This window comes from Halomonas sp. (genome assembly GCF_052095695.1).
Lineage (GTDB): Bacteria > Pseudomonadota > Gammaproteobacteria > Pseudomonadales > Halomonadaceae > Vreelandella.
Window position 1 is genome coordinate 1 of sequence record NZ_JBQDLQ010000018.1, and the last position, 49,563, is coordinate 49,563.

Annotated in this window: 43 protein-coding genes and 1 CRISPR repeat array; of the genes, 18 read left to right on the forward strand and 25 right to left on the reverse strand. The window is 54.3% G+C overall.

What is annotated here, in order from left to right; genetic code table 11:
• Positions 1-241 precede the first annotated feature (241 nt).
• Positions 242-1,429, forward strand: coding sequence for an MFS transporter (locus ACTH5D_RS05470; protein WP_441669209.1), 1,188 nt, complete (start codon positions 242-244; stop codon positions 1,427-1,429).
• 23 nt (positions 1,430-1,452) lie between these two features.
• Here the strand turns inward: ACTH5D_RS05470 and ACTH5D_RS05475 are convergent, their stop codons facing one another.
• The gene (locus tag ACTH5D_RS05475) at positions 1,453-2,235 is read right to left on the reverse strand and encodes a TSUP family transporter (RefSeq protein WP_441669135.1); all 783 of its coding nucleotides are present in this window, start codon (positions 2,233-2,235) and stop codon (positions 1,453-1,455) included.
• Between the two features lie 388 nt (positions 2,236-2,623).
• Here ACTH5D_RS05475 and ACTH5D_RS05480 point away from each other — a divergent pair, with 388 nt between their 5' ends.
• Positions 2,624-3,595, forward strand: a complete 972-nt coding sequence (locus ACTH5D_RS05480; protein WP_441669137.1) for a hypothetical protein — start codon at positions 2,624-2,626, stop codon at positions 3,593-3,595.
• Positions 3,596-3,672: 77 nt separating this feature from the next.
• Here the strand turns inward: ACTH5D_RS05480 and ACTH5D_RS05485 are convergent, their stop codons facing one another.
• The 9 genes from ACTH5D_RS05485 to ACTH5D_RS05525 form a co-directional block, all read right to left on the reverse strand.
• Entirely contained in the window at positions 3,673-5,436 is a 1,764-nt protein-coding gene (locus tag ACTH5D_RS05485; RefSeq protein ID WP_441669139.1) for a peptidase M14, read from the reverse strand.
• Positions 5,433-6,287, reverse strand: coding sequence for an ABC transporter permease (locus ACTH5D_RS05490; protein WP_441669141.1), 855 nt, complete (start codon positions 6,285-6,287; stop codon positions 5,433-5,435). Before ACTH5D_RS05490 ends, ACTH5D_RS05485 begins: the two co-directional genes overlap by 4 nt.
• A gap of 2 nt (positions 6,288-6,289) precedes the next feature.
• Entirely contained in the window at positions 6,290-7,213 is a 924-nt protein-coding gene (locus ACTH5D_RS05495) for an ABC transporter permease (protein ID WP_441669143.1), read from the reverse strand.
• A 97-nt stretch (positions 7,214-7,310) separates the two neighbouring features.
• Entirely contained in the window at positions 7,311-8,840 is a 1,530-nt protein-coding gene (locus ACTH5D_RS05500) for an ABC transporter substrate-binding protein (RefSeq protein WP_441669211.1), read from the reverse strand.
• 114 nt (positions 8,841-8,954) lie between these two features.
• A complete protein-coding gene (locus ACTH5D_RS05505) occupies positions 8,955-10,811 on the reverse strand; it encodes an ABC transporter ATP-binding protein (protein WP_441669145.1) in 1,857 nt (618 codons plus the stop codon).
• A 263-nt stretch (positions 10,812-11,074) separates the two neighbouring features.
• Positions 11,075-11,410: a hypothetical protein gene (locus ACTH5D_RS05510; RefSeq protein WP_441669147.1), complete on the reverse strand. Its 336-nt coding sequence runs from the start codon at positions 11,408-11,410 to the stop codon at positions 11,075-11,077.
• Between the two features lie 91 nt (positions 11,411-11,501).
• Positions 11,502-12,548: a histone deacetylase family protein gene (locus tag ACTH5D_RS05515; RefSeq protein ID WP_441669149.1), complete on the reverse strand. Its 1,047-nt coding sequence runs from the start codon at positions 12,546-12,548 to the stop codon at positions 11,502-11,504.
• A 9-nt stretch (positions 12,549-12,557) separates the two neighbouring features.
• Complete coding sequence (locus tag ACTH5D_RS05520) at positions 12,558-12,857, reverse strand: GIY-YIG nuclease family protein (protein WP_441669151.1); 300 nt, start codon at positions 12,855-12,857, stop codon at positions 12,558-12,560.
• Entirely contained in the window at positions 12,850-13,323 is a 474-nt protein-coding gene (locus ACTH5D_RS05525) for a YchJ family protein (RefSeq protein WP_441669153.1), read from the reverse strand. The genes ACTH5D_RS05520 and ACTH5D_RS05525 overlap by 8 nt, the downstream gene beginning before the upstream one ends.
• A gap of 186 nt (positions 13,324-13,509) precedes the next feature.
• Here ACTH5D_RS05525 and ACTH5D_RS05530 point away from each other — a divergent pair, with 186 nt between their 5' ends.
• On the forward strand, positions 13,510-13,821 hold the full coding sequence (locus ACTH5D_RS05530) for a hypothetical protein (RefSeq protein ID WP_441669155.1): 312 nt from the start codon (positions 13,510-13,512) through the stop codon (positions 13,819-13,821).
• Between the two features lie 89 nt (positions 13,822-13,910).
• Here the strand turns inward: ACTH5D_RS05530 and argE are convergent, their stop codons facing one another.
• A complete protein-coding gene (argE, locus tag ACTH5D_RS05535; RefSeq protein ID WP_441669157.1) occupies positions 13,911-15,074 on the reverse strand; it encodes an acetylornithine deacetylase in 1,164 nt (387 codons plus the stop codon).
• A 206-nt stretch (positions 15,075-15,280) separates the two neighbouring features.
• Here argE and ugpB point away from each other — a divergent pair, with 206 nt between their 5' ends.
• From ugpB to ACTH5D_RS05555, 4 genes are all read left to right on the forward strand, one after another.
• Positions 15,281-16,609 carry a sn-glycerol-3-phosphate ABC transporter substrate-binding protein UgpB gene (ugpB, locus tag ACTH5D_RS05540; protein WP_441669159.1) on the forward strand — a complete coding sequence of 443 codons (1,329 nt, stop codon included), beginning with the start codon at positions 15,281-15,283 and terminating at the stop codon, positions 16,607-16,609.
• Positions 16,610-16,768: 159 nt separating this feature from the next.
• The gene (gene ugpA / locus ACTH5D_RS05545) at positions 16,769-17,653 is read left to right on the forward strand and encodes a sn-glycerol-3-phosphate ABC transporter permease UgpA (RefSeq protein ID WP_441669161.1); all 885 of its coding nucleotides are present in this window, start codon (positions 16,769-16,771) and stop codon (positions 17,651-17,653) included.
• Positions 17,654-17,702: 49 nt separating this feature from the next.
• Positions 17,703-18,551, forward strand: a complete 849-nt coding sequence (gene ugpE / locus ACTH5D_RS05550; protein ID WP_441669163.1) for a sn-glycerol-3-phosphate ABC transporter permease UgpE — start codon at positions 17,703-17,705, stop codon at positions 18,549-18,551.
• A 1-nt stretch (position 18,552) separates the two neighbouring features.
• Positions 18,553-19,605, forward strand: a complete 1,053-nt coding sequence (locus tag ACTH5D_RS05555; protein ID WP_441669165.1) for a sn-glycerol-3-phosphate import ATP-binding protein UgpC — start codon at positions 18,553-18,555, stop codon at positions 19,603-19,605.
• Positions 19,606-19,618: 13 nt separating this feature from the next.
• Here the strand turns inward: ACTH5D_RS05555 and ACTH5D_RS05560 are convergent, their stop codons facing one another.
• Entirely contained in the window at positions 19,619-21,262 is a 1,644-nt protein-coding gene (locus tag ACTH5D_RS05560; RefSeq protein WP_441669167.1) for a bifunctional metallophosphatase/5'-nucleotidase, read from the reverse strand.
• Between the two features lie 182 nt (positions 21,263-21,444).
• Positions 21,445-22,446, reverse strand: a complete 1,002-nt coding sequence (locus ACTH5D_RS05565; RefSeq protein WP_441669169.1) for a porin — start codon at positions 22,444-22,446, stop codon at positions 21,445-21,447.
• Positions 22,447-22,811: 365 nt separating this feature from the next.
• On the opposite strand from ACTH5D_RS05565, the gene ACTH5D_RS05570 reads away from it, so the two are divergent.
• From ACTH5D_RS05570 to ACTH5D_RS05585, 4 genes are all read left to right on the forward strand, one after another.
• Positions 22,812-23,975, forward strand: a complete 1,164-nt coding sequence (locus ACTH5D_RS05570; RefSeq protein ID WP_441669171.1) for a glycosyltransferase family 4 protein — start codon at positions 22,812-22,814, stop codon at positions 23,973-23,975.
• Positions 23,938-24,477: a phosphatase PAP2 family protein gene (locus ACTH5D_RS05575; RefSeq protein WP_441669173.1), complete on the forward strand. Its 540-nt coding sequence runs from the start codon at positions 23,938-23,940 to the stop codon at positions 24,475-24,477. Before ACTH5D_RS05570 ends, ACTH5D_RS05575 begins: the two co-directional genes overlap by 38 nt.
• A gap of 1,020 nt (positions 24,478-25,497) precedes the next feature.
• Positions 25,498-25,626: an entericidin A/B family lipoprotein gene (locus ACTH5D_RS05580; RefSeq protein WP_441669175.1), complete on the forward strand. Its 129-nt coding sequence runs from the start codon at positions 25,498-25,500 to the stop codon at positions 25,624-25,626.
• A gap of 5 nt (positions 25,627-25,631) precedes the next feature.
• Entirely contained in the window at positions 25,632-26,168 is a 537-nt protein-coding gene (locus ACTH5D_RS05585) for a YqiA/YcfP family alpha/beta fold hydrolase (RefSeq protein WP_441669213.1), read from the forward strand.
• A gap of 61 nt (positions 26,169-26,229) precedes the next feature.
• On the opposite strand, the gene ntrC is transcribed toward ACTH5D_RS05585, so the two are convergent.
• The 3 genes from ntrC to glnA all read right to left on the reverse strand — a co-directional run bounded on the left by ntrC (position 26,230) and on the right by glnA (position 30,416).
• Entirely contained in the window at positions 26,230-27,663 is a 1,434-nt protein-coding gene (gene ntrC / locus ACTH5D_RS05590) for a nitrogen regulation protein NR(I) (RefSeq protein WP_441669177.1), read from the reverse strand.
• On the reverse strand, positions 27,656-28,717 hold the full coding sequence (gene glnL, locus ACTH5D_RS05595) for a nitrogen regulation protein NR(II) (protein WP_441669215.1): 1,062 nt from the start codon (positions 28,715-28,717) through the stop codon (positions 27,656-27,658). Before glnL ends, ntrC begins: the two co-directional genes overlap by 8 nt.
• A 292-nt stretch (positions 28,718-29,009) precedes the next feature.
• Positions 29,010-30,416 carry a glutamate--ammonia ligase gene (gene glnA / locus ACTH5D_RS05600; protein ID WP_441669179.1) on the reverse strand — a complete coding sequence of 469 codons (1,407 nt, stop codon included), beginning with the start codon at positions 30,414-30,416 and terminating at the stop codon, positions 29,010-29,012.
• A gap of 328 nt (positions 30,417-30,744) precedes the next feature.
• Between glnA and ACTH5D_RS05605 the strand changes: the two genes are divergently transcribed.
• Positions 30,745-30,981 (forward strand): hypothetical protein, encoded by a 237-nt coding sequence (locus ACTH5D_RS05605; protein ID WP_441669181.1) that lies wholly within the window; start codon positions 30,745-30,747, stop codon positions 30,979-30,981.
• A gap of 229 nt (positions 30,982-31,210) precedes the next feature.
• On the opposite strand, the gene ACTH5D_RS05610 is transcribed toward ACTH5D_RS05605, so the two are convergent.
• Complete coding sequence (locus ACTH5D_RS05610) at positions 31,211-32,239, reverse strand: acyltransferase family protein (RefSeq protein ID WP_441669183.1); 1,029 nt, start codon at positions 32,237-32,239, stop codon at positions 31,211-31,213.
• A gap of 101 nt (positions 32,240-32,340) precedes the next feature.
• Between ACTH5D_RS05610 and ACTH5D_RS05615 the strand changes: the two genes are divergently transcribed.
• Complete coding sequence (locus ACTH5D_RS05615) at positions 32,341-33,321, forward strand: alpha/beta hydrolase (protein ID WP_441669185.1); 981 nt, start codon at positions 32,341-32,343, stop codon at positions 33,319-33,321.
• A 45-nt stretch (positions 33,322-33,366) separates the two neighbouring features.
• On the forward strand, positions 33,367-33,669 hold the full coding sequence (locus ACTH5D_RS05620) for a hypothetical protein (RefSeq protein WP_441669187.1): 303 nt from the start codon (positions 33,367-33,369) through the stop codon (positions 33,667-33,669).
• A gap of 161 nt (positions 33,670-33,830) precedes the next feature.
• Positions 33,831-36,728: a CRISPR direct-repeat array (repeat unit 29 nt; unit sequence CGGTTCAGCCCCGCTCGTGCGGGGATCGG).
• A 110-nt stretch (positions 36,729-36,838) separates the two neighbouring features.
• On the opposite strand, the gene cas2e is transcribed toward ACTH5D_RS05620, so the two are convergent.
• The 8 genes from cas2e to cas3 all read right to left on the reverse strand — a co-directional run bounded on the left by cas2e (position 36,839) and on the right by cas3 (position 46,252).
• Entirely contained in the window at positions 36,839-37,132 is a 294-nt protein-coding gene (gene cas2e, locus ACTH5D_RS05625) for a type I-E CRISPR-associated endoribonuclease Cas2e (RefSeq protein WP_441669189.1), read from the reverse strand.
• Positions 37,133-38,053 carry a type I-E CRISPR-associated endonuclease Cas1e gene (cas1e, locus tag ACTH5D_RS05630; RefSeq protein ID WP_035564115.1) on the reverse strand — a complete coding sequence of 307 codons (921 nt, stop codon included), beginning with the start codon at positions 38,051-38,053 and terminating at the stop codon, positions 37,133-37,135. It lies immediately after the preceding gene.
• A gap of 9 nt (positions 38,054-38,062) precedes the next feature.
• Positions 38,063-38,752, reverse strand: a complete 690-nt coding sequence (gene cas6e, locus ACTH5D_RS05635; RefSeq protein WP_441669191.1) for a type I-E CRISPR-associated protein Cas6/Cse3/CasE — start codon at positions 38,750-38,752, stop codon at positions 38,063-38,065.
• Positions 38,752-39,504, reverse strand: a complete 753-nt coding sequence (gene cas5e, locus ACTH5D_RS05640) for a type I-E CRISPR-associated protein Cas5/CasD (RefSeq protein WP_441669193.1) — start codon at positions 39,502-39,504, stop codon at positions 38,752-38,754. The genes cas6e and cas5e overlap by 1 nt, the downstream gene beginning before the upstream one ends.
• Positions 39,505-39,513: 9 nt before the next feature.
• Positions 39,514-40,605: a type I-E CRISPR-associated protein Cas7/Cse4/CasC gene (gene cas7e / locus ACTH5D_RS05645; RefSeq protein WP_441669195.1), complete on the reverse strand. Its 1,092-nt coding sequence runs from the start codon at positions 40,603-40,605 to the stop codon at positions 39,514-39,516.
• Between the two features lie 60 nt (positions 40,606-40,665).
• A complete protein-coding gene (gene casB / locus ACTH5D_RS05650; RefSeq protein ID WP_441669197.1) occupies positions 40,666-41,331 on the reverse strand; it encodes a type I-E CRISPR-associated protein Cse2/CasB in 666 nt (221 codons plus the stop codon).
• A complete protein-coding gene (gene casA, locus ACTH5D_RS05655; RefSeq protein WP_441669199.1) occupies positions 41,331-43,031 on the reverse strand; it encodes a type I-E CRISPR-associated protein Cse1/CasA in 1,701 nt (566 codons plus the stop codon). Before casA ends, casB begins: the two co-directional genes overlap by 1 nt.
• Positions 43,032-43,576: 545 nt before the next feature.
• Positions 43,577-46,252 carry a CRISPR-associated helicase Cas3' gene (cas3, locus tag ACTH5D_RS05660; RefSeq protein WP_441669201.1) on the reverse strand — a complete coding sequence of 892 codons (2,676 nt, stop codon included), beginning with the start codon at positions 46,250-46,252 and terminating at the stop codon, positions 43,577-43,579.
• Between the two features lie 488 nt (positions 46,253-46,740).
• Between cas3 and ACTH5D_RS05665 the strand changes: the two genes are divergently transcribed.
• The 4 genes from ACTH5D_RS05665 to ACTH5D_RS05680 all read left to right on the forward strand — a co-directional run.
• Positions 46,741-46,890: a hypothetical protein gene (locus tag ACTH5D_RS05665; RefSeq protein ID WP_441669203.1), complete on the forward strand. Its 150-nt coding sequence runs from the start codon at positions 46,741-46,743 to the stop codon at positions 46,888-46,890.
• The gene (locus ACTH5D_RS05670) at positions 46,887-47,612 is read left to right on the forward strand and encodes a metal ABC transporter ATP-binding protein (RefSeq protein WP_441669205.1); all 726 of its coding nucleotides are present in this window, start codon (positions 46,887-46,889) and stop codon (positions 47,610-47,612) included. The genes ACTH5D_RS05665 and ACTH5D_RS05670 overlap by 4 nt, the downstream gene beginning before the upstream one ends.
• Complete coding sequence (locus ACTH5D_RS05675; protein WP_096276464.1) at positions 47,605-48,495, forward strand: metal ABC transporter permease; 891 nt, start codon at positions 47,605-47,607, stop codon at positions 48,493-48,495. The genes ACTH5D_RS05670 and ACTH5D_RS05675 overlap by 8 nt, the downstream gene beginning before the upstream one ends.
• A 35-nt stretch (positions 48,496-48,530) precedes the next feature.
• On the forward strand, positions 48,531-49,563 hold a 1,033-nt coding region (locus ACTH5D_RS05680), incomplete at its 3' end, for a metal ABC transporter solute-binding protein, Zn/Mn family (RefSeq protein WP_441669207.1).

Below are 49,563 nucleotides of genomic sequence, written 5' to 3' on the forward strand. Positions count from 1 at the left end.
GCGCTGCCTTCGGGAGGCAGAGGTCGTAGGTTCGAATCCTGCTATTCCGACCAAAGAATTCAGTAAAAACGGCCACTTAGCTAACACAGCAATTGGCCGTTTTTTGTTGGATAATCATTGAGCCTTCAGCCATGACGGCTAGCCTTTACACCTTGATGCCGGGTTCACCCCAGGCGATAACTAGCCTGCTAATAAACATGCTAAGATCAGCGCTTCGCTTTAAACGCTCTTCCCTCTCTTGATGTGGAAAAAGACTATTAGCTCCTTAACGCATATTAAAGCCGTGCTGCTGTTTGCCAGCACCATGACGGTGATGTCGGGCGCAATCATTGCACCAGCACTACCGGGAATCAGCCGTCATTTTCCTGACCAGCCTCAGGTGTTGATCCAGCTAATTCTGACTATTCCAGCGCTGATGATTACGCTGTTTAGCCCGCTCATGGGCTATCTTGCCGATCGGTTTGGGCGCAAGAAACTGCTGCTGATGATGCTGTTTATCTATGGTTTTGCAGGGGTTGCGGGCTTTTTTATCGATCGCGTAGATTTACTCTTAAGTTCACGGGCCTTAATGGGCATAGCGGTAGCAGGCATTCTCAGTATCAGCACCACCCTGGTGGGCGATTATTTTGATGGCCACGAGCGCGTGCGCTTTCTGGGGCTGCAGAGTAGCTGCATGGCGCTGGGCGGGGTAGTTTTCATTAATCTGGGTGGAATACTTTCCGATTGGAGCTGGCGCGGGCCGTTTCTACTTTATCTAACCGGGGTTCTGCTGCTGCCATACGCATTGGCGGTTCTACAGGAGCCCAAAAATGCGGGCATCACCCGCAGTGGTATAAGCGATGCGCCTGTCACCGTGGACTATTGGCGTACTGGGCTGGCTTATTTTATCGCCATGATAAGTATGATGATGTTTTACATGTTTCCCGCCCAGTTGCCCTTTTTGCTTTCTCAGTCAGGCGAAACCAGCGGTTTACTAATTGGTATTGCGCTTTCCACGGCCGCTCTTACGGCCAGTATCGTTGCCTTTGGCTATGGTTACTACAAGCCCTTCTTATCGGTCATGACGATTTATATCTTAGGCTTCTTGCTGGCAGCCGCCGGATTTTTGGTGGTGGGATTAACCACAAGCTATGCCCTGGCGATCGTCGGTGCGGCTATTTCCGGCCTGGGGCTGGGCGCTTTTATGCCCAATACCACCACCTGGCTAATGCGCATTACGCCTCAGCGGGTGCGCGGCCGAGTGTTTGGCGGCTTTACCTCGACCTTCTTTTTCGGACAGTTTGTGTCGCCGGTCGTGGTCGCCCTCGCGTTGATTTGGCTCGATTCCTTGCGCAATGTTTACACCGCCATGGCGGTACTTTGCTGCCTGTTCGCAGTCGCCCTGCTGATACTCAGCAACACCTATTTACGCGCCGACAGCCAGCTTTAGGCAGCGGCGCTTAAAGGCCTAGGCTACGCTGGCGGATGTACCAGCCCCACCACGCTAACCAGCAGTAATACCCCACCCAGAATGCGAAAGAACAGGCCCGTATCCGCTTTAAGCATATAGCGATGGGCCTTCTCGCCCAGAAGATGGCCAAGAAAAGCGCAGGGCAGCAGCCACAGCTGATGGATTAGCTGAAGGTCTACGCCTGCAATCAGGAACGAGACCATCTTGATGACTACCAGGATAAACCACAGCACAAACATGGTATCCCGTAGCTGCTCTTTGGCCACATGAGTGGCAAACACCGCCACAATCAGCGGTGCACCAATCAACGAGGTGCCGCTAACGTACCCGCCGAGCGCCAGCAGTACGTAATCAACGTATTTATTTTTGCTTTTGAACGGTTTGTTTAGCAAATAGCCAATGGCATAGATAATCACAATGCCGAAAATAATACTGGTCATCACCTTAGCGGGTAGCGTCAGCAGCCCTATCACGCCAATGAGTTTAGGGATGATCATGATTTTCAAGGCTTTGAAAAGATAGCCCCAGTCAATATTGCTTTCTGCGCTTGAGGCCCCCAGCCCTTCTTTTTGCAGTTGGCGATGCCCGTTCCACGCAATCCAGCTGGAAAAAATCATCAGATGAATAGCGATAATCGGCAGAAAGACGAGCGGCTCGTTCACCACTAATAGCAGAAAGGGCAGCGCCAGCACCGCGCCGCCAAAGCCTAGGCTGGTTCTCACAAAACCGCTCCAGGCGAAAACCAACCCGATAAGAAAATACTGGTACCAGAATAAATCGGTCATTGGCTCGCTTACTGGTCTTTATAAGTGAAAGTAATTGCTCAACGCACACGCTTTTCAGTGTTGCCTTAGTAGGGCCTTTCCTGAGGAGTCTCAGGCCATAAAGCAGCCCAATCCTCAGCCCTTTAAAGATTAAAGAAAACAAAACAAAAATAACAACTCTTATCGTCACATCCTTTGCTATCTTGAAAATGTATGAGGGCGTCAATAGGATCAACCACGAATACGGCTTATTTCAACGGAAGACGAGTCGCCGCCCACAAGCGCCGACTTACTGAAGGGCACCTTAGTAAGTGCTCGATAAAAGGAGTAGACCATGTCAGAAACCACTATTGGATCGTTTCGCGAGTCAATCGACCGCGTGTCATAGGGAAGCGTCATTGCTGGTGTGGTGACCGTCCTTGCCCTTTCTGCTCTGCTATCACTCCTTGGGACGGCGATCGGTTCTAGCGTGATTGACCCGATGTCCGACAACCCCTTTGATGGGCTGGGTACTGCCTTTGGCATCTCTTCTGCCGCTTTCTTGATCGCAAGCTTTGCCGCAGGTGGTTTTGTGGCTGGCCGCTTGGCCAATAGTAACGGTTTCATACACGGATTTTTGAGCTGGGCAACCGCAACCATTCTGTCTTTTGCGCTGATAGGCTTCGCTGCTGGTCAAGTAGCATCGAGTGGCGCTAGCGCTATTGGCTCGATTTTATCAGGTGCCGGTCAGGTAACGAGGAGCGTTGCGCAAGGCATCGGCAGTGCAACATCGTCACTTGGCGCACAGTTGAGCGAGAATTTCGACTTCGATCCAGGCACTGACTCACCGCTGGATGACCAGAACATTCGTAATCAGGTTAACCAGATACTGCGCGACACCGGCGCTGAGTCACTGCAGCCAGAGCACCTACGTAACCAAGCTCAAGATGCCGTCGGCGATATTCAAACAGCCGTTAGGAGCCTTGCCAATAACCCTATGGAGTACGAAGCCATTCTCAATGAGCTGCTTGAAAAACAGCGCACTCGGCTTGAAAACATCCAGCAGGACGTAGACCGCGATGCACTGGTCAATGCCTTAACAAACAATACGGATATGACCCAGCCCGAAGCTGAAAACTTCGTTGATGAGTCCATGGCGCGCCTTGATTCAGGTATTAATGAGCTTGAGCGTCAAATCGACCGCTTAGAATCCCGCATTCAGCAGGCTCAAGAAGAACTTGCCCAGGCAGAGCAATCGCTGCGTGAAACCGCCGAGAACGCCACCGAGAGCATCCGCAACTCGGCTCTGATGATCTTCATTGCCATGGTTATCGCGGCACTGATCAGCAGCGCTGCCGGTTTTGCGGGTAGCAAAACGCAAACTAAACGCCGCATCGCTTAAGCTAAGCAAAACGCCCGGCGATTGGGGTTAGTGCCAATCGCCGGGCGCTTCAATGTCATCCCGCCTTCTGCTAGTGCTTAGTCGTTCAATGCGAGTGCCTGGAAGGCCTTATAGGCCGCCACAACCGTTGCCATTTGGGCGGTATGCGCTTGCACAAACGCATCGCCGGTTACGGTCTCGTCAGGATATTCGGTAATCAGCATTAATGGTGTTAACTGATCAGCATCTTCCGACATGAGATAAGGAAAGCCATTCAGCACCGGAAACGTGAGCGCGCCCGCATGGGTTTCAAACAGCGCGATTTGCGTGGCATTAAGCTCGACAAGCCCCGGCACTTGCGCAAGCGCCTGAGTAACGGCTTCGACTAATTGCATCGCTGCCATTTCCCACCCTGGCTGGTGGCGAAGAATCAAAAAGAATCCCTTAGGAATCGTCCACATTTCAAAGCCACGGGGCACGTAGCCCGTTAATGGTCGCGTCCATTCATGAGCAGGATAGCCATGCAGATTAACATGCAGCCCGGCACTGCTGGCCGCAAAAGCCTGTTCGCGAATGGCATGTTCGAAAGGCTGGCCTAGCGGCTGACTCTGCAGATCATTACCGAAAGCGGTATAGCGCGCGGCATGATGCATATGACGCGGCTGCGTAGCGATGAGTCGATTCTGTAGAGCGTAGCCGTCGGGATTCTCTAAAGGAGAAATAACAAAGTGTGCCTGCGGTTGCGCGCCAAGCTGCTCAGCCGCACGCAATGCCCCGACAACACCCGATGTTTCGTTGGCGTGCTGCCCAGCACTGATCATCACAGCACGGTCGCTGCCGACGACATAGCGCGCTTCTACCGCTCTGCCCGCACGAGTACTTGCATACAGCGCTTGGCCGCTCAGCGCAGCCAATGTCTGCTTGACCTGCTCAGTGCTAATAGCCTGCGAAGCCGTATCTAGCGCCACGGCAGCACGTGGCGATGGCGATGAGTCCAAGGGCCGTAAGCTCACTCGCAAGTAGGCAGTTTCACCTTGGGTCGACACTTCCGGCACAATCTGGCCCGGTTGAATCGAACGATCTCCCAATGCTAAGCCCGCTTGACGCTGAAAATACTCCAAAGTAGAAAAATACAGCTCTTCGTGGAGCGCTTCGCTGAGGCTAATATGCTCATCGTCCCACGCCAAGCGGCGGTCGCTGCTGGGTAAATGCACCGTGAAATTGAGCTCTTCGAAGTACGGCGATGCGCTCTGCCACCGCGCTGACGCTAGCGTCGACATCGCCGCCAGATAGAGCGCTTCGTAATCTGTCTCAATCACCGATTCGCTCATTTCGCCCTGAGGCGAGGTTAGCCGCAGCCAACCGCAGGGTGAATACTGGTCCTCGCCAACATGATCTTGATGATATCGGTTGGGCGCGGCAACATGATACGTTTCCTGATTACCTGAGCTGCGTTCCACCTTAACGCTGTAGTGGGCCGCCGGTGTCTCAACGCCCTCCCAGCGTAACGTAACGTCTTGTGGAAGCAGTGCGGCAAGCGGATAAGCTTCTAGCAGAAACCGACGCGGCAAGTGCTCCAACACCGGATACTCAATCACCAGTGACGTCAGTGACACCCAGCTAAGCTCTTCCAAAAAGAAATGCGCTAGCGGCTTGTAGGCACTGCGTAGACAAGCGCTGACCCCGGCCGCTTTGAAAGCAGCCTGTGTACGTTGGCGCTCGGCTTCATCATCAAACACCCAGGCCTCTAGGCGATATCCTTGATAGGCTGGCGTGGCGTATGTTTCCAGCAAGGTACGCGTGGTGCGTGGAAAAGAGCGCTCAAGTAGCGTCGTTACCTGGGTGCTATTGGTCTTATTCATAAAGAGGTGCGTCCGGTGGGATCAAGCGCATCGCGCAGCCAGTCGCCGAGCAAGTTAAGCCCTAGCACGGTTAACAAAATCGCTAGGCCAGGAAACACGCTAACCCACCACGCCGTTTGCAGATAAGTCCGCCCTTCCGCCAACATGCCGCCCCAGCTAGGAATGACGGGGTCTACGCCTAGTCCTAAAAAGGTCAGGCTGCTTTCCAACAAAATGTTATTCGCCACGTTGAGGGTCATCAGCACGATGACGGGGCCAATCAAATTGGGCAGCAAATGTTGGAAGAGAATGCGGATATCTTTTACCCCGATCGCTTTGGCCGCCAGGATAAACTCGCGATCTCGTAGCGAAAGTACCGACCCCCGAACTAGACGCGCGTACTGCACCCACTGGGAAATAATCAGCAAGATGATCATGTTGGCCAGGCCACCACCAATCACCGCAATAAAGGTAATCGCCAATAGAATGAAAGGCAGCGCGAGCTGTACATCGGCAAAGCGCATGACAATCATGTCTATAAATCCGCCATAGTAGCCGGATATTAAGCCCATAATAATGCCGATAACTACCGCACCGAGTGCAGAGTACACACCGACTTTCAGCGAGATTTCTCCGCCGATAATGACCCGAGCCAGTACATCCCGACCTAGCGGGTCCGTGCCGAAGGGAAAGCCAGCTTCTGTTAACGGCGGCGTTAAGCGATAGGCTAAATTTAACTCCGAGCCGCCGCCCGGAAACAACCAGCCAGAGAAAATAACCGCCAAGCCAATACCACCAAATAGCAGCACACCGAGAATAAACTCTAGGTTTTTAAAACGTCTTAATTTATCGGTTTTGAGAGCAGCCATCATGGTTATTCCTTACGTACCCTAGGGTCGACCAAGCCATAAGCGATATCAACGATTAGGTTGATAGAGATGATCATTAACGAGAGCACCGTAATAACGCCTTGTAAGACGGGATAGTCACGCGACGACACCGCTTCGAATGCTAGCGTGCCCAGCCCCGGCCAGTTAAAGACTCGCTCGACCACGACAATACCGCCCAGCAGCCCGCCAAACTGCAAACCGAAATAAGTAATCAACGGGATAGAGCAGTTGCGTAGCGCATGCTTGTAGAGCACCACGTTATTAGAAAGCCCTTTGGCACGCGCCACCATAATGTATTGTGAGCGCAGCGTATCCAGCATGGTCGTTCGCACTAGTCGTACGTTAGTAGCGGTCAAAATGATCGCCATAGTGGCAGCGGGCATAATAAAGCTAGCGATCCCCTCCATACCGCTGGGCGGCAGTAGATTGAAGGTAATCGAGAAGAGCAGCACAAGCATGATAGCTAGCCAAAAGTTAGGAAAAGAGAGCCCTATCAGGGAAAGAATCCTAATCATTTGATCCGGCCACTTGCCTCGCGATACTGCCGCTTTAATGCCTAACGGAATAGAGATCACTATAGACAACAGCAGTGAAACGAAGGCTAACGCGAGGGTCGCAGGTAAAGCACGCCCAATGAGGTCACTTACCGGGGCACCACCCATAAAGCTGCGGCCAAAATCGCCCACTAATAAGCCACGCAAGAACTCCAGATACTGCGCCAGGAAAGATTGATTCAAGCCTAATGCTTCACGAATTCTTACCAGGTCTGCCTCGGTGATACTGCCCGCGCCTTGCGCTAGCATCACCGCCGGGTCGCCGGTAAGCCGAATCGCAAAAGACACGATTAGCGTAACGGCAATCACCACGAAAATAGCCTGCAGTATTCGATATAAAAGAAACTTTGCCACTATGACCTCTTTGCTCTTAAGCGCGTATCGCCGTTAGATGAAGTGCCTGCTGTCACGCACCTGGCCGCTCTTTCAAGCGGCCAGGTTGCGTCACATTTCAGTCAGCGACGTCGACATCGGTCAGGCGCATACGGTTATCCGGAGCAGGCTCAAAGTTCTCGACGCGATCGTTCACACCGTACAAGGCATTAATACTGTAAAGCGGCATTTCCAGAGCGCGATCTTGGGTATAGCGTGCAATCGCCTGAAGCAGCGCTTCACGCTCATCCTTGTCTGAAATACTGCGCTGTGCTTCTAGCATTTCATCTAATTCAGGGTCGCTGTCGTAAGGATTCCAGCGCTCGCCGCTGTGGTACATCAAGTAAGCAGTGTTATCGAAATCGAACGTCCAACCACCCCACTTTTGCTGGAACATCTCGCCCGTACGCCCTGCGGGGATAATGTCGTTCAGCAGCACATTGGTTTCATAAGGCTGGATTGAAGCGGTTACGCCTACGGCCTGCAGATAGGAAGCGACGACTTGAGCCACCTCGCCAAAGGTCGCGTCGTTACCTCGCACATCAATCTGCACGGTAGCGCCAGGCTCGATGCCGGCATCATCCAACAGCTGGCGAGCCTGCTGTGGATCATAGGGCAGCGGTTTCATTTCAGGATCATGACCAAACGACTGAGCGCCCTGGAAGCTGGCAATCATCTCGCCTTCGCCAGCTAAAATTGCGTCAATAATAGCCTGGCGGTCGACGGCCATGATTAACGCTTTACGCACGCGCTCATCGGCGGTAATACCTGACTGGGTGTTAAAACGAATCGCTTCCACGGTCGGTGAAGATACGCTGACAATGCTCACACCGTCGTGATTTTGGATCGTATCAATCATACCGATAGGAATAGTCGGAGGGATGACGATATCAACACGCCCTGCCTGCAGCTCAGCGACAGCGGTGGAGGGCTCAGAAATAAAGCGATAGGTTACGTTTTCCAGCTTCGGAGCGCCGCCCCAATGGCCGGCAAAAGCTTCCAGCTGGATATCCTCACGAGGGTTGTACGCCACCACCTTGAAGGGGCCAGTGCCAACGGGATGAGTATTGAAATACTCGTCGCCATGTTCTTCCAGGTAAGCAGGCGGTACGATCATTGCACCGTAACCAGCAAGCTTGGTCAATAACACCGGATCCAGCTCATTGAGATGGAAGTCTACGGTGTAATCATCAATGACTTCTACGCTTTCAATCGCCGTATAGTTAGAACGCTGCGGCCCCCGCGAACCCTCCTCGCCCAGCAAACGATCAAAGGTGAACTTTACCGCCTGCGCATTGAAGGTTTCGCCGTTATGGAAAGTGACGCCTTCGCGCAGCGTGAAACGAATACGGGTGCCGTCATCCAGTTCCTCCCACTTGGTAGCCAAGCCGGGCACCAGCTCCAAATCAGGACCGCGATACGTTAAGCCATCGAAAACATTGGTGGCAACCGATGCCCAATTGACTAGAAAAGTATCGATAGGATCCCAGGTACCAGGGTCTTGGGGTGATGCGATAGTTAACGAACCCGCTTGTGCCGATGCTGAAAAGGCAACGCCTAATGCCAGGCTCGCGATCACGCTATTGAGCACCGTTTTAGTTTTTAGCATGTTAGGTTTTTGCATGAGATTCACTCCTGTTTTTTGTCACCAACCTTGCTAGAAAATGACCAGCAAGGTGCTTTTTTTAGAGCACTATCTGCCGGGCGGTTGCTCAACAGGCAACTAAGATGCCAAACGCGCGTCAGCGTCGGTTTCCTGAGCAACAAAATGACCGGTGCTCACCTGCACTAACGGCACATGCTCAGGCTCATCACCGACCTTGCGGATGGGGCTGAGAATATCGCCTTGTAGCAACACTCGCTCTCGCCGATGGGCAGGGTCCGCCACTGGCACGGCGTTCAAAAGTTTGCGGGTGTAAGAGTGCTGAGGTGTATCGAATACCGCTTGACGCTCACCCAGCTCGACAACTTGGCCTAGGTGCAGAACTGCAACGCGATGGCTCATTTTTTCCACCACCGCCATGTCATGGCTAATGAATAGATAGGCCAAGCCTTCGTCTTGCTGCAACTCCATGAGCAGATGAATAATCTGCGCCTGAATTGACACATCTAGTGCAGACAGCGCTTCGTCCGCAATAATCAGCTTAGGCTTGGATGCCAGCGCGCGCGCGATACAGACTCGCTGCCGCTGGCCACCCGAAAACTCGTGAGGATAGCGATCAGCCTGCTCTGCGCTTAGCCCAACGCGCTCTAACAGTTGATCGACCCGCTGGCGTATCGCTTTTGTACCGTGCAGCAAACCATGGGTGCGGATCGGCTCAGCAATCGAAAAGCCCACCGTTTTGCGTGGATCTAAGGAGGCGAACGGGTCTTGGAAGATGTACTGCACCTCCTGGCGTAGGCGCATTTTTTCGGCGCGCGACATGTCTGCTACCGCCTGACCGTTAAAGCGTATCGTGCCGCTGGTACTTTCTTGCAATTGCTGAATAGTGCGGCCGATAGTCGATTTTCCAGAACCTGACTCACCGACTAGCGCCAGGGTTTCACCAGGGAAAATAGTGAAGCTGACATTTTCTACCGCATGTACTCGATGGCTAATGCCGCCAAAGAAACCCTTACGGATATCAAAGCGAGTCACTAGGTTTTCCACCTCTACCACCGGAGTGGCATCGGTTTTAGCGGTATCCTGCGTTTTGCTTTCACCTCGCGTCACCGCCGCATTCGCCTTAAATTCAACCAAAGGATCCATTCGTGGCAGCGGCTCGCCTCGCATACTCCCCAGCGTTGGCACTGCGGCGAGCAAAGCTTGAGTGTAAGGATGCTGTGGATTGGCAAATATCTCCTCCACTGAGGCTTCCTCGACCTTCTCGCCATGGCGCATGACCACTACTTGATCGGCCATCTCCGCGACTACGCCCATGTCATGCGTAATAAAGATAACCGCCATCCCCAGCTCCTGCTGAAGGTCGCGCATGATGGTAAGAATCTGGGCCTGAATCGTCACGTCCAGTGCCGTGGTAGGCTCATCGGCTACCAGCACCTTGGGTCGGCAAGCTAAAGCCATGGCGATCATTACCCGCTGACGCATGCCGCCCGATAGCTGATGAGGGTAGCGCTTCAGCAGTGCTTCTGCATCGGCCAAACGCACCAACTTAAGCAGCTTGACCGCCTCAGCTTGTGCCGTGGCCTTGGTATGCTTTTCATGTAGGACGAGCACTTCGGTAATTTGGTCACCGATAGTGTAAACCGGGTTCAGCGACGTCATCGGCTCTTGAAAGATCATGGCGATTTCCTTGCCACGTATCTTGCGCATCGCCTTATCGGAAAGCTGCGCGAGGTCTTGCGTTTGATGCCCCTCGGCATCGCGACAAAAATGTATCGAGCCTTGGGTAATCTCAGCGTTCATGTATTCAACTAAACGCATGACGGCAAGTGACGTCACCGACTTTCCTGAACCTGACTCACCGACGATGGCGGTTGTCTTGCCAGGATAAACATCAAAACTTAGATTATTAACAACGCAGTTAGAACCAAAATTCACGCTCAAGGAGCGAACCGATAGCGCGGGTGTCGTTATCACAAGATGCCATGCTCCCTGCTCGTGGGCAGCGTTTTCTTTTGATCAGCGTCAATGTAGGCTGCCCAGAGCGTTCGTAAACCATTAGTCGTATGTAGTAATTACTTCAAACTACTTATATTGTTAAATTTTTGTCAATCTATAATCGTATAGCACGCGCCTATTTATCCCGCCGTTAACACATGGAGATTTCAGTACACGCACAAAAAAACTCCCACTTTGGGAGCTTTAAAGCTGCGTGCCTATACACTTGCATGCACACGAAATTATCCCACCCGGTGCTGCTTGAGAACGCTGAGGCTGCGTTCTTCTTCATTTTGGGGCTGGGAAGGTGCTTGGCGGGTGCCGACCAGCACGTACCATTCCGCTTCGGAAAGGTACGTTTCGCACCAGCGCCCCAGGATAAAGGCGCTCTCTTCGCGGGAGCGCTGGCCACTGCGGTAATCATGGGCCAACAGTAATAAATTCTGCCGGGCAGTGCGTGCGCGGGCATTACCACCGTGTACTTTTATCAGCGGGCAGCGACGATCATAGGCGGCGTTGGTCAAGGCATTGAGCCAACGTTCCAATTCGTGCGCCTGAATTCCACCATACACTGCCACGCTTGAGCTCCCTGCCCCGTTGAAAGGGGCATAGCCTGCCCCATATAAGGCACGCTGTCACTGGTTAACCTTTACCCTTGTTTAGAGGTTGTTACAGACTTTTGTTTAGCGCCTGCTCAAAACCTTGTAACACGTTGACTACATTGACACCGATTGCGTCTACCGCATAGCCCCCTTCCATCAGAAACACGCTGGGTAGGCCTGCTTGAGCTAAGCGTTCACCTAGCAGGGTGAAGTCTGCGCTGCTAAAGGTGAAGGCACTGATCGGGTCACCCTCAAAGATATCGACCCCCAGCGATACGATCAGGCACTCACACTCGGCGGCTTTAATCTGCACTAACGCGTGTTCAAGGGTGGCCATCCAAGTAGCCACACTGGTGCCCGGTGGCAACGGGTAATTGACGTTAAATCCCTCACCCTTACCTTCCCCCTTCTCATCAGCGTAGCCCAAGTAATAGGGGAAGGTGACCTCGGGATCGCCATGCAGCGATATAAACAGCACATCGTCACGGCTATAGAATATCTGCTGGGTGCCGTTGCCGTGGTGAAAATCAACGTCCAGGACCGCAACGCGGCGTTTGCCTGCATCTAGCGCTCGCTGGGCAGCAACCGCGGCATTATTGAAAAAGCAGTAGCCGCCGAACTGATCATAAGCAGCGTGATGGCCGGGCGGTCGACATAGCCCGAAGCTTGGTTCACCGGTTTGCAGGGTATGCTCCACCGCGCCAAGTGCCACATCTTTGCTCGCCATGGCGGCTTCAAAGGTGCCTTCAGAAATCGACGTTTCTGCCGCCAGCGCGTAGTAACCTAGCTGACCACTAATAGAGCGAGGAATGCGATCACCGCGCATGCTGCGCGCCGGCCAGATGTTGGGAATCGCCTCACCTTCGTGTCCTGCCGCTGCCCACTCTTTCCAACAGTTAGCTAAAAACGTGACGTAGTGCTCGTCATGCACTGCCAGTACCGGCGCCAGGCCATAATCGTTGGGCGTGCAAATATCGCCAAGGCCAGATTGACGGAGTTGTTTAAGCACTAGATCAAGGCGTTCAGGGCACTCAAATGGTGTGACCAACGCGCCATCATGTAACTCGGTACGCGCTTGGCGCAAACGGCTTTTTTCTGAGTAAAACGTCAGCATGCAGGCTCCTTAATCGGCATCTAACTGGCACGGCCACTGTTTGGCCCAGCGGCGTTTCTGGCTCGCTGTTTGCTGCTTTAACTGGTATTCAGCCCGGCTGGCGGCGGCGCGATCCTCAAACGGCTCGGCGCCCAATAGCGCAACGGGTGGGTTCGCCCGCGTGTAACGCGCCCCTTTACCCAGGCAATGCGCCCGATAACGCTTCTCTAGGTTATTGGTAATCCCAGTATAGGTGCCTCGCTGGCACTCAAGTAAGTACAGATACCATTGAGTACCGGCTTGCTGAGGCTCAACGATGCCACTATTCACCGCAACACACCTTTAATTTACGCCCGCTACCACATAGACACGGATCATTACGGCGCGGCTTTAAACGCGTTAGCGTGGGCGTGCCATCCACATACCACCAGCGCTGTTCTTCATGCGTAAAGCGAGACACTTCATCAAGCACATGCCAACGGCCATGCTCTCGCCTTTGTTCACAAAAAAAGGCGCGAAAGTGTACGTAACCGACATTCGCAAGCGGCGGCTCGGCGGCCACAATAGTGAGCCCTTTCCACTCGGTATCGGGGTCAGGCGGCAGGCTGCTGGGTCGCGTTGATATGTGCCATGTCGCGAGTAAATAGTCGTTAAGACCTAGCGCAAAGGCGGCATAGCGAGAACGCATCAGTGCTTCAGGCGTAGGCGCCACCTCACCTTGATGATAGCGACCACAGCAGCTATCCAACGTTAAATCGTTACTACAGGGGCACGCTTTAGGGGTCGTTAAGGTCATAACAGGAGCTCTTTCACAACATCACTCATAGCCTAACCGAAAGGTGCTATGCGCGTCGCCCGGCATGTATACGTTTTGTGTCGATATTTCCGCTGGGTTGGGTATATAGTGGTAACGCAAAATATTTAAACGACGGAGTACGAATAACGACCAATCATTCTTTCCAAAATTTTGGAGGTTCTCCCTATGAAGGTCTACAAACCGGAATGGCAGTGCACGTTTAGCGTAAACGAAGGCGCGGAAGAATCAGCCTCTTGGAAAGAGAGAGTCGCATGGCGGCTCAGGGGTGTTGCGGATCGACTGGAAGGCGGTGGGCGCACGGTAAAAATTGACTACCGCGTGACGCCAATGGTTAGCTCCCAAGAAGTAGACACGTGTTTAGGTAAAGGCTTTGAAGTCACTCAGCGTCTGCTAACGCAGTTAGCCCAGCAGCAGGCGTGCGAAGATGTGATGCGTCATGCCAAAGCCGAGCTTTATGAGCAACACTCTCAGCACTGATGCGCTATAAAGATTTTATTTCATGTGTGCTTGAAAACAATCCCACCCCTTTAACAGGGTGGGATTTTTATTATCAGGCAGCGCGCTTGTTAAGCCGGCTGCTCCAGCGCCGTACCCATCTTGGTTAGAAAATCATCGCAGGCTTGCAGCTGTTCTATCTCGACATACTCATCGGGCTGGTGCGCTTGGGCGATGCTGCCAGGGCCGAGGATAATGGTTTGCAAGCCTTGGCCCTGGAACTGCCCGGCCTCGGTGGCGTAAGCCACTGCGTGGTTGCAGCAGGCGGTGGGCAAATGATCTTTCGCCAGACGAAGCACCTGGTCGTTATCGCGATCGGCAAGCCCCGGCACGGTGACGTTAAGGGGCTCGGTGGTAATCTCAACGTGCTTGCCTTTAGCCTGTAGCTCAGCGGTTAACTGTGCACAAAATGTATCGAAACGCTCATAGACCGACTCAAACGTTTCGGTGGGCAAATGGCGGATTTCCCAATCAAACTGGCACTCTCGCGCCATAATATTGATCGCCGTGCCGCCTTTAATTTTTCCTACATGCAGGCTGGTATGCGGCACGTTAAAGGCCTCATCGACGCGTCCTTCTTCGACTAAGGCTGCCATTGTGTCTTCAATAAAGGTGACCAAGCGCGCGGCAACATGAATGGCCGAAGTGCCCTGATTGACCTGACTGCTGTGAGCTTCGCGGCCAATCACCGTGGTGCGTAGGTTGGTAGCGCCCTTCTGTGCCACCACCGGCTGCATGCTGGTGGGCTCGCCAACAATCACGTGGGCCGTAGTGGAGTAGTGCTCGTAGAATCGCTTGATCAGGCTCGGCGCACCCACGCAGCCGATCTCTTCGTCGTAAGAGAACCCCAGATAAATCGGCTGCTGCAACGGCGCTTTCGTCCAAGAGGGCACCATCGACAATACGCAGGCGATAAAGCCTTTCATATCGCAGGTGCCGCGCCCATAAAGGCGCCCATCGCCGCCATCGCGCAGCGTGAACGGGTCACTCGACCACGGCTGTCCGGCTACCGGCACCACGTCAGTGTGTCCAGAAAGCATGACGCCACCCGGTGCATCAGGGCCAATTCTGGCGACCAGGTTAGCTTTGGTGCCACAAGGGCTCAACACGCGCTCAGCGCTAACGCCGTACTCAGCCAAGTAACCTTCAACGTACTCAATTAGCGCTAAATTGGATTCGCTAGAGGTGGTATCAAAGGCGACCAGTTTTTCCAAAAGCGCAATGGTGTCAGACATGAGGTTCTCTTTCTCAAGTGATATGGCGCTAACCCTACCACTCCCACCTTATGAAACCTACTCTGCTTATCTGATGCTGAATTTCATTTCGTATTCACCTCGCATTCATCAAAACGTCATCGTCACTTTCTATTGTTCAGTGCATTCAAAAACCCTAAAAAACGTACTGCACTGCCTGATGAAATTCAGGCTCACAAGGAGCTGTTATGTCTCGTCTTACGTTGCACGCCCTCTCAGTAGGTATCGCAGCGGCAAGCCTTAGCTTGTCGGCTCACGCAGCGACCGAAATAACTTGGTGGCATTCCATGGGCGGCGAACTGGGCGATCGTTTGAGCACGCTGGCCGAGGACTTCAACGCCACCCAGGATGAGTACCGTGTCACGCCCTCCTACCGGGGCGAATACGAACAGACCATGGTCAACACCATTGCCGCCTTCCGCGCAGGCGAGCAGCCGCACCTCGTGCAGATTTACGAGGTAGGCACCGGCACTATGATGGCCGCCCAGGGCGCCATCTACCCGGTGTATGAGCTGATGGAAGAGCATGGCAATACTTTTGACCCGGCCGACTATCTGCCCGTGGTAACCGGTTACTACACCGATACCAACGGCAACATGCTCTCCATGCCGTTCAATTCGTCAACGCCGATTCTTTACTACAACAAAGACGTCTTCGAAGCCGCCGGCCTCGATCCTGAAACGCCGCCTACCACTTGGCAAGAAATGGGTGAGATGGGTCAGCAAATCGTCGATGAGGGCGCAGCGTCCTGTGGCTTCACCATGGCTTACGCGGCCAACTGGGTCGGCCTTGAGAACTTCTCGGCACTGCACAATCAGCCGATTGGCACCCTGGAAAACGGCTTCGGCGGCCTTGAGACCGAGTTTGCCTTTAACGGCGACGTGCAGGCGCGCTTCTGGGATCAGTTGAAAGAGTGGAGCGACAGCGGCGTTTACAGCTATGCAGGTCCAGCGAACGGCCCCGATGCGGCGCCCTCGTTCTACTCCAGCGACTGCGCGATGTACATGAACTCGTCAGCGTCGCGGGCCGACGTGCTGGCCAACTCCGACTTCGACGTGGGTTTTGGCATGCTGCCCTACTATGACGACGTGGACGGTGCGCCGCAGAACTCGATCATCGGCGGCGCGACGCTTTGGGTACTCGCCGGTCATGAAGAAAGCGAGTACACCGGCGTTGCCGAATTCCTTGAGTATCTCTCCTTGCCTGAAGTTCAGGCCGAGTGGCACCAGGGCACCGGCTACCTGCCGATTACTACCGCCGCTTACGAGCTAAGCCAGGAGCAGGGTTACTACGACGAGAACCCGGGCGCGGATATCGCCATCGAGCAGATCAACTTAAACGAGCCGACGGAGAATTCCAAAGGCCTGCGCTTTGGCAACTACCCGCAGGTACGCATGGTTCTGGACGAAGAATTCCAGGCCGTACTGGCAGGCACCAAGAGCGGTCAGCAAGCGTTGGATGATGCGGCACGTCGCGGCAATCAGATCCTGCGCGACTTTGAGTCGGCGAACAAATAACCCCACGTTGCACGCACTAGAAACCCCGGCTTTTATAGCCGGGGTTTGTTATAGGAGCCATCCCATACGCACTGATCACCGGAGCCTATGGGATGGCTTACTTCCTGGCCGCTGTCCACAGCGGCCAGCCGCACCAACGATAGCAAGACAGGATGTGCCATGCAGACCAAACGCTCCACCTATCAAAATCGGTGGCTCCCTTTTTTACTCTTGGCACCGCAATTAGCGATCACGCTGGTGTTTTTTATCTGGCCGGCAAGCCAGGCGGTCAAATCAAGCTTTGAGCGTACTGATGCGTTCGGTTTCAAGACAACGTTTGTCGGCTTGGAGAACTACGCGCGCATCCTGGCGGATCCCAGCTATCTGAATGCGCTGGGGCGCACTGCAATATTTGCCGCCTCGGTTACCGTTCTCTCCATGGGGCTGGCGCTGTTACTCGCCGTTTGTGTCAACCGCGTGCTGAAAAGCGCCAAGTTCTACACCACGCTGCTGGTCTGGCCTTACGCCGTCGCCCCGGTGGTTGCCGGGGTGCTGTGGTGGTTTCTATTCAACCCCACCATCGGCCTTTTACCGCATCTGCTCGACTGGTTCGGTATCAGCTGGAACCACCGTGTTTCGGGCACTCAGGCGATGATATTGATCACTATCGCCGCCGCCTGGAAGCAGATCTCCTACAACTTTCTGTTTTTCCTGGCCGGACTGCAATCGGTGCCGCAGTCGCTGATGGAGGCAGCGGCCATTGACGGCGCGGGGCCCTTCAAGCGCTTCTGGACCATCGTGCTCCCGCTGCTCTCGCCCACTACCTTCTTTTTGCTGATCATCAACATCAACTACGTGATGTTCGATACCTTCGGCGTGATCGATGCCACCACTGCCGGCGGGCCAGGCCAAGCCACCATGACGCTGGTCTACAAGGTCTACACCGACGGTGTGGCGGGGCTGAATATCGGTTCTTCCTCCGCGCAGTCGGTGCTGCTGATGGGCATCGTGATCATTCTGACGTTTATCCAGTTCCGGTACGTCGAACGCCGGGTCAACTACTAGCACTTACGTCTATTTACTTGGTCGAGCATGCACATGGCTGGATATAAATATGGTTGAAAACAGACCCTTTCTGAATATTTTGACCCACCTGGTGCTGATCGCTGGCGTGTTGGTCGTGGCGTTTCCGGTGTACGTGGCGTTTATTGCCTCAACTCACGAATCCAGCGCCTTCGTGCGCGGCGTGCTGCCGCTACTGCCCGGTGACAATATGTGGGCCTCCTATAAACAGATGCTGGGTTCGGGCTGGCAGGTGGGCGGCACGCCGCCGGTCTGGCTGATGCTGGGCAACTCGCTGATCATGGCGCTGACGATTGCGATCGGCAAGATCAGTATTTCGATTCTCTCTGCCTTTGCGATCGTCTATTTCCGCTTTAGGTTTCGCATGCTGGCATTCTGGATCATTTTCATCACGCTGATGCTGCCGGTGGAGGTGCGCATTATTCCCACCTACGCCGTGGTGGCTAACCTGGGCATGCTCAACTCCTACGCGGGCTTGACGCTGCCACTGATTGCCTCGGCAACGGCCACCTTCCTGTTCCGCCAGTTCTTCATGACCGTGCCTGAAGAGCTGATGGAAGCCAGCCGGGTGGACGGCGCCGGGCCGATGAAATTCTTCAAGGACATTCTGCTTCCGGTATCGATCACCAATATCGCCGCGTTGTTCGTGATCATGTTCATCTACGGCTGGGTGCAGTACCTGTGGCCACTGCTGGTCACCACCGATGAAGACTTCTACACCATCGTATTGGGTATCAAGCGCCTGATGGCCTCGTCCGACCGGGTGCCCGCCTGGAACCTGATCATGGCAACGCTCACGCTTGCCATGCTGCCACCGGTATTAGTGGTGCTGTTTATGCAAAAAATGTTCGTGAAAGGCCTGACCGAGACGGAGAAATAACATGGCTAGCATTACCTTGGAAGGGCTCAAAAAGACTTACGCCGGTAACGTGCAAGCAGTAAAAGGCATCGACCTTGCGATCGAAGACGGCGAGTTCGTGGTGCTGGTAGGGCCGTCAGGCTGCGGTAAATCTACGCTGTTACGTATGGTGGCCGGGCTTGAAACGATTACCGACGGCACGCTCAAGATTGGCGAGCGTGTGGTCAACACGTTAGAGCCCGCCGAGCGGGATATCGCCATGGTGTTCCAGAACTACGCGCTCTACCCGCATATGACGGTATACAACAACCTCGCTTATGGTCTGAAAAACCGCGGCTTTAAAAAAGACGAGATTGATCAGCGCGTGCGTGTTGCCGCTAAGATGCTCGAGATCGAAGATTTTCTGGAGCGCAAGCCGCGCAAGCTCTCCGGCGGCCAGCGTCAGCGGGTAGCCATGGGCCGGGCGCTGGTGCGCGAACCGTCGGCGTTTCTATTCGATGAGCCACTCTCCAATCTGGATGCCAAACTGCGCGTGCAGATGCGTGTGGAAATCAAGCAGCTACAGCGGCGCTTGAAAACCACCAGCCTCTACGTGACCCACGACCAGTTGGAAGCCATGACGCTAGGTGACCGTTTAGTCGTTTTGAATGCCGGGCGGATTGAGCAAGTCGGCACGCCAATGGAAATTTATGTGAGACCGGCGACCCTATTCGTTGCGGGATTTATCGGCTCCCCCGCCATGAACATGCTGCCGGTGAACTATCTAATGGAAAAGGGCGCCAGCGGCCTGCTTGATGACCTGCCAGAGGGCACCGATATCGTCGGCATTCGTCCTGATGATATGCACTTAATACCCCCTGCCACGCCCCACTTAATCGTCGAATCAACCCTTGCGCTATTTGAAGCCGCCGGTGCCGAAAGCCACCTGTACGTGACGCTTGCCGGAAGCGACCAGCCCATCGTCATTCGCGTTTCAGGCCAGCCGCCGGTCGCCGAAGGTGAGACACTGCGATTTTTTGTAATCCGCGACGCCCTGCATCCTTTCAACAGCGAAACCGGCCTGCGCACGGGATAGTGCGGCTGCTCGCCTACTGGCGGGCGATATCCACAATGCGCCCTTCCACCGCAGGCGCGAGTTCCTGCTGCGTCACCATATAGTCACGTAGCATCTCCCAGTCGGTATTACCAACGATGGTGCTGCGTTCGTCATCATAGGCGGCCTCGAGCGCAACATGGTTATCGCCGCCGGCGGCGGTGAAGTTGTTGGTGGCGATGGTGTAGATACGCGCCGGGTCAACGTCTTGAAGTTCGCCATTTTCAGTCACTTTCAGGCTCACCACGCGCTCGCCAAAGGGTTCGCGGCTGTCATATTCCACCTGGGTGCCGCGGGATATCTGCAAGAAGGCGCCGCTCTCCTCAGGCGCGCCCGCCAAGGCTATCTCAAAGGTTTCCAGAAGCTCGGCGCCGGTCACGTTCATCAGGGTCAATCGGTTACCGAAAGGCTGTACTGCGATCAGCGCGCCGACGGCGATGTCGCCCTCGGCAATCGGTTCGCGAATACCGCCGCCGTTTTGCAGCGCCAGCACGGTATCCGGATTCACCCGGCGGGCGGCCGCAAGCTGGCCATCGGCAATCAGGTTACCCAGCGCGGTTTCATTGGCACGCACGCTCGTTTCATCGCCATTGCCGTGGCGCGGGTTGGGAAGCGGTGTATTCAGATGAGCGCCCACTTGGGTATCGCGCACTTCTTCGATTCGAGCGGTGTAAGGCTCGAGCATCTCAAGCGCTTGAACGTCAGGCTCGAAATTCTCTGCCGCCAGCAGTTCACCGCTGGCATCGAGCACCACGCCGCCGTCATCGAAGGTAACCTGCATCACGCCCAAGTACTTGCCGTACTCGTTCGCCTGGCCGATCACCGTGGGCGCTTTAGGCTCGCCCAGGGCGTTCTCGGCCACCGTGACGGGCGATTCCAGGCGCGTATGGCTGTGCCCACCGATGATCACGTCCACGCCTTCCACGTGCTGGGCGAGCAACAGGTCGTTACCCACGCTGGGGTCGCTGTCATAGCCTAGGTGGGTCAACGCGACGATCTTGTTCACGCCTTGGGCTTCAAATGCCGCCACCATCGTCTCGGCCGCTTCGCGGTAGTCGCCAATGGTGACGTTACCGGGGCTCGAAACGGTCTCGCTTGACTGCGTGCTCAGCCCGAAGATACCGATGCGCTCGCCGCCCTGCTCGACCACGATGCCGTCATACAGATGCCCCGGCTTAGGTTTAAGTTCAGGCTCGACGCTGATCGACTCCCCCAGCAGCTCGGCAAATTCCGGTGCGGCGGAGAAATCCAGGTTCGCGCCCACAATCGGGAAGTCGGCGGCTTCGAACAGCGCCGCCAGCGCCTGGTGGCCCTGCTCGGGATCGTTCAGGTCGAACTCATGGTTGCCAGGCACAAAGGCGTCATAGCCCATCAGGTTCATGAACGCGACGGCGTCCTGGCCCCGGTATTCGTTAAAATAGAGCGTGCCGGAGAAGATATCCCCGGCGTCCAGCAAGAGCCCGTCACCGAAGCGTTCGCGGGCTTCAGCTAGGGCGGTGATCAGTTGAGGGTAGCTGTCGGTACGCCCGTGAAGGTCGTTGGTGTGAAAGATCGTCAGTGTATAGCTATCGGCAAAGACGGGGGCCGCGGTAATAAACAGCGCTGTCCCTAGCGTAAAACGATATCGACAAAAATTCATGTCTGCGGGCTCCTGTTATTTAAAATTTTTTATATATTAGCAAAGAAATAGCGCTTCCTTTAAATAAATATTCGGACATACTAAAAACCGGTGTGAAAGCATCCACACCGGTAAAGATCGAAACATGCGAGCTAACTACGAGCAAAGAACTTAAGCAACACTAGTGCAAAAAAACCCTACTATTAAAAGTGATAGCGGGCACCCAACGCAAAGTACATGTCTTCTTCGAAATCATTAACAGCATCTAGATTACGATCATTAAGTTCAAGGAACATATCAAAATTGCTAGATAGCTTGTACATTGACCCTAATGCCCAAGCGTTGCGATCACTGCTAGCGCCGCCTACCTCGATGTTGTAGTAATCGGCAAAGAACTTCCATGAATCAATCGCGAAAGTAGCACCAACACCGATTTTATCGAAACCGCCACCGTAAACATCATCATCGCCACGAGTTTCATAACCAACACGAGCAGAAACACCATCGGTAATGGCAAACTCGCCTGTAGCACCATATCGCATATCGCCGTTACCGCCACCACGCACAGTGTCTTCAACGTAGCCTAGCGCTAAACGAGCTGGCCCCGTTTCATAAACCACGCCACCTTGTGTGGCTATAACGCTACCTTCACCGGTTTTCTCAGCGTCGGTTAAGCCGCGTTCAGAGAAGTGCTTGGCAGAAATAACGGCTTGAAAGCCGTTGATCTCAGGCGTTTTATACCCGATTGAATCGCCTCGGGCCTGTATCCCGCCACCCGCGAATTCATAACCGCGTTCAACATACACATCGAACGGGGTCATCACATAATCATCGTAATAGCTGTTGTAGTTACCGGCCATAAAGGTACCGAACTGCTTACTTTCTAAGCCAAGGTAGCTGTTGCGGACTTCATCAAAACCGGGGCTGCTTCGCTCATCGGCTCTAAAGCGCCACTCAACGCGAGCAAAAGCGCGCAGGTCGCTAGAGACCTGATGGCCAGCGGTAATGCGTAGGCGTGAGCCAAAGTTCCGGAACTCCTCACCGTTGTCTATCCCGTTCTTAATACCACCGCCTTCAAAACCCATCGCGATACGACCATAGATTTCCAGATCAGTACCGTCTTGGTCATAAACGGTGGCTGCTTGTGCTGCAGTGGCTCCTAGTAAGCTGCTAACGGCTAGGGCCAGAGTCATTTTTTTAAACATGCGTGTTCCCATTGAAGTAGTCAATACTTGAGCATTGCTAGGCACGGTGAAGAACAAATAACGCCTTAGCGATGGGAACCTTAAAGCAGTTATATTTCATTAATCTTAATGTTTTAATTTTTTTGAACTTAATTTTATTTATAAGCAATAAATAAAATTGCCACCAAACGTTAATATTTAGGTGTTAATTAATATTCAGATTAACGTTATTTAACCATACGTTCACTCCGCATTCTTCCTGGTCAAGCAACCCTGTTTCTCCTGAGCGGATGCCCGCGTGTCATCGCTTATTCATCGGTTTGACTCAGCAGTGTCATTGTCCTCTCCCACACTGCATATAAACGAGATAAAGGGATGAATCGCTCATGCGGCTCTGCATCGTTAGTGAAACATGGTCACCGGACATTAACGGCGTTGCCCATACGCTGAGCCGGCTAAGCTGTGAGCTCAATCGGCAAGGAGTGCCGGTTGACGTTATTCGCCCCCGCCCGCGCGTGGCTGGAAATACTACGCGCATTAACCACGAGTTACAGGTTTCACGCGTTCCACTCCCCGGCTATGCCGATGTCCAGGTGGGCTTGGCAACACCGGCCGCGCTGCGACGCTTTTGGCGAACGCATCGCCCCGATGTGATCTATTTAGCCACTCAAGGCCCTCTTGGCTGGGCGGCGCGCCAAGCGGCAAAGCGGCTCAACATTCCCCTGGTAGCCGGCTGGCACACTAATTTCGACCACTACTGTAAAGATTACGGGGTCACATGGCTGGCGCCGACGGCCCTTCGCTATCTTCGCTACTTTCATAACGGCTGCGCCTCAACATTGGTGCCTACTCACGCGCAGGCTGCTGCGTTAACGCACAAAGGCATACGAGACGTTCACGTGCTCTCACGGGGGTTAGACGGCGAACGCTTTTCGCCCGCGCACCGTGACACACAGTTGCGAAAGCGCTGGGGCGTTAGCGAGCACCAGCCAGTCGCGCTGTACGTTGGCCGATTAGCCGCCGAAAAAAATCTCACTTTATTGCAGGAAAGCTTTCACGCTATGCGTGAGGTGCGCCCCGACATGGCCCAGGTAATCGTGGGCAATGGCCCCGCTAGGGCACAATTACAGAGGGCTCTACCCGATGTGCATTTCACTGATTTCATTAACCAGAATGACCTCGCCCGCCACTATGCCAGTGCCGACATATTTATTTTTCCCTCCCTTTCAGAAACCTGGGGGAACGTGGTGGGGGAAGCCATGGCCAGCGGCTTGGCAGTGGTGGCCTATGATCACGCCGCCAGCGCGGAACTCATCAATAGTGGCCACAATGGCGTCACCGTCAGCGCGGGTGATAGCGCTGCGTTTCGCCGGGCAGCGGTAGACCTTTGCCAGCATCCCGCTGACTACGCACGCCTAGGTCGCGTGGCACGCTTACGCGCGCTTGAGCAAAGTTGGTCAGGTATTACCGAGCAGTTTCTGCGTTATTTACACCAAGCCCAGGAGGCACACCATGCGCCCGCGTCCGCTTGTAGTATTCGATCGTCTTGACCTGCTGGAGTGGCAGTTTTGCCAGCGTATCTCACGCCTATCGCTGTACTCGCCGTGGCGTTTCACGCTGCAGGTCGCCAGCCGTTTAGGCGACTGGCCCGCCTGGGCGCTACTCATCATGGCCCAACCCTGGCTTCAACCGAATGGCGCTTGGCGAGTCATGCAGTACAGCGTCGTCGCGCTGTTTGCCATGGCCGTTTATCGACTGGTGAAAACACAGTTATGCCGCGAGCGACCGTTTATTACCTACGGTGAGGATATTCAGTGCTGCGAACCCGCGCGTGATCGCTACAGCTTCCCTAGCGGCCATACCATGCATGCAGTCATGTTTAGCGTATTAGTCGCCGCTCACACTCCCTGGCTGCTGCCATTGATTGTGCCTTTAACTCTGCTAATTGCGATTTCGCGGGTGGGCTTGGGATTGCACTACGTAAGCGATGTGCTGGCAGGCGCCGCCTTGGGCTACGCATTTGCGCTGATCAGCCTTTATTGGATGGGCTGAACGCAAAAACGCCCGCTTAGCGGGCGTTTTTCATATGCCTCAAAATACGGGCAAATTATCAGTAGACACGAGCCATGCTGGAACAGTGGTGGATTACATACCGGGTGGCATGTCGTCGCTCTCATCCAACCTTGCCATAAACGATGTTTTAAACATCATATATAGTCCAACGCCCGAAAATCCTAAGAACAAAAAAAACATGCACAACATCAATGCAATGGCCATAGTCTTGTCCCTGTCAGTGTGCGGCTGTGACGTTGACGTCTTCTAACCGCAACATATTTACACCTGCTAAAAGGATAGACCAAAATATGGCGTTAATCTGTACAAAAATTTTTACTTATGCAGAACCTATGCATAAAAAGCATAAAGAGCAGTATTTATTTACCCTAGTAAACGCCAGACGCAAAAAAACCACCTCATTTTTATGAGATGGTCGTTCTGCATCGATTCCGATCCCTGGCGTTGATGAACAGCGCCTCTTTGCGCTGCAACCAATGAGCGGGTGGGTTGTCCTTTCACTCCCTGTACGTTTGCTCTGCTTCCTGCCTTCCTTCCTTATCTACTCGGCCCACTCACTCAGTTTTTAAATTCTTGGTTTCTAAGTTGATTAGTTTCTAAGTTCTTAATTTCTAAAAATCTAGCCACCCACCAAAAGGTCGACTTAGGCATGACTGGTTAAAATGAAAATTACCATCGGTGACTGCGCTTATCGCTATACCTTACGTTACTGCACACGCTGGGCCAACTCATCGAATTAAAAAATAAAACATTTAAAAACAAATGCTTAAAAAATAATCCGCACTAAAAACCGTCTTTTAATATACCTAATCAATGTATAGAACTGACACATGCGACATATGCACACGACATAAGTGCGCATTTCTTTCACTCAGACGTAGCTAAACGTCGCGACAGAGATTAGTTTATTATCTGATGGTGAAAAGCCCTCGCCCAGGGATGCCAGCCGTTATCGCTCAGTCTAAACTATTAGCAAACTATGCCTTCAAGGAGGCCGCCATGAAATCAGCTGTTGCTATTGGTATTCTCATCATCACCGCGCTGCTACTCAGCGGCTGCAATACTATTCGCGGCGCAGGGGAAGACATTGAACAGGGTGGCCAGGCTATCCAACGCTCAGCGGAGTAACGATGATGATGACGGTTTACTTGTCTCACGGCTTGGCGAGCGGGCCGGGTGCACTGAAAACTCAAGCACTGAAGAGCGTCGCCGAAAAGCTGGACGACTGCGAACCCGTCGTCATGGACTACCGGGGTATGGCAGAACCACAGCAACGCCTTACGCACCTTCTGGCGGTGTTGGCCGAACGTGGAGATGACCCCGCCGGCTGCGTGCTAGCAGGCTCAAGCTTAGGTGGCTGGCTAAGTGCGACGGTCAGCGCCCAGCAGCCGGTGCTGGGCTGTTTTCTCTTGGCCCCGGCTCTAGGTTTGATTGATTACCCTGAAACGTCCCCCTACATTCAAGCATGCCATACTCACATTATTCACGGCTGGCGTGATGATGTGATTGCTCCGGGGCCAGTGATCGAACGCGCCCGCCTTCAGCGGCTGTCGCTACGCATGGTCGATGACGATCATCGTCTGCATGCCTGCCTCGATACGATATTGCTCGATTTCGAACGCTTCTTACATCAGTGCGGTGCCGATGCCCGTCAAGCCATTGCCGGCTAAACTACAACAAACCGAGGCCATTCGGGCCGAGATCCTGCGTATACAAGCGCAAGAATAGCGCTCACTCATCTACCAGCGCCGGTAATAGCGTTTTCAATTTACGGGTCAGCGTATTGCGGCCCCAGCCAAGTAGCTCCGCTGCTTCCCCTTTACGACCGCCGGTATGTTTCAACGCCGTCTCAATTAAAATTCGTTCGAAATCTGGCACCGCTTCTTCCAGCAAATGCGTGTGGCCCTCTGCCAGCGCATGGTCGGTCCAATCGCGAAACGCCGTGCGCCAGTCGCCGTGAACACGGCTATCCGTGGCGTTGGGCGAACGCAGCTCGGGAGGCAGATCCTCAACAAGGATTTCACGCCCTGAGGCCATGACGGTCAGCCAGCGGCAGATGTTTTCTAGCTGACGCACGTTGCCAGGCCACGGCAAATGCGTCAGATGCGTTTCTGCTTCACTGGTGAGCACCTTAATATCGGTGGTTAGCTCTTTTGCCGCTTCGGCTAAAAAATGCCGCGTTAGCCGGGGAATGTCTTCGCGCCGCTCGGCAAGCTTGGGCAGATGAATGCGAATCACGTTCAGGCGATGAAATAGATCTTCGCGAAAGCGACCATCGTCCACCAGTACCTCTAAATTTTGATGGGTAGCGGCGATAATGCGCACATCGACCCTGACCGGCGTATGCCCCCCAACGCGATAAAACTCACCGTCGGCCAGCACGCGTAGCAGACGCGTTTGGGTTTCAGCGGGCATGTCGCCAATTTCATCTAGAAACAGCGTGCCGCCGTTGGCCTGTTCAAAGCGCCCTTGGCGCTGCTGCGCGGCCCCCGTAAAGGCGCCTTTCTCATGGCCAAACAGCTCCGATTCAATCAAGTCGCGTGGAATGGCCGCCATGTTTAAGGCGATAAACGGCTTTCCTGATCGCGGGCTATGCTGATGAAGCGCCTGAGCGACACGCTCTTTACCGGTGCCAGACTCACCGTTAATCAGCACCGTGATATGCGAGTGCGAAAGCCTGCCAATCGCGCGAAATACCTCCTGCATCGCCGGGGCTTCACCAATAATTTCGGTATTTAAGCCTTCCGGCACAGTGGCCGGGCGCTGACGTTCGCGCTCACGGGCATGCGCCACCGCGCGACGAACTAACGCCAGCGCTTCATCAACGTCAAACGGCTTGGGCAGGTACTCAAACGCGCCGCCTTGATAAGACGCAACGGCGCTGTCTAAATCGGAGTGCGCCGTCATCACAATGACCGGCAGGTCAGGATGCGCCTCGCGGACTCGCGACATTAAATCCAACCCATCGATACCCGGCATACGAATGTCGGTCACCAGCACATCCGGCGGGTTTTCCAGCACGCGGGACAACGCGATATCCGCACGCTCGATGCACTCAACGTCAAGATCGGGTTGCGCTAATGCGCGTTCAAGTACCCAGCGGATAGCGCGGTCGTCATCGACAATCACCACCCGCGCAACATCAGTACGTGTCGCCTCAGTCATGACGTTTCTCCGGTGAAATTAAGACCAATGGAATCAGTAAGCGAAATTCGGTATGTCCGACTCGGGAATCGCATTCAATCAATCCTTGATGTTGGTGCAATATCGACTGGGCAATAGATAGCCCAAGGCCGCTGCCTTCAGCACGCCCCGATACCATAGGGTAAAAAAGCGTTTCGTGGAGCGCATCGGGAATGCCAGGGCCATTATCAATAACTGCAACTTCACTGACCAAGCGGTGACGCTCAGCGCCGAGGGTAAACTGGCGCCGGGCACGGGTACGCAGTGTTAGGGTGGGCTCAGGCGTTTGGGCATCACTCATGGCCTGCACCGCATTACGCGCCACGTTGAGCACGGCTTGAATTACCTGCGATTCATCGCCGGAGAGATCGGGCAAACTCGGGTCATAATCGCGGTTAATAGCCACATCGGGATGCTCAGCCATTAATAGTGTGCGTACGCGCTCCAGCACCCGGTGAATATTCACCGGCTCATGCTTAAGAATCCGGTTGGGGCCCAGCATGGAGTCGACCAGGTCGCGCAACCGATCCACTTCTTCCACAATGATGTGGGTATATTCGCGCAGCGCCGGGTCGTCTAAGTCTCGCTCTAGCAGCTGTGCGGCACCACGGATGCCGCCTAGCGGGTTTTTAACTTCGTGGGCAAGCCCTCGGGCTAATATCTTGATGGTTTCTTGACGCGTGGTCAGCGCCTCTTCTCGGGAGATCTGCATCAATCGATCGCGAGGCTCTACTTCCAGCAGCAGCTCATTGTCTGATAGCGGCGTGACCGTATAGTCGACCGTCAGTGGATCGCTATTCAGCGGCGTAATACGCGCCTCGCGCTGGGTATAAGGGTGAAAGGCATCGCGGGCCTTGGCCAACACCTCATCGATGCTTTCATCACCGCCTAGTAACGTATCCAGGCTGCTCCCACACACACGGCTCAGGCTAACCGCCAGCAGCGCCTCGGCCGCAGGATTCATCCAGCGCACGCTTAGCTCGCCATCTAGCAGCAACACTGCCGTGGTGAGATGTTCGAGCAAGCGCTGATGCATTGCATGTTCTGAGAAACCGTCCTGAGAAATCGCGTCTTCCATCGCCATTACAGACCTACAGGTGGATGATGAATGAGAGACTGCAATAAGCGCGCCAATTACGCACCTATGCCCGGTTGCACGGCCTGCGAGCAAAGTAACACCAAGAGTCGAACGCTTTTAGCGCATCGCACTGCACTAACGTTTTTATTATTGCACCACATTGGTGCCCGCCATAAAAAAACCCCGCCGAAGCGGGGTTTATCACTGCTATTAACATCTCGACAGCAACAGTAGACGGCTAATGCGCTGATTAGCAGCTGTAGTACATATCAAACTCAATCGGGTGAGTCGTCATGCGGATACGATTAACCTCTTCCATCTTAAGTTCAATGTAAGCATCGATCATATCGTCAGTGAACACGCCACCTTCGGTCAAGAACGCACGGTCAGCGTCGAGCGCTTCCAATGCTTGATCCAGGCTGTTCGCGACCGTAGGAATCGCTTTGCCTTCTTCTGGCGGCAGGTCGTACAAGTTCTTATCCATGGCATCGCCAGGGTGAATCTTGTTTTTAATGCCGTCGATACCAGCCATCAACATGGCAGAGAACGCCAGGTATGGGTTAGCGGTCGGATCAGGGAAGCGAGCTTCTACACGCTTGCCTTTCGGGCTAGCGGTATAAGGAATACGAATAGAAGCAGAGCGGTTACGCGCGCTGTAGGCCAGCATTACCGGCGCCTCAAAGCCAGGCACCAGACGCTTGTACGAGTTGGTAGAAGCGTTGGTGAACGCATTCAACGCACGAGCGTGCTTGATGATGCCGCCAATGTAGTAAAGCGCCATTTCAGACAGGCCAGCGTACTCATCACCAGCGAACTGGTTGTTACCGTCTTTCCAGAACGACTGGTGAACGTGCATACCAGAACCGTTGTCGCCTACCAGCGGCTTGGGCATGAAGGTGGCCGTTTTGCCGTAAGCGTGCGCCACATTGTGGATCACGTACTTCATTTCCTGAACTTCGTCAGCTTTCTTCACCAGCGTGTTGAATTTAACGCCGATTTCGTTCTGACCTGCATTGGCAACTTCGTGGTGATGAACTTCCACGGTCTGGCCAATCGCTTCCAACGTGTTACACATAGCGCCACGAATATCGTGGAAGCTATCAACCGGTGGAACCGGGAAGTAGCCGCCTTTCAGGCGCGGACGGTGGCCCAAGTTACCACCTTCTACGACGCTGTCAGTCGCCCAAGCGCCTTCATCAGAAGAGATTTTGTACATGGAACCCTGCATATCGGTTTTCCAATGTACTTCATCAAAGATAAAGAATTCAGGTTCAGGACCAAAGAAGGCGGTGTCGCCAAGGCCTGTAGACTGCAGAAACGCTTCTGCACGCTTAGCGATGGAGCGCGGGTCACGATCATAGCCTTGCATCGTCGCAGGCTCGATGATGTCGCAACGCAGCACCAGCGTAGCGTCTTCAGTGAAAGGATCGAGGTAGGCAGAGCCGTCCTCTGGGCTCAGAATCATGTCAGATTCGTTGATGCCCTTCCAGCCGACGATGGAAGAACCATCAAACATCTGGCCATTTTCAAAAAACTCTTCGGTCACGTCGCGAGCAGGCACGGTGACATGGTGTTCTTTACCGAGCGTATCAGTGAAACGCAGGTCTACCCACTTAACATCATGTTCTTCAATTAGTGCGATGGTCTTGGCTGACATAGTGTCCTCCGGTATGAGCGTGGCTTAAAGCTAACGACAGTAAGCTACCGATAAAAGTGTTGTGCGACAAAATACGTGCAAAAACGCATGCCTGTCATTTTTTTGCCCCCCAGTACTTGCTGAAAAATATAAACAAAGCGCTGAGCGAGCCTTTCAGGCCGGCTATCGTTTTATCATGCCGCAAGGCTTCTGCCTACGACCTGTAGCCGCTGTAAAACCTACTCCACAGGAGGTAGCATAGATCATGCCAACACTGCACCATTATGGTATTAAAAAACAACAACCATTTGTTTTTTAAGCATTAAAAAATACACTTTGGTGCCTCGTGATGGCGCATAACGCGCTCACTGCAGCCAAGCAGGCGCTAAAAACACACCTAATGCACCAAAATAGAACAAAAATACTCACCGATGCCCCAAAATGGATCATCGAGCATGATGGTGCTCTTGTTTGGCTCGCAAACTTTTTCCCGGCACCTAAAAAAATAATACGATACAATAATTTACATCATGGTGAATTAACACACGGAGCCGGCAATGGGATCGGTCTGTTTTATCGTTGGTGACAGGGGCAATACTGCCACGTCATTTAAGATCCATCCGCGCATCGGGTGTTGCCGACCACTTACTGCCTATTCTCGTGACCAGCAATTGTACGCATGCTCGCCTGCCCCATCCGCCTAAAAACCTACTGCGGCCAGCTCATCCGCAAGCTAAGCGAACCAGGTATGGTTGCGCCCAGCATGCTTAGTGCCACTTACACACCGCGCCTTAATCTGTTTGCATCTTCCGCACTTAAGCCACTTTCAACTGTTTACCAAACAACATCGCCCCCAGCGTAAAGGTATTCGCCAATTTATTAAGCGCTACCGACCCCACGATGCCCACTACGATAAGCACCAAGGCATATACCACAACCGGCAGCGCCAGCGGCGCAACGGCCAAATCAGCAAGCACAAAAAACATGGGGTGCGCTAAGTAAATACCAAACGAATGCACATTCACATGACGGACCCACACCGGCACCGTACATCCGGCTAAGTAGCGCATCGCGCAAAGCGTAAACAGTACAAAGAAAGGAATCACCCATACTTCTTTAGATGAAAAGGCCAGCTGGCCCGCGAAAGTGCCCGCAATGACCAACGCGACGAGTAGCACAAGCCAAACGGGCTGAGCCAGCTGCTGCATCCAAGCCGGCCGCTGGGCAAGCACGCTCTCTGGCGCTAGCGGGTAATAACGCACCAGCACCAGCGCCAGGAAGAACACATAGATCCACCCTAGCGGTGCGATCCAAAGCAAGTAACCGGGCAGATCAATACCCAACCAATAAGCAAGCCCCCAGTAGGCCATACTGATCACACAGGCGCCCCACAGCCATGGCACCGGGTTTAAGCGCCACAGCTGCCAGCGTGTAAACAGCCAGTACGCCACATAAAATTGCATCGCAATGATTAAGAAATAGCCGTGCCAGCCCGCGTAGACAAAATACTCAATGGCATTGGCGACAAACCCCACCGGCTCATCCGAGCCTTGTAAGCTCACCCACTCGGCCGTGGAGTAGATAAAACCATACACAAAATATGGCACCATCACATATTTCACGCGCTGGGTGAGAAAACCTTCTGGCACCGATTTGTCATAGCGCACGGCAAAAACAAACACCGAAATAAACAGAAAAATGGGCGTACCCAACACAAGCGGCAGGCGCAGGAGGTCAGTGGCAACATTATCAACGCGTTGATTTACATGGTCTAACAGGTGAAATAAAAAAACGGCTATACAGCCGTAAGCACGCAGCCAATAAATCTCGTCAACTTTCCGCATTGGGCCTCCCGCCGCTAAATAATACCATCCTTACTATAATGAACATCTAACGCCGTCCCGTTGTCCGACCTTATTGAATCGTTTTAATTCCCGGAGGAAAGGTGCTCAAACTTAAGCGGCCGCTTTGCTCGTATCGATCTCAAGCCCTTTTAACAGCGCTAATTGGGTGGCTAACGTTTAGCGGCCACAGTTTGGCCAGCGAGGTTGAGCACCATCAATTCTTTTCACCCACGCTCGGCTATGACTACCCTTATAGCGTTTATTTACCCGATCATTATGACGCTCAAGCAACAGATGCGTATCCGGTCATTTATATGCTGCACGGCTCGTTTGGAACTGATCGCGACTGGGTATCACGCGGCAACCTTCAGCAAGTCGCCGACAGATTAATTAGCGCAGGGCATATCCCTTCTGCCGTCTATATTATGCCCGGCAGCCGCAGCTGGTGGGTAGATGGCTATAACGAGCCCGCTCGCAGCGCGTTTTTTAACGATTTAATGCCCCACGTGGAAGCTACCTACCGCGTAGGCCAAGAGCGCCGCCTACGTGGCGTGGCCGGCCTTTCAGCCGGTGGCTATGGCGCGCTCAACTTCGCGCTGGAACGGCCTGACTTATTCGCCGCTGTTGCAGCGTTAAGCCCCGCCAGCTACTCACCGCAGCCACCGCGCAACTCATCGGCTCACCGTCATCCTGCCTTTCTCGACGAGCAGGGCCGGTTTGATCCTGACCTGTGGGAATCGCTCAATTATACCGCTCATCTTGAGGAATACCGGCTACGCGTAACACCTCGCGGCGCTGCACAAGAGGCCGAGACTCCACCCGTGCCGCTGTATATCAGCGCGGGGCGCAGTGACGTTTACGATGCAGAGTTTCATGCCCGCCTAATGCGCCAAGCCATAGAGCGCATTCAGCCCAACGACGTGCGTCTCGACCTTTACCCCGGCGGCCACACTTGGCACGTCTGGCGCGCCAGTTTACCGGCCGCGCTCAACTTCTTATTTCAGTACGTTGGGCAAGAAAACAACGTAGAAACAACAGAAAAATCAACGGAGGAGCAAAGCACAAAGGAAGAGAGTGGTTGAACGCACTACACTGCAGAAACACCCAACACGATAAGGAAAACAGCGATGCATCAACATATCGAATGGGACGCCCCTGGCAGCGCCAGCGTATCTGAGTACTTTAAGAACGACCCTGACCATCACGCCCCCAACCCGGGCGATATTATTTCCGCGCGCTACCAAGGCGCGATGGTACGCGTCAAAGTAGAAGCCTATCGAGAAGATGACGCGGTGAGCATCGGCGAAGTTGCCGCCATCATTGACGCCAACGGCGGCCGCCACCAGCGCCATGAAAAATTAGAAGTCGGCAACATGGTCAGAGTGCCCGACGACAAACGCGCCATGGAAACATCACCGAAAGAAAGTTAAACGCACTAGCGTTGATAACGCAGCACTGACAGCCACCTTATGGGGTGGCTTTTTGTGGGTGGTGTTGCCATATCGGCAGAGCACGATTAAATGGGTATAGCCTTTCATTCCTGTCTGCGCGGGGATCGGTATTAACAACAACCTCAGCTCTCTTAGCTACACGGTTCAGCCCCGCTCGTGCGGGGATCGGAAATAGGCCAAGAGTTTTGGCAATGGCAAACGCGGTTCAGCCCCGCTCGTGCGGGGATCGGCCTAACGCCGCATCGTGCAGCCCCCTGTACTCCGGTTCAGCCCCGCTCGTGCGGGGATCGGGCGATGCGCAACGTGCAGTTCCAGGTGAGCGCCGGTTCAGCCCCGCTCGTGCGGGGATCGGGTGGTGGTGCGGGTGGTGCTTATTAATAGCGGCGGTTCAGCCCCGCTCGTGCGGGGATCGGCACGATGCCGCCGATGCGTAGCGCTTCTGACCCGGTTCAGCCCCGCTCGTGCGGGGATCGGGCCGCAACTGACGAGCGGCGGCAGCGTGACGCCGGTTCAGCCCCGCTCGTGCGGGGATCGGTCGATTAGAAACCACTACAGCAGGAGCCTAACCGGTTCAGCCCCGCTCGTGCGGGGATCGGTGCGTAGGAACCACTGGCACCGCTAGCAAGATCGGTTCAGCCCCGCTCGTGCGGGGATCGGTCTGCTAAGCTTAGCTGCTTGAGCAACAATGGCGGTTCAGCCCCGCTCGTGCGGGGATCGGTACCGCGAACCGGACAATGAAAACCCGCTAGCCGGTTCAGCCCCGCTCGTGCGGGGATCGGGGGTTGCCGGTGGTGCCGATAAAGATTGGGCGCGGTTCAGCCCCGCTCGTGCGGGGATCGGCTGGCAAGTCACCGTTAGCCGCTGGCGTTGGCCGGTTCAGCCCCGCTCGTGCGGGGATCGGTAGCTGGCCCAAGCCCTGAGTAGCTGTATCTACGGTTCAGCCCCGCTCGTGCGGGGATCGGACTGCTGCTGAAAGCAGGAGCGCTATCGTTGCCGGTTCAGCCCCGCTCGTGCGGGGATCGGGCCCTAGCAAGATCGTGCGCAGCCGGTGCGGCCGGTTCAGCCCCGCTCGTGCGGGGATCGGGTTAGTAGGGGCAGCTTTTCTAACGGGGGGTGCGGTTCAGCCCCGCTCGTGCGGGGATCGGTGATGGCGTTTGGGACGGTAGTTTTAAGTGGTCGGTTCAGCCCCGCTCGTGCGGGGATCGGGGGAAAGAGATGCCAGAGATATCAGCAGTTGCCGGTTCAGCCCCGCTCGTGCGGGGATCGGTCCGGTAAAGGCGTCGGGATAGTAATACCCAACGGTTCAGCCCCGCTCGTGCGGGGATCGGCATGTCGGTATTCCCCTGTGGTTTGAACATTGCGGTTCAGCCCCGCTCGTGCGGGGATCGGAGGTAAACCGCTACAACCTCCCGAAATACGACCGGTTCAGCCCCGCTCGTGCGGGGATCGGTGCATTGGCCTTAGCAGAAACAGGAGAAATGTCGGTTCAGCCCCGCTCGTGCGGGGATCGGTTATCATTGATCAAGCATTGTTTGCTTAATAACGGTTCAGCCCCGCTCGTGCGGGGATCGGTTGGGATTATTTGATCCCAACTCGTAATCACATGGTTCAGCCCCGCTCGTGCGGGGATCGGCAATTCACAAGCTAGATCGAGTAAATAGAGAACGGTTCAGCCCCGCTCGTGCGGGGATCGGTAAGCAAAGATTTTCCCATTCGTGAGAAATGTCGGTTCAGCCCCGCTCGTGCGGGGATCGGAGTGAGCAAGTGCCAAACATGTAACGAATTTGCGGTTCAGCCCCGCTCGTGCGGGGATCGGGTTGGGTGTTTGTCTATTCTTGCTTCTTTATTCGGTTCAGCCCCGCTCGTGCGGGGATCGGGCTAGCGGGCTTGATTCCGCTCTCTTTCAATACGGTTCAGCCCCGCTCGTGCGGGGATCGGAGAGTTATCCACAATTGTGGATAAGATGATAACGGTTCAGCCCCGCTCGTGCGGGGATCGGACGCTGTTATCTGTTTCCATAACCCTACTCTCCGGTTCAGCCCCGCTCGTGCGGGGATCGGTAGAGTTTGATGGCGTCGGTTGGTTCTACAAACGGTTCAGCCCCGCTCGTGCGGGGATCGGAAATTGTGTTATTCAGGCACAAGCTCACGGTACGGTTCAGCCCCGCTCGTGCGGGGATCGGCGCAGCTAACCAACGATCTTTGAACAAGTAATCGGTTCAGCCCCGCTCGTGCGGGGATCGGAGTAGGGTAGCCTAGGGCAGAGCATTAAAACCCGGTTCAGCCCCGCTCGTGCGGGGATCGGTAATGTTGTCCAATCTTACCAATTTGATAATCAGGTTCAGCCCCGCTCGTGCGGGGATCGGTTCTACATTGTAGGCCGTATGCCATGCTACCACGGTTCAGCCCCGCTCGTGCGGGGATCGGGACTATTATTTAGGTATCGGAGGAGAAGGGAACGGTTCAGCCCCGCTCGTGCGGGGATCGGTAAGTTGAGTAGTGGCACGGCTTACCGTCCCACGGTTCAGCCCCGCTCGTGCGGGGATCGGCGTCGATAATTTGCTCTAGCAGGGCAGGCCAGCGGTTCAGCCCCGCTCGTGCGGGGATCGGCTTCTGCAGCTTGCTCCTGGGCGACTAGCTTCGCGGTTCAGCCCCGCTCGTGCGGGGATCGGTTAACTGTGCCTTTTCGTGCAGATCGTAGTTACGGTTCAGCCCCGCTCGTGCGGGGATCGGCGCTTCGATCCTGTCTCTGCTGTACGGCGGCACGGTTCAGCCCCGCTCGTGCGGGGATCGGTTATGTATCCGGTTCCGAAACCCACGGTCGCGCGGTTCAGCCCCGCTCGTGCGGGGATCGGTAGTATTAAGCTGCTGCGTGGCAAGCACTTCACGGTTCAGCCCCGCTCGTGCGGGGATCGGCGGTTAAACATATAATATGCACAGAAAAACGCCGGTTCAGCCCCGCTCGTGCGGGGATCGGGTTAGTCAGTAACCGGGCAAGCCGATCATCATGCGGTTCAGCCCCGCTCGTGCGGGGATCGGACTAGTTGTAGACACTTGATCTACAAGAAGAAAATAGCAGATAAAAAATCTACCAGCTATTTTGCTTACTTTTTCATCACATTAAATTATTAAAGATCTAGTTAAATCAGCTAGTTAACTTGTGGCGGCAAAAAGCGCACCAGACGTAATCCGTCATGGTCGACGGGTTCTCGGCGATTTTCACCATAGGTTTGAAATTCAAATCCGGATTCATGGTTGCTGGCCCAGGCCATTGCTACATTGCCGTCTTCAGCTAGCGCTTCGACATGCTCCCAAATCATTTCGCGGATACGCCTACTTACATCACCAACATAAACACCGGCTCTAATTTCTAAAAGCCACACTGCTAGCCTGCCGCGTAGGCGTGGCGGCACGGCTTCGGTAATTACTACGAGCATCGCCATTTATCCGCTCCTATGCCCGGCATCGCCAACCGAAGGTGGTTCTGGAATAGCGGGTGGTACCGCATCGGGGGCTGGCGGTGGCGGCTGTATGTCACCAGCGGCAAGCACATCTTCGATCATGGGAATTAAGCGCTGGAGTATCCGGGATTGCTTGAATGCATCGCGGCAGGCGATACGAACTTCGCGTTCAGGCATGGGTGGGTTACGCGCCGCTACTCGAAAGGCCGCAGGCACTACGGTTTCAAACTTCACGATATCGGCAATATCGTACACAAAGCTCAACGGTTTGCCGGTGTGCAGATAGCCAATCGCGGGGGCGTAGCCTGCCGCCAAAATAGCCGCTTCGGTGATGCCATAGAGACAAGCCGTGGCAGCAGACAAGCACTGATTTGCAACATCAGAAGCCTCCCATTGTTTTGGGTCATAACGGCGCCCGTTCCATTTAACACCATACTGTTTGGCTAAAAGTTGGTAGGTTTTTCGAACTCTCGCGCCCTCCATGCCGCGCAGCTGCTCAATGCTTCGACGCGAGGGCGGTTCTTCACCAAACCGGAGCTCAAACATCTTGCGTACCACTTTAAGACGCAGCTTTTCATCCAGCGCCAGCTGCGCTTGATAGAGTAATTTATCTGACCTAGCGCCACCAGGTTGTCCAGCGCTATAAAGCCTTACTCCAGCATCCCCCACCCAAATCAGTAGCGTGCCTACCGTAGCAGCCAGCTTAATGGCGGCATGAGATACTCGAGTGCCCGGTTCAAGCAACAGACAAGCCACCGAACCCACCGGAATATGCATACGCTCGCCATTAACTTCATCAATGACGACGAAAGCGCCGTCGCGTACATCTATCTGCCCCATCCCGATAAAGATCATCGACATACGGTCTTTTTCGGGAATGGGCTTTAGTGGAATAAAGCCCATGTTGTTCTCCTAAGGTCGACGCAGTAACAGCAAACCACCACCAAACGCCTTGGCCCGCCCCATGCCGTGGGCCATTGTTTCGATCAGCCTTCCTGGATTGGTAACTTCCAGCAGGCCTTCGTAATCCACCGTAGAGAACTGAACCGGCTTGCCGCTCCCTTTATTCAGCACATGCTGGCGGTAGGCTCCCAGTTCTGGTGTCACCGGCAAGCTAAAGCCCCATGTTTCAGCACGACTTTCGAGCCATTCACGGGCCTTGCCATTCATCGCATCAACACAAGCTTGGCTGGTGCGCTGCCCCGGCGGGAATGGCTTTTTGGCCGCCATCAACACATCGGCACGCTGGCCACGCTGCCCTTGCACGGGAACCGCCATAGTCGGATTAGCGCGCAGGCGAAATGCAAGCCTCTCACCCACTTTTAACTCTGGTGCGTAGGGTTTGCTCTCTGCGGTCAGCAAGCCTGGCACTGATGAGGGTTCACGGTCTGAAAGAAGGTAAAATAGCGGTAGCCCTTTGGGGCCTCTACTCTCTTCAGCTTCTTCCAGCTCTTGCCGAAAAATAAAGGGCCTTGGCCCTTCGTAGCCGGGGAATAGCTGCCATAAAAGCTGGTGAGCCGTATAGGCTTCCGCATTCATTACATCAAACAGCTTTTCGCGAGAGAGCCCGTTCAGGTCAACACGTACGCGTGAGAGATACATTAGCGCGCCTCCTCTGCTGCTATGGCCCGACGAAACTCTAACCGGGGGCCAAACTGCCAGCGGCGTCGATTTAGCGGCAAATCCCACACATCGTTGTACTCTGCCGTTTGATCATTGCCATCTAACTTACTGGCTTCACCCTCCCAGGCATATAAAGCTTCATCAGGAAAGCGAAGTACCGTTTTGTCTTCTTGACCGTTAAACGCCAGCTTAGGGAACGCCATATCAAGCGCTTCTTTAAGCATGCTGCACTGCCGCCGCTGGGGGGCAAGCGGCGCAGCGGGCGGGCAGGATTTGCGCCCTAGATAAAGCGGGTAATAGGGCGTTTTGAGCGCTTGCTCAAGCTCAGACAGCGTTAGGGTTGCCGCTGGCGTTAGCCAGACGGCCACTGTCCATAGACCATCACAGCGATAATCCCGGCTGGAAAGGATCGTTTTCAGCGCATCGCGCGGCCCGCTTAGCTCTTCTTTGCGGGTGTGATAGCTCACTTTTGACTGCGTGGCGGGCATCTGCACGGTGTGGTAGTCGCGCATTAGCATACCGGGAGTGTACTGTTTTACGCCCATGGCAATGCTTTCACGCAGTTGCTTTTGGCCTGCATCGTCATCCCGGCGAACACCTAGTGCGGCCCCAAGCAAACCAAGCACGGCACCTTTACCTGGGTAAGTCGCTGTAGGACGCGTTTCACCAACTGCGGCTTCTCCCCAACTGGCAAGCGGCGCATAGAGCCGAAAAATAAGATAGTCGGTCATGCCGCCCCCTTACTGGTCGGTTTTTAAGAAAGCGATCAGTTCCGTAAGGCTGCCTTTTCTAACATTGCCCTTTAGCTGTGGTTCTTTATAGGCAGGCTCGGCACTGGTGACAAAGCGACTGTCAGCACCTGCGTCATAGGCGCTATCAAACGCGTTTGCTTGCTCTTCAATACGCTTAATAGCGTCAAGTGCTTGATCTTGCCCCGTAATAGGTCGCAGATAAGCGGTAGAGAGTGAGCGCGGCTGCTGGTTGCCTTTTTCCGCCAGTACGTAGCTCGCGTGGGCGCGGGAACCGAAGCTATTTTGCTTGCCCTTGGGGGAGGTTTTCACGGCGGCTTCCACTAGCGCAGCAATCGCTTGGTCGGCTAGTCCACTGTTGCCCTGCAGGTTCTCAACCAACTGCTGGCGGTCAATGCAGATATACAGGTAGAACAGCCCGGCACCAAAGCCAGATTCACCAATATGCGCCGCGCCACGGTCTTTATCACCGCTGTTTAAGTCATCGACAGCGGTAAAGTAATCATCTTCTACTTCGGCAGCGTGCACAGTGATGGCGTGGGCGACTTGGCAGGCAGCATCGACGTTATATTCGGGAACGGCAGCCAGCATACGGCCAAACAGTGCCACATCGGCGGCGGCAGGTTTATGGCGCAAGAGCTTTAATTCATCATCGTTTGGCTCACGCTTCTCTGCTGCCAGTGTCTCCACTAGGTCGCTGATCGCTTGGCGTTCTTCCAGGCCCACATGGACGAGTTGCTCAATCTCAAACTCTTTAGCTTCGCCTTTTTCTACTTTACGCAGCTTGCCAAACACACCGGCAATTTTTTCTGCGCAAGCCCCCGCCATTTTTTGATCAACGCCTTTCTCTAACAGCTGATCATAAGCCTCTTTGCCCAACCGCTTGGTGCGGGTGCCCACATGCCCGGCCAGTGCTTCTTCAAAGAGCGCAGAGGTACGCCAAGTGCGCTTAAGGCTTTGTGACGAAACACGTAGACGCTTTGCACCGCCCATCAAGGCAGTTTTAGGGCGGCCTAAATCATCGCGGTTCAGGTTGGCGGGCGGATAAGAGGTCAGCAAATGCAGTTGAATAAAATGGCTCATGGATAACTCCGTTAGTGATTTCCATATGACGCTAGAAAGGGTGGTAGTCAGTCCTAAAAATTAGTCGCTGCGATGGCTATAGCGAGACGTTGCTGCGAAATAGTCGTTCGCTAAGACAAAACCAAACCGATGGGTAGGCTTGGCAGACAAACGTCCACGATGCTCCTGCCACCAGAGTGAGATAACACTCGCCAGCAGTACGACACTGATATCTTTCTTATCCGCAAGCGCCAGCGCACGGCGTAAGCGCTGGATGAACTCTTCAGGCGTACGGCAGGAAAGAAGTTGCTGAAAGCGCAGCTCACTCATCAGCGGTTTACCGGTTTGCTCTTTTTGCTGGCCAAGGCGTGAGGCTAACGACGCGCTCTTCTTTTCTTCGCGCAACTCCGCTGCGATTAACGCGATGCATGACCACACTTGCAGCTTTTCATCGCGATAATCCGTTTGTTTCATCGTCTCCGGCAGCATCGCCCATAGCTCGCGAAAACCTTGGGTTAGCATCGCTGCTTCCGCGCTATCACAGCGACGCAGTACCGCTCGGACACCTCTGGGCAGTGGCGGCTGAGGGGTCAATGCTTTCAAAGCCTGCGGCGGTAGCGTCAACCGCTGCCACCAACGGCGTAGGGCGGCGGCTTCATCCCGTTTCAAAGCGACGAGTGACTTTTTCTCCGCCTCGGTCAATAAATCTTCTTTCTCGGTTGTTTCCGGCGTTAACAAATCACTCATCAGGTGTCTCCTGTCGTGGATGCAGCAGAGGCCGCGTTACGCTTGGCCTGCGCGGAGGGGTCAAACCCACCTTGTTGGATAAAGTCACTCACCACTTTGCTACCTTTACTCTTGCCACCAAGAAAGCTTTGTAGCTGCCTATGAGCAGCAGTGGCACGTTCAAGATCCATGCTTTCTTGAGCACCGCTGAGTGCTAGGTCTTCGAATACACGCATGGCTTCACGCTTAAGGGCGAAGTACCAATGCTCAGCAGTGTCGGGAGGGATATGCGGAGGCGGAGCTTCTTGTTGCAGCACCTGCTGTAGAGCTAGCAACGCTTTAAAAAATTCAGGCTCGGTTGCATCGTAAAATTGGTTATCAATGGCACTCATATCGCCCTTGGCATCCGACGGGCGTGAAAACCAGGCGTTTTTCACCTGAGTGCGTACCATCCAAGCGATATTGCGCGAAAGGTCGATCAGTTGTTGAACCCATGCGCGAAGTCTTTCCTGCTGGCCTGGTGGAATTGCCACCAGGGGCATTTCCACGCTGTACCAACCCCGCGGCTTCATATTGTCCATGTCGTAGCCAAACACCCATAGACGCGCCTCTCTCAGCAGCGCCTGGATGTCTTCGCCACACGCTCGCTCCTGTGTCACCAGCTTTTGTTTGTGGATGTAGTTTTTCAGCACCGTTGCCGCGATTGCACCACTGCTTTCTTCATCATTCAGTACAAAGCCTGACCAGTGCCGATAGCCAAGCCCACCCGGCTGACCTTTACTGGAAAGTGGTAACTCATTGGGCTTTTGGGGATCACGTCGATAGGGTGTTAACGGGTGTAACCAAGGGCCGTCGTAATTCGCCCCCTGCTTTTTAGCGCGCAATTCGCGCACTACACGCTGGGTTTTTCGTCCGCAAATATCACACGGGCATTCATCTGCGTCTTCAAATAGCAGCCGAAACCGGCGCGGCATTGACCAGTAAGCGTGTAGCGGGCGGGTATCTTCAGGTAGCACCTCGGTGCCTTTTTTATCGCTTACCCGCGTATCGGCCATCCAGAAAAATAGCGACGGCTCTTCTGGATGCGGCGTCGACCACTGCTGCCCTTTCTGGGTGGTTTCTTTCTGCGTAATGATGTTTAGCCATAAGCGCTCCCACAGGCTGGCATCTGACGACTCCGGCATCACCAGCGTTGTCAGCGGCCCACCGCCACGCAGGCCCACGCGGATACCGGCACCGCCCGCAGGTGCGTTAATCTGCATGGTGTACAGCGCTATGGCCGCACAGGCGTCACACATCACTTCAACACGGCCGCGCTTGACGAAAAAGTCGGTATTATTTTTGATGCCGTTAGCGCCGGGGGCATCAATTAATAAACCACTAACGGTGGCGTTGTTTACATCCTCCAGGGGGTCAAGGTCTTGCATAAAGCGAGGGCCGTCGCCGTCCAGTTCAAAAGCGCTACTGAAAGGCGCAAACGCTTTATCCAAGGCGTCAACACTGGGAGGCACCATTAACAAGTCAAGCCAGTCGTCATGAGTTTTCGGCGGTAGCGCCGTTTGTAGCAAGCCGATCAGGAACTGGTAGGCCGCCCCCTGAAAGTCTGCTCGCGGCAGGGCGAGGTTGATTACATCAGAATCAGCCACTGCTGAGACAAGGCGATTCTCTACCTTTCCATCTTTCAACAGGAAGGGTAACCACGGGTCGTCAAGTAGATTCATGAGCACCTCAGAAATGCTATAAATTAAAAAAGCTGGCCTCATTACTGAGACCAGCCAATACAATCAACTATTTCTTTGGTTTCTTACTTTTGCGTGTTGGCCTAGGCGTGATTGGCCACGCTTTATAGCCATATTCATGCGCATCAAACACCCTTCCGTCTTTGGTTTTACGGTAACGTCGAAATATCATTTTGGCCTCCTGCGAAGGCGTTGTATCCGAAGTAAGCGACCTCTACTTGCGTAGCCATACCGAAACCCTTAAATTGTCGATGTGAGCAACAATGCATGGTTCGGTGATTAGTCGCCGTCCTATGCACTAAAATAAAAAAGGTTCTTTCCAGAACCGAATTGCTTAATTAGTCGAGTGCATGTGCAGTATGTTCTTCCCATGCGTAAGCTGTCAACTGTCTGTAAGATACCTATTCTCTGCATCAGCGGAGATCAACCGGTTCTTTCCAGAGCCGAAGCTCGCTCCCCGCACCAGCGGGGATTACTTAACCGAACTAAAGAAGTCTGCGTTTTTAACCAAACAAGTACTAAACGCATCATATCGCCTGCTCCTTACTGCCTAGCCTAACGCCCCACTGGGTATCGTAGTCGCACTCAGGGTCATCACCGGGCAGCCACGGTTGCGTATACTTCAGCGCTTTGTAGCGTTCTTGAAGGGCAGTCCACTGGCTTTCATAGCGGCTTGGCAGCCCTGCTAACTTGGCGGCCTGGCTTTGGCGTAGTTTTACTTGGCTAAGCATATCGGCATGGCGGCTCTCTCCCGCCCATAGCGCCAGCTCGTTATCATCGGTGAGTGAAAGCAGCACGACATTAATCGTGGGTTCATCCATCAGCCTTGTGCCTATCTCTTGCTCTTCCTGCCACTGATCGCTTTTTACATAGCCCTCTTCAAGGTTAAGTGCGTTGAAATTCGCCATCGAGCCAGCCGTTCTCTGCATTCCTTTTTGCTCGTAGCGCGCTGCCTGCATAGCATCAGGAATATCGTCAGATACGGGGCCGTAAACGCCTTCAATAAGATCCCTCGCCTCTTCGGGCATACGGATTGCTTTTAGGCGACGCAAAACTCGCTGAGTTAACCAGTTTAACGATGTGTCTCGATAAACCGCCTGGGTGCCTGGCAGCGTGCGCTTGAGCCAATGCTCATCGGGCTCATCCGCCCAGGGCGGCGCTAACACCAGCAAGCGTGGCAAACAGCGCTTCCCACGCTGGTGGCGTTGTAAGCGCCCCGCCCGCTGGATAAGTAGATCAATGGGTGCGATATCGCTAATCATCACATCCACGTCGCAGTCTAAGGATTCTTGGAAAACCTGTGTGCTGATCAACACCTGCCCCTTGCGTATTTCAGGCGTTGAGTCTTTGCCTAAACGCTCAATGACCTGGGACTCAATGCGTTGCCTATCCACCATGGCAAAGCGGCTGTGGAACAGCAGGCAGCGTTCAGGATCAGGGTGGCGGGCAGCGATGGCTTCGAATGCGCGAATAGCGTCATCTACTGTATTGCGCACCCAAGCGATACACTCACCGGCTTCCACCGCTTCCAGCACCGCCTCTATCGCCTGTTCTTCTTCGGTTAGCCAAGCGACTTCAACGCTTCTGGACACCTCTTTGCGCGAGCCCAGCGGTAACTCCAACGGTTGCCCTTCGCTCACATGGGTCAGTAATGGGAAGTCATCTTTTTGTGGTTTCGTTGCGGGCTGTCCAAGCCCCCCTTGCCAAGCAGTCATTAAGGCACTGCGCATGGCACGGGGGAGCGTGGCCGTTAGCAGAATCGCGCTACCGCCCTGGCGCGCATGATAGGCCAGCAGTTGGCTGAGCAGTGTTTGCATGTAGTTGTCGTAGGCGTGCACCTCATCAATCACCAACACCTTTCGCGCCAACCCGTACAAACGCAGCGACTGGTGGCGAAACGGCAAAATGGCCATTAAGGCTTGGTCAATGGTGCCTACCCCCACTTCCGCCAGCAGCGCTTTTTTACGCGAATCCGCTAGCCATTGGTTACAGCGGCTTGTGGCCGAGAGCTCACTAGCGGTGTAATCCAGATCAGAAGGCTGAGGCGCGGCAACGGCGGCGATAAACTCATCGTTTAAATCCCGTGCACCATGGGCAAGGACAAAAGAGGGGGAGGATTCAGCGGTATAAAACCGTCGATGCAAATTACCCAGCCGTGAATACATGGCGTTAGAGGTGGCCATCGTGGGCAGTGCAAAATAGAGTCCATCGCCGTGGCCTGCCGCTAATAGGCGCTGGGTCAGAATACAGGCGGCCTCAGTTTTTCCTGACCCGGTTACATCTTCCAAAATAAACAGCTGCGGCCCATCTGTGAGTTCTACTGTCTCGGCAGCCTGCTGCAAGGGCGTTGGCGTGATGGATTGCTTGCCAAACCAATCTGACATTCCAGCATAAGGCAACGGCTTGGAAACGTTGTTAAACCCTGTTTCTTGCAGCGCGCTTTCAGCGTTTTTTAATGCAATTTGCCAATAGTCGGCGAGAGGAATCTCTTCTTGAAGATAGGGAAAGTGATCCTGGTTCGAGCCCAACCAGTCACTTAAGGTTGCCCAGCCTGCGATTGACCAGCTTAGCGTCTGCAGGGCATACACCCACTGTTCAGAAGACAACTGCTCGATTGGCCACTCTGGTGGAACGACGTTTGCCCAATCGGCAATAAATTGGCGCGTCGCTTCGATATCGTCAGCATGCTCGTCACGGCAGAAAAACATCTCTACGTCGATACTGCCTGCGCTTACTGGCTGGCCGTGATGACCAAAGAAAGGTGCAGTTAAGACAGGAAGAGCTGCGCGCAGCGACTTGCAATTAGCGCGAGTCAAACCAGTCGGCCATTGCAACGTGCCATCTTCAAACCAGTCTAGCCATTTAGCCTCCCAAACCACGTCCCCCAAACGATCATGGCGCTCAGTGTAGGCATATTGCGCAGCGGGAGGGACTAATACTAAGCTTGAGGTTGGTTGAAAAAGCCCCTGAAAAGCTCGGGCGAACTTACCGATATCGTGCAAACCCAACCAAAAAACTAATAGATTACGTAGTGCTTCAGGTTCAAGACCTAGTTGCGCTGCAAGGCGTTGTGTCAGCGGTCTATCAGGCGAGAGCAGCAACCAGCCCACGGCTGCAACATCGAGATTGTGATACGGCAATAGATGGCACTCTACCGCCCATCCCTTCGCTTGCGCTTTGCCCCAATAGCGATAGTAAGTCACTGCGCTCTCCCGGTTGCTGGCCCACCTTTGCCCATCAAACCATTCCTTACCCTTAATCGCTATTAAACTTAGGCTTACTTAGCCAATACTGTTTCCATGTTAGTGACGTGCCAACGCCGTGCTACTCTTCTTAGCGCCGTTAAATGCATCAGTACGCCTTTATCCTTTTCGCTTGATAGCGGCGTTGGTTATTTCTCCGGCTATTACCCCTCTAACTTATACACAGCTTTATTCACACCCTTACCCAAAGACTTATCCACAGCCAGACTTACCCTGCATAAGCGCAGCGGCGCAAATACGATTCGGTGTTTGAGAACGGTGCGTGCCCGGCCATTATTTGGCAGGCTGGCTGGCGCGGCATTTACGGCGCTACTTAATCCTGAGCTTTATGATTGCCAGCGCGGTGTTTAGGCGTAAAATATCCAGCAATTTTTTGGCTTTGCTACATGTTATGTTATAACCTATTTGATATTACACGAGGCCACTTGATGAGTGAGCATACGCACCATCATAACAAGGAAGGTCCTTGTCACTTTTCCTTAATGTCATTGTCGGCGGTTAAACGGCTGCTGTTTGTTGCTGTGCCGCTGCTAGCGCTGTGGGTTTTGGTGGGTTGGGCTGGCGGGTGGTGGGGATGAGTGAGCGTTTTGTCTCTCGTCTTCAGTTGCACGACCTACATTTGGCCCAGGCGCGCCGCACGGTGCTGGAACACATTGAAGGCAACTTCAAGCCAGGCGCCATTACCGCACTGATTGGCGCTAACGGTGCCGGTAAAAGCACGTTGATTCAGGCCATTATGGGCGAACTTCGGCCTATTAGCGGTGAAGTTGTCTGCACGGTAGCAAAAGAGCGCCGGGCGTGGCTGCCGCAGCAGTTGGCGTTAGACCTAACCTTTCCCATGAGCGTGGAAGAGTTGGTGATGACCGGTAGTTGGCCCAGCCACGGTGCGCTAACCGGCTATTGCGCCGGGCACTATCGAAAAGGCCGCGAGATTATGGCGCGGCTGGGTATTTCGCATTTGGCCCACCGCCCGCTGGGCGAGCTTTCCGGCGGCCAGCGCCAGCGTGCGCTGATTGGGCGCACGCTGATGCAGGAAGCCGAGCTATTACTGTTGGATGAGCCGTTTGCCAATGTGGACAGTGAAACGGTCGATATTTTGATTCGTATCCTGCGTCAGATGGCCGATGACGGCGCGACGATTATTGTGGTGTTACACGATATGGATCATTTGCGCCGTCTTGCCGATGAGGTGCTGATGCTCAACGGCGGCCACGCGCGCTGGGTTGCTCCCGCTGCGCTGACTCATCAGCATGCGCCCGTTCAGGCGATGCCGTTTAGCTTGGGGGATCAGCATGCTTGACCTACTGAATGCGTGGTTTGTCGCGCCGTTCGACTACGGCTTTATGCGCCGTGCGGTAGTGGGTGGTTTAGCGCTTTCGCTAGCGGCCCCTCCGCTGGGGGTGTTTTTGGTGTTACGCGGGATGAGCCTGATTGGCGATGCCATGGCTCACGCGATTCTCCCTGGCGTGGCGCTAGGCTTTCTGCTGGCGGGATTCTCGCTACCCATTATGAGTATTGGCGGCGTGCTGTTTGGTTTGCTGGTGGCACTGCTGGCGGGCGCGGTATCGAAAATGGGCGGCCAGCGGGAAGATGCGGCCATGGCGAGCTTTTTTATTATTTCGCTGGCCGCAGGCGTCATGCTGATTTCGCTAGGCGGTAGCAGCGTGGATCTAACCCACGTGCTGTTTGGCTCTATTTTGGCGATTAATGGCACCGCCCTGATGCTGATTGCCGGTATCAGTACGCTGATTGTGGTGACGCTGGCAGTGGTTTTTCGTGCCTTAGTGGTGGAGTGTTTAGACCCGCTATTTTTGCGCGGCCAAAGCCGCCGTAGCGGCTGGGTGCACAGCGTGTTCTTGGGCCTGCTGGTACTCAATCTAACCGCTGGTTTTCAAACCCTGGGTACGCTAATGGCGGTGGGGTTAATGATGCTTCCCGCCACCTCGGCACGCTTTTGGAGCAAGCGCTTAGAAGGGCTGATCGGTATTTCGATTGTGCTTGCCATGGTGTCTAGCACCGGCGGCCTACTGCTTTCGTTCCATTTGGATATCCCTTCAGGCCCGAGCATTATTCTGCTGGCTGGGGCGGGTTATTTATTCTCGGCGCTGTTTGGCCGTTATCACAGTTTAGCAGCCAAGCTACGGCGTAAAACGACGCCGCTGGCCGTCGATCACGGGTGTTAATTTTCGCCTTTATGTTTAAACGTAAGGAGTGTTGTATGTCTCTTGCCTATTTATCATCTCGATCATCTCGCTGGTTGGTGGGTGTTTCCGCGATGCTGGCACTGCCTGCCGCTGTCGCTAATGAGCGCGTTCAGGTGGTTACCAGCTTCTCTATCCTGGCGGATATGGTGGAAAACGTAGGTGGCGAACATGTCGATGTGACCTCCCTGGTGGGCGCCGATGGCGATGCCCACGTTTACTCCCCCAGCCCCGGCGATGCACGCTCTTTAACAGATGCTGATTTAGTCGTCTTCAACGGCCTAATGTTCGAGGGCTGGATGGAGCGCCTGATTAGCGCTAGCGACTACGATGGCCCACTGATTACCGCGACGGATGGCATTTCGACGATAGCGTATGACGATCACGGGCATGATCACGACCACGGGCATGATCACGGGCATGACCACGGGCATGATCACGAACATGGCGCATATGATCCCCATGCTTGGCAGGATATGCAACAAGCCAGGGTGTATGTAGCTAATATCCGCGATGGTTTAATCGCTGCAGATGCCGACAATGCTGATGAATACCGCGCTAACGCGGAGCACTACTTAGAAGAAATGGCCGAGGCAGACGCTGAGATTCGTGCATTGATTGAGGAAATTCCAGCGTCTACCAGTGTGATTACCGGCCACGCATCTTTTGGCTACTTCTCCAACGCTTATGGCGTTAACTTCCTGTCTCCAGTGGGGCTTTCCACGGAAGCGGATCCTAGTGGCGCCAACATGGCAGCGCTGGTAGACGTGATTAATCAAGAGAACGTTGAGGCACTGTTCCACGAGAACATGACCAACCAGTCGATCATCACCCAGCTAGCTGAAGAAACCGGCTTGCCCATTGCAGGCACGCTGTACGCGGACGCGCTAGCCAGTGAAGGCGAGGCCAGCACTTACCTGGGTATGATGCGCCACAACGCGCAGGTGCTACATGCGGCCCTGGCTGAGCCTGGTCATGATGACCATGCGCACGACCACGACCACGACCACGACCACGACCACGACCACGACCACGACCACGACCACGACC

Bases quoted from the DNA above. Each gene is read 5' to 3' on its own strand.
- ACTH5D_RS05670 (WP_441669205.1), top strand. From the start codon at position 46,887: ATGAGTGAGCGTTTTGTCTCTCGTCTTCAGTTGCACGACCTACATTTG.
- ugpA (WP_441669161.1), top strand. From the start codon at position 16,769: ATGCAGACCAAACGCTCCACCTATCAAAATCGGTGGCTCCCTTTTTTA.
- ACTH5D_RS05675 (WP_096276464.1), top strand. From the start codon at position 47,605: ATGCTTGACCTACTGAATGCGTGGTTTGTCGCGCCGTTCGACTACGGC.
- ACTH5D_RS05490 (WP_441669141.1), bottom strand. From the start codon at position 6,287: ATGATGGCTGCTCTCAAAACCGATAAATTAAGACGTTTTAAAAACCTA.
- ACTH5D_RS05565 (WP_441669169.1), bottom strand. From the start codon at position 22,446: ATGTTTAAAAAAATGACTCTGGCCCTAGCCGTTAGCAGCTTACTAGGA.
- ntrC (WP_441669177.1), bottom strand. From the start codon at position 27,663: ATGACTGAGGCGACACGTACTGATGTTGCGCGGGTGGTGATTGTCGAT.
- glnA (WP_441669179.1), bottom strand. From the start codon at position 30,416: ATGTCAGCCAAGACCATCGCACTAATTGAAGAACATGATGTTAAGTGG.
- ACTH5D_RS05525 (WP_441669153.1), bottom strand. From the start codon at position 13,323: ATGACCTTAACGACCCCTAAAGCGTGCCCCTGTAGTAACGATTTAACG.
- ACTH5D_RS05580 (WP_441669175.1), top strand. From the start codon at position 25,498: ATGAAATCAGCTGTTGCTATTGGTATTCTCATCATCACCGCGCTGCTA.
- ACTH5D_RS05560 (WP_441669167.1), bottom strand. From the start codon at position 21,262: ATGAATTTTTGTCGATATCGTTTTACGCTAGGGACAGCGCTGTTTATT.
- cas5e (WP_441669193.1), bottom strand. From the start codon at position 39,504: ATGACCGACTATCTTATTTTTCGGCTCTATGCGCCGCTTGCCAGTTGG.
- ACTH5D_RS05570 (WP_441669171.1), top strand. From the start codon at position 22,812: ATGCGGCTCTGCATCGTTAGTGAAACATGGTCACCGGACATTAACGGC.
- ACTH5D_RS05555 (WP_441669165.1), top strand. From the start codon at position 18,553: ATGGCTAGCATTACCTTGGAAGGGCTCAAAAAGACTTACGCCGGTAAC.
- ACTH5D_RS05470 (WP_441669209.1), top strand. From the start codon at position 242: ATGTGGAAAAAGACTATTAGCTCCTTAACGCATATTAAAGCCGTGCTG.
- ACTH5D_RS05500 (WP_441669211.1), bottom strand. From the start codon at position 8,840: ATGCTAAAAACTAAAACGGTGCTCAATAGCGTGATCGCGAGCCTGGCA.
- cas7e (WP_441669195.1), bottom strand. From the start codon at position 40,605: ATGAGCCATTTTATTCAACTGCATTTGCTGACCTCTTATCCGCCCGCC.
- ACTH5D_RS05585 (WP_441669213.1), top strand. From the start codon at position 25,632: ATGATGACGGTTTACTTGTCTCACGGCTTGGCGAGCGGGCCGGGTGCA.
- ACTH5D_RS05530 (WP_441669155.1), top strand. From the start codon at position 13,510: ATGAAGGTCTACAAACCGGAATGGCAGTGCACGTTTAGCGTAAACGAA.
- casA (WP_441669199.1), bottom strand. From the start codon at position 43,031: ATGAATCTACTTGACGACCCGTGGTTACCCTTCCTGTTGAAAGATGGA.
- ACTH5D_RS05515 (WP_441669149.1), bottom strand. From the start codon at position 12,548: ATGCTGACGTTTTACTCAGAAAAAAGCCGTTTGCGCCAAGCGCGTACC.
- cas2e (WP_441669189.1), bottom strand. From the start codon at position 37,132: ATGGCGATGCTCGTAGTAATTACCGAAGCCGTGCCGCCACGCCTACGC.
- ACTH5D_RS05665 (WP_441669203.1), top strand. From the start codon at position 46,741: ATGAGTGAGCATACGCACCATCATAACAAGGAAGGTCCTTGTCACTTT.
- ugpB (WP_441669159.1), top strand. From the start codon at position 15,281: ATGTCTCGTCTTACGTTGCACGCCCTCTCAGTAGGTATCGCAGCGGCA.
- ugpE (WP_441669163.1), top strand. From the start codon at position 17,703: ATGGTTGAAAACAGACCCTTTCTGAATATTTTGACCCACCTGGTGCTG.
- cas1e (WP_035564115.1), bottom strand. From the start codon at position 38,053: ATGGGCTTTATTCCACTAAAGCCCATTCCCGAAAAAGACCGTATGTCG.
- casB (WP_441669197.1), bottom strand. From the start codon at position 41,331: ATGAGTGATTTGTTAACGCCGGAAACAACCGAGAAAGAAGATTTATTG.
- ACTH5D_RS05620 (WP_441669187.1), top strand. From the start codon at position 33,367: ATGCATCAACATATCGAATGGGACGCCCCTGGCAGCGCCAGCGTATCT.
- ACTH5D_RS05610 (WP_441669183.1), bottom strand. From the start codon at position 32,239: ATGCGGAAAGTTGACGAGATTTATTGGCTGCGTGCTTACGGCTGTATA.
- glnL (WP_441669215.1), bottom strand. From the start codon at position 28,717: ATGCATCAGCGCTTGCTCGAACATCTCACCACGGCAGTGTTGCTGCTA.
- ACTH5D_RS05485 (WP_441669139.1), bottom strand. From the start codon at position 5,436: ATGAATAAGACCAATAGCACCCAGGTAACGACGCTACTTGAGCGCTCT.
- ACTH5D_RS05575 (WP_441669173.1), top strand. From the start codon at position 23,938: ATGCGCCCGCGTCCGCTTGTAGTATTCGATCGTCTTGACCTGCTGGAG.
- argE (WP_441669157.1), bottom strand. From the start codon at position 15,074: ATGTCTGACACCATTGCGCTTTTGGAAAAACTGGTCGCCTTTGATACC.
- cas6e (WP_441669191.1), bottom strand. From the start codon at position 38,752: ATGTATCTCTCACGCGTACGTGTTGACCTGAACGGGCTCTCTCGCGAA.
- ACTH5D_RS05475 (WP_441669135.1), bottom strand. From the start codon at position 2,235: ATGACCGATTTATTCTGGTACCAGTATTTTCTTATCGGGTTGGTTTTC.
- ACTH5D_RS05605 (WP_441669181.1), top strand. From the start codon at position 30,745: ATGGCGCATAACGCGCTCACTGCAGCCAAGCAGGCGCTAAAAACACAC.